The organism is Janthinobacterium sp. BJB304 (assembly GCF_002735765.1).
Lineage (GTDB): Bacteria > Pseudomonadota > Gammaproteobacteria > Burkholderiales > Burkholderiaceae_D > Janthinobacterium.
Genome location: NZ_PDZN01000021.1, coordinates 1 through 57,671 on the forward strand (window position 1 = coordinate 1; position 57,671 = coordinate 57,671).

Genomic DNA, 57,671 nt, shown 5'->3' on the forward strand with positions numbered 1-57,671 from the left:
CCAGATCGACGCCGACGCGGATAATCTTCATCGTGGACTCCTTCTCTTAACTGGTTGTGTGGTAACTCCCAGTTTAGGCGCCTAGACGCCAACAGGTGAGGAGGAGTCCATCCCATTGCTTCTGGCCTATTGTGTTGAAAAACGCGGGTACGTTGACCTGTGGATAGAATTCCTGCCAGCCTGGACTGGCCAGAAGCGTCGCAATTGAACGATCACCGACTGCTTGGAGATTTGAGACATTCCGAAATGGTTGCCGCTCAACATTTTCAACACAATAGGCCGATAGCGGACGGGCCGAATGGCGCAGTGTACGAGATTATTGCATTAATGACCAGTACATGGGATTACGATGGGCATCAAACCTAATAGTAGATAGCAATGCATAACCATTATTACAGAACTACAAGAAAACTCTGAACAATCCATTAAATGACTAATTTTGCTTTACGGCCAGGCGCAGGTCAGGTTTGCAAGCAAAGCTCGATTGAATACGGGAATCGGTGGCATACCGTTTAACGAGCTTGCAAAACACACATCCGGAGTGATCCGCCGACGTATCCCCGAGTGCGATCAGATAGCGGCAGCGGCAACGCGGGCAGGTATGCAGCGCCAACTGCGATGAATGGTGGGTCCAAATGCCCTCTACGCTAGCGATCAGCTCGAAAGCTCGGTCAAACGAAATGCTGGACCGGCCAGTCCATCGCTCTCGATACATTTTATAGGCGCACACCATGGCCTTGCGTGCCGAGCATGCATGTTGCGTACGCAGGAAATGAAAAATAGTAGCAATCAGTGACGCCTCCGCACGTTGCACCAGGGTCGCCATGTGGTACCAATCCTGCGAGCTAGGCCATCGACCGCCGGTGGCCGCGCGGTCATTGTAGAAATATTCCCGCAGCAGTGATGCACTCAATCCGGTCAAATAGGCGACGGTTTTCATCCGCGCGCCCTGTTCGACGCAGGATTTGGCAAGCTGCAGGGCCTGGATGTGCCGCTCTGCATGTTCGTACGCCATACGTCACCTACGCCAAGCGCGCACGGGCCGCAGTGGCCTGGCCGGCACGCGATGGTCCGCGTGCTGCATCCTGATCCACAGCGCCGACCCGGCACAAGGTCATGGCCAAAACGGGCGGTGTTTCGAGGAGAGTTTTAAAATTGCCTATCGGCTTAAACAAGCTTTCATGCGACATGCTAGCGGCAAGCTGCTGCAATGAGTCCACGCTCATTGCAGCCAGTGTCTCGGCTGAGGCTGTGTCGAGGTGAAAGGTACAGCAAGTGGCAAGGGGGTCTTGCTTCAGACCCACCTGGATAGTGAGTAAGTAATTCAAGTTGAGGTACTGCACGTCCGTGTATCGAATCGCGTCTTCCATGGTCCACCCCGCTTTGCCCCGCTGCGGCGGGGCGTGGTCATTCATCCGGTTTCCGCTGTGCACATCTGCCACGTCGGTCAACGAATGGGCGAAGTCATGGGTAAGAGGACTGCGCGCGACGGCATTAGCACATTAAAAAAAGACTACTCCGCAAAATTTCAAAGGTCAATAGCAACTGCTAATCGAATCAAAATATTTATGTGCACTTTAGCAAAATTTTACTAGAGGAAATGCAGTTCTCGCCCTAAAATCGAACTCTACCCCATAAAAATCTGCCCGTAACAACTGCTACAAATAATCTACAAACAAATCAAAGTCTCTCACTTTACCCCTGCATGGAGACAAAAATCGTGACAATAAGCAATAACATTCCGCTTACTAAAGATGCCGTCCGCGAACTGGACATTGATATCGTGCCTGGTGTTCGGCAACGACTCATTGCAGAACTCGACAGACGGGAAGTACTTCCGAACCAGCGCGAGCACTTCCTGAGTGACATTACCGGGCGAGCGCTGCAAACAGTGGCGCGCTGGATCGATGAAGAAAAACCAGGTCTGCCCGATCTGAAATCCCTCGCCATTGTCTGCCTTCAGTTCGACATGGATGCGAACTGGATCCTGGGATTGACATCGAATCGTCTCCCGTTCCCCAAGCAACAACTATCTCCACAGGTTCAGGAACAGGTCTACCGTCATGAAGAGCCCACCTTTGACTGGATCGGTCACATGCTCGGGCACACCGCATCGTTCACCGGCCCCAATCAAGTAGGAGTGATGAACGGAGATGACATGGCTCCACTCATCCATGATGGCGCACCATTTTTTTTTGATGCGACGGTCAATGAGGTGGAGGTCAACGGAATCTATCTATTGGATTACCAAGGAAGGCGCCTTGTGCGACACATTGAAATCATCGTGGGAGAAGGCCTATTACTTCGTTGCGAAAACCAACGCTACAACTCAACTCTTGTGAAAATATCAAAAGCAATGCTTACCCTGACAATTTTAGGACGTGTTAAAGCAGCCATTAACATCAACCGATTCTGACGTATCAAGACCCGCATCACGCTTCATCGAGCGGCATTCCCCGGCAGCCAAGCTACCGGGGAACCCAACCGTCGTGGTGTTAGATTTCATGCCACGCTACTTTGCTTCAGCGACCTCACGCCACTCCTTCAGCGAAAATTCGAGCATTTTTCCACCAAGCTCCTCAAATTCGGTGGCGCGATCATAATCCTCCACTTCCTGCGAGTAACCGGTCACTGCATTGAGCAAGCCGTAACCATTGAGCTGCTGTTCGGCAATCAGATGGCGTAACACGCCGGCACGCTCCGCCTCGTTCAATACAAAGCGATTCGCCAACACTTCCACTGCCCTCACGGGGTCTCCCGTCAATGCAATACCCATCGTCTTGCGCATCTTTTCCGATATCAGTTGAAAGGTCGCCTCCGACACCGCGGTCTGCACCATGTCCCGCGCTTTCAGAAAGATCGCGCGATCTTCGGCCTCGACTGTGTCATCTTGCAGCACGACGTCATTACCACATTCGAGTAAACGCCCAGCATGGTTTTTGCGCATCGAGCGCTCACAAGCGATGAGCCCATTGCTGCATTTCAGCCGATAAATCAACGGGTCCACGCGCAACCGCCCCACCCCGATCTCCGAATTACTGACCACGACACCGGCCTGCAATACGTCTCCTGGCACGACCTCATGCGTCACCTCGGCACTCACGACCTTCAAATACATCTTGGTTTCGGTCAGCTCCACCGACTCAAAACGGGCACCGGGAAGTTTAAGCAAGATCGGTAAAATGCTGTGGGCCAAATCGATGTTGTCGAGCCGACGGAAGCGCGACGACAAGAATGCCCTGGCCCGACCCGCCATGGTTCGCACCATATAGCTGTCTGTGGCATTGATTCTGAGCCACGCATTGATGTTGTCATCGAGCAGTTCGGTATCAAACGAACGCATACGCTTAAAGTACAGCAATGGTATATCCAGTTTCCTTGCCAACTGCGCGCAGACAAAATCGTTCATCAAGTATCGCTTCTTGCCATAGGGCTCATCAATGACGAGATTGCACTGCCCTGCCGCCGTCGTCTCGCTTACCAGCTTCGTCGCCGGCACGATCATGTCCTTCTTGAGTGCCGCCTGCCGCTCAAGTTCGATGACGAGTTGCTCCAAAGGACGTCCTGTTTTCATCACAACCTCCATGAAAAAAGCGGGCGATGCAGCTCCCTGGCGGGAGTGCATCCCCGCAGGGTCAAGCACGCAGAATTCACTGAGTTCCACGTGGGCGCACGATTGCGCCAACATGCGGCGCCCAAACGGCCACCGCGCCACATCTACTGTTTTGCTCTCGGGACTTCACGCCGCATGACGCGCGCGGTGTGAAATCTTCAGTAACACCTCGGCCCAATCGGCGCCCGCCGACTTCGGCACAAACACCTCGGCCGATCTCCCTGTCCTTCCTGCATGAGATTTCAGGAAGCGACGCGCAAGGCTATACGCCGCAGCCTGCCCATCAAAAAATGCATGCGTATCGTTGTCAGCATAAATGCGCAGGCGTTTGACTGTTTCCGGTATCCACAGCTTTTCCAGGTTCCCGGCACTTATCCCCGCCCACACTGGCTGATGCGAACGTTTCATGACCGCCAGCGCGGTCTCGATGCCTTCACACACAGCCAATTCGTCTGAGGATGGCGCCAGACGAATGGCAGCGCCACCTATGCCAGCACACAGCAGTTTCTTGACCGCGCATTCGCGGGCCTTTTCGCCATTGCTCAAATACGTCCGATGCAACGACACCGTGCGCCCGCTCTTGTCCTGTACGCAGGCCACCATGGCAGGGTAGCGTCGCACCACAACGGCTTGACCAGTGAGCACATTGCGCTCGTAGTAACCCAACGCAGGATGCATGCGCAGCGTCGATGGGTACCGCTCCAGGTTGATGCCACGGTTTCGCAGATACCTGTCCACCTCATCTCCCGGTGTCACTGGCACTGTCTCGGCCAGAATCCTCCGAATCAGGCCATCGCGCTCTGTATGAGAATCCTGTGGGAGCGAGATCGACGCCCTCGGCGCGGTCACGCCAAGATAGCCTTCAACCCTGCTCAGCGCGTCTACAGCACTGAGCCCCAAGCAGCCCATTAGCAATTTAAATCCGCCACCGGCGCCGCAGCCACGGCAAATATAATTGCCGTGGCCAAACTTATCCGTGTATTGAAACCGGTCTGTGCCGCCGCAATCACCCAATGGGCACGGCTGATTGCGTTGATTGAGCACTTTGGCATCCACACCCAGCGCCAGCAAAATTTCCGTCCATCGTCCAAACGCGCGCTGCTTGACTTGCTGAAAATGCGCGTTGAATTCTTCCTTATTTCTGCTCATGTTGACCTCCCCCTATCAGGCGCAAGAGAACTGCCTCGGTTCGGGCACGCCACGCGGCGCGTGAACAGCCCCCCGTGCTCGATGGCAAAGCCAACTCGCCCCGACAGCAGTTCGTCTAACGTGAGAAATCTCGTTCGTCTCTCCGGCCGGCCTCGCTGTGGATCGACCTGAAAACCGCCTGGCACCAGGGACAAGCGTATCGACCGCAGTTCCTGCCCGAGATAGAAAACACGACCTGGCTGCCCCACAACGATCTCGCTTTCCTTGATTCTGAAGGTCAGCTCGTCGACATCTTGCACCTGACAAAAGCGAACGGAAGGAAATGCAGCGGCAATGGTGGCGTCACGCATGGCAACCTCCCTTCCTGCCAGTCTGGCGCGCGCCCCTGCCACCATGGCCATTTAAATGAGACTCACCATTCTCTGCATTCAACGATGTAAAAAGATCGGCTTCATGGAGCTTGACCTGCTCATTCATCCACTGCGGATTCTTGAACAAATTGTCGGAAATCCAGTCTGGCTTTGCCAGTACCGCCTGGCGAACCCACGCAGGGTAGTCCTGCAGCGCAGTCATAAACCAGCGGCACAACTGGGAAGCAATCCAGTCGCGCACCTCCTGCGCATCGATGGCGCCGATGAATGGCAACTGCGACAACGGACTACCGCTCACCACCTTCATGCAATTGACGAAGGAAAACGGCTGCGTATCACGAACTGGATCCGTAAATACCCAACGGACCAATTCAAATTTCTCGTCCAGTGGCGTGCGCGGGTCGCTGAGCAAACTTACTTTGCGCAATAGCCACCAGTGCAATGCCACCAGCTCCTCTTCGGAAAATTCAATCGCGTCATCATTCGTTTCGCGCGCGGATACCTTGCTTGCCGGTGCACGCGGCGCGGCTCGATGGAAGGAAGTGTCCCTATCCTGGGGGACGCGACAATAGTTGATGTGAGATCTGCTCATGATTGCCTCGCACAAGAAAAAGAGACGAGGCAAGTCCCTCCCGGGATGCATCGTCCCAAAGGGGGAAATAAATCATCCGGTTGCTGCGACGCACCGGAACTTCAATTGACTGGCTTGATACTGTCGGCTGATGCCGTTTCGGCGGGGATGCCAGCTACCGTCCTGAAAACGCATGCAAAGTGCTTTGACGTAACGGCGCGGTGCGCGTGGCGCGTCAAAACACTCTCGTTATTCAGGAACACGGACGTCACGCCTGGAAACAGGAGACGGTCCAATCGGTGCTGCGGTGCGCTGGGCGCAATTGATCAGGCTTGCCAGACGATGCAGGGCTAGCTGCTGCGATAATACTGTAGGTCGCCCTCCCCGGCCTGTCAACACAGGTTCGACGAAAAATGCTTCCGGCAAATCCACCGGCACCGGGATCACGCAGTTGCGTACGCATCCATACGGGTATCGACGTGCCCGAGTGGCAAACACAGTACCCGCAAATACGCTTCCAAAGCTCCGCGCATTCCTCTTGAATCAACAGGATGGTGAGTACACCATGTTATGTAGCCCAGTGGGCATTTTCGAGGACATCACCATGAACTACCCAGCTCCCACCCATTTGATCGTCACGCGTGATTATGGCGAAACCAACAGGAAGTTGCTGGCCAAGGAGGCCGCCGCCGATCTGACACGCGTCGAATCAGCGAGCCGCAAGGTCAATATCTCGCTCGCCAGTCCGGAAGGCAAGCGTTTGTACTTGCGCTGCTTCTACGTATCACAAGCGAATTTCCATTTTATTTCCGTCTTTGCCAGGATGAAATTACCAGCCGAGGATGTCGATCAAGTGGAGCAGGAATTGCGCACCATGCTTGACGCGCGCATTGCCCTTGCCAACCAGCGGATCGTCGCCTTCGAGAAACTATGCCATCAACATGGCATCCACGAACTGGCCAGCTACGACATCGAACCTCTCGCCCTCGAAGCAAAAGTCTTTTCCATGTTCGGCCGGCGTTTACTGGAATTGATCAGCAAAGTCGACCAGCTCATGCCCATGCTCGAAACCTTGTGCATTGACGAGGTGCTCTCGACAAGCCAGCTCATTACCGAAAAATCAACTATCAAGAAAACCGTACGGGCGGTCACCGCTACCACGCGCGCGCTATCCCTCGGCTTGCTCAAACGCATCAATGCACTGCCAGCATCCGAGCGCAAGCCCACCGCACCGAGCACCCTCCCCTCCCAGGGCGATGATTCAAGCACCTCTCCAGCGTTCACCGGAGTGACGCAACGAGCAGACCATCCGGCACCAAATCCGGCCCCTGAGCAGGTTTTAAGCACTCCAGTCGCCCCATTCAGCGAAGAGGTTCCGGCAAGTCCCTGACGAGCCTTACAAGCCTTCCTACCCGCATCCCGGATAGGAAGTCTATCCCCCAACCAACCGGCACGGAGGAAGCCATGTGCCTTAAGATGTTACTCTGCAGTGAAGCGCCTGCGGCACCGGCATGGTGCTTAGCAGCGATGGAAGTCGCATTTGGTCCGTCCTATCGGGTGGAGCCAAGAGGCGACAGCATGTTGCCTCTGGAGACGCCGCAACGACACAGCGGCATAGCAATCATGGTAATTGAGCAGGCAACCAGGTTCGACCCGCATGATGTCCGGCGCCTGATCGAATGGTGCCATGTCCACGACAAGGTGGTGTTGGCATGCGGAGTGTTAACGGAGGACGAACGGGAATCCTACGGATTGAACCATTGCATCGAATTGGACATCATTGTCCCCCACGCACCACGCTGTATTCAATGGACTTCCTGCGCCGGCACGCTCCACCTATTCGAAGAGATGATCGTACCAACGCTGAAAACCGCCCAGCGCACTTCTCATCTCTATTGCTCCGGGCTACGATGCCAGCACCATCGCAGTAGAGAGACAACAGGAACGCAGCGGACATGGACACCTCGCCAGGGTCCTGAGCGCAGGAAGTGTCTCACAGGCCATTCCCATGCCACCTCTTTTGCAGCGGATGACAATTCGTCGGCCACACGCCACTGACACCGGCCGCTGCGCCATCACTCAATTGCCGTGAAATGCCACCAAAATATGCCGGTTTCCAACTTGATGCCCGCGATCAGCACAACCACCATGGCTCATGGATCATGGCTCATGGATCATCCGTCATCGGTCATGCAGACAGCTCATTTAAATACATCAGATGTCCTGCCTGGCGTAATGTTTCGATGGTGCTGGTGACCCGTGGCTGCGGCCGCTTCGCCAATGCGACAGAGCCCTGGATCCGCCCCCATTCCATAGTGCAGCTACTTAGGCACGGCCCAAATCGAAGACAATGCCCACAGTTTGAGATCCCTTACCTCGGCTGTAGCTCCCTCGGAAAATAGCGATAATCTTGGTGTGGCAGGATCAGGGAATATCTGGCTGGTCAGCACAGCCTCCCCCTCTCCTGCAAACACGCTTATCGACGCGGTATCGAATAGGACGCGCAAGCGTAGTTGACCGTCGCGCAGCGCTAGCGGAGCAATCTGCCGTGTGGAAAATCCGGTCAGCGATGTAGTATCGCCAGCGTGGCTGCGGTCCAGATACAACACTCCTTGCTCGCGGTCATATCCCACGTCAATTCTTTGGCCTTGAACACCACTATGCAATCGCACGCCGACAAGGCGCGCCTTGCCAGGCTTCAATTGCATTTCCAGCTCCAGTGCTCCTTCCTTGCTAATGAGTGGTTCCGTGGACTGCATATCTGTTGGCACGCTCAGCGTCGTTGCGTCGTAGAGCAAGTCCGTACGCAACCGCTGCAATTCGGCAATCGGTTGCTGAACAAGCCGTACCCGCCCGTTCACGGTACGCAATGACACTTCGCGTGGCACCGATTGTGCGCTGCGCCAAGGCGCAGTCGGCACCTGTTGCCCGTATAGCCAATTATTCATCCATCCAATCATGATCCTTCGATTGTCCGGTAGCCCGTTCCAGCTGACTGCGGCATAGTAATCGGCCCCATAGTCGAGCCATTGGACCTGGTCGCTCGGCCGGGCCGTCGTGACCGATGGTTCACGGGATATGTTGTTGCTGGCGTGCTGCGACTGAGGATCCGAAGCGAAGGTCGTGCCGTCAAACGTCCCGACGAAATACTGTGTTCCGGAGCCGCCAGCCGGCCCACCAGGATTCAGACTGATCACAAGCACCCATTTACGGCGAGAGACATCGCCGTCGACTGGCAGCTCAATGAGATCAGGGCATTCCCACGCGCCGCCTACTGCATTCTCCGGACCGAATTCGCTCAGCCAATCCCAATGCAACAAATCACGCGATGTATAAAACAAGGCCTTATGCTGGTTCGGCAAAACGAGCACCATTACCCACTTTTTCTGGGGCGCGTACCAGAATACCTTTGGATCGCGAAAGTCTCGATACTCGTCGGTATAAGGAGCCGGTGGAAATGGGATCACTGGATTGCCAGAGTATTGCATCCAGCTGCGGCCACGATCCAGGCTGTAGGCCAGCGATTGCGCTTGCGTACCAAGGCGCACGGATTTTCCATTGGCAAATTCCCGCGTCTGCGGATATACGCTGGTGTAGAGTGCAATCATGGCTGGCCGGCCTGGTTGCCCCAGGCCGCTGGTATTTGCCTGATCAACCACGACACTTCCAGAAAAAAACATTTGCGTCACCGATCCTTGCGCGTCCTTCTCCACCGTCAGCGCCAGCGGCAGTTCTTGCCAGTGAATCAGGTCTCGACTGACCGCGTGTCCCCAGGACATATCGCCCCAAGTACTGCCGTTCGGATTGTACTGATAAAAAAGATGATATTCGCCTTCGTAGTAGACCAGGCCATTGGGATCATTCATCCAGTTGCGCGCAGGAGAATAGGATAGCTGCGGACGGAACGCTTGCTGATAATTTGCTGCCGACATATCCGGTTGCACGGCGCATCCACCGCTGCATACTGCGGCACCAAAGGTCAAAAGGGTCATCATTGTACGGTTCACTCTACGTCTCCATTATCTATTTATTATTTTAAAAACATGAGCAGTCGGAGGCCGTTCATACTCAGGTCATCAGAAATGTCTAACGTTGTCATTTTTTAAATGATAAGTAGTCGGCCACATACCGTCAATAGAAAAATCTGCCACAAGGCCTGGCATCGCCACGCTGATATGTTGCGCGGCAGGTACATCTCGCCGCACCGCCAACCACTTCATTTCAGGCGATCGCGCGCGTTGAATGTCCTGACGAGAGGCGTCACCAACATCGACACGACGGGGCAATCCGACGATGTCGACCCAGCAGGATCGGGCCGCCAAAGAGAACCTTGGGCTGAAAGACAACTAACGCAGAACACATTTCCTTTGCATTTCAGTTGACGCCGTACGCAGAAATGCTTACCATAAAAATACAAATGACAACGTTAGACATTTTTGATGCGACAACGACAGTCAGCACATAAAAACAGCACCAAGGAGACAGTGTGGCAACGATTCACGATGTGGCGGAGAAAGCAGGCGTATCGATCAAGACGGTCTCGCGCGTGCTCAATGGCGCTACCGAAGTATCCGACAAAACCCGTGAACGCATCGAACTGGCGATGCGTAGCCTGGAATTCACACCATCCGCCGCGGCGCGCATGCTGCGTGGGCGACCTACCGGCTTGGTAGCGGTCATCGCCGAACGGCTGACGACCACTCCAGATTCGTCGGAAATCATCAAAGGCATTCAACTCGTCTGCGAACAGCTCGGCAAGGTGATGCTGATTGGCGAGACCGGAGGAAGCGCCGCCATCGCTAGTAGGCTGGTGGCCGATATGCGTGAGCGCCGTGTAGAGGCCATCCTGTACGCCACGCCGTTTCACCGGCAGGTAGAGCTCGAACCGCTGATGGGCGGCACGCCCGCTGTGCTGGCCAACTGCTTTGAGGCGGCGGGACGCTACACTCAGGTTGTTCCTGACGATGAAGGAGGCGGCTATGCGGCTGCGCAGATCGTCCTGCAAGCAGGTCACCGAAAAATCGCCTTTCTGCAGCTGATCCAGGGCATGGTGGCGACTCAATTGCGCTTACGCGGCTTTCACCGGGCCATGCGCGAGCATGGTGTCACTCCCGACGCGGAATGGCTGATCCATGGTGCGGACGAGGCCGATGCAAATGAATTCTCCCACCTTTCCGATGCCGTTGACCGCCTGTTTGCCAAAGCGAACCGACCCACGGCCATATTGTGCGGCAATGACAAGATGGCCATGCGCGTCATCTTTATATTGCAACGGCGTGGCTTGCGTGTGCCTGCCGATGTCTCAATTGTCGGCTTCGATGATTTCCGCCTGATTTCTGAGGCGCTCGATCCTGGCCTGACGACGGTTGCCCTGCCCTACCGTGAAATTGGCGAGTTGTCGGGACGCTTTGCGCTGGAGCAACCGCCGCAGGAAGCCGCAACGATCCACGTTCCGTGCGTGCCAGTCATGCGCGGTACTGTCAGTACTCCACCTTCCCGCACGACGGCAAAGGATAAGCGGTGAGGCCCGCGTTGGCGGTGATGTTGGCGGTGTTAACGGCGCCCGCATGGGCCGCACCTCAAGAGATCAAGTTGTGGCGCCATGATACGGGTGATGTCGAAATGGCAGCAGGCCGGGCTGCCGTCGAGCGTTTCAATCGTTCGCAGCAACGCTGGAAAGTGGTGATCGAAGCCATTCCCCAGGGCTCCTACACTGAATCAATTACGGCCGCCTCAATGGTCGGTCAACTGCCATGCATCATTGCAATGGATCAACCGACGGTACCCAACTTTGCCTGGGCGGGACATGTTCAGCCTCTCGATACACTGCTGCCGACCGATGCTGTGAAGCGCCTGCTGGAAGGTGGACGTGGTTCGTATAAAGGCAAACTGTATAGCGTCGGACAGTTCGACGTCGCGCTGGCGCTCTTTTCCCGCCGCAGTCAGCTCGAAGCACTCGGCGTGCGCGCTGCGACACTGGAGCATCCCTATACGGCTGCCGAATTTCACACCATCTTGCTCAAGGCCAAGCAAAGCGGGCGCTATCGTTTTCCGCTGGATTTGAACGGCAGGTTCAAGGGCGAATGGTCCAGCTACGCCTTCTCGCCATGGCTGCAAAGCGCCGGAACGGACCTGATAGACCGCACTAGTTACCTGCGCGTGGACGGCATGCTCAACAGCGACGCCGCCATTCGCGTGGGCCGCTACTATGGTCGATTGTTCAAGGACAAGCTGGCCGAGCGCAACCCCGCAGATGACCGAGCCTTCGAGCAAGAACGGACACTTTTTCACTATACGGGATCCTGGAAGGCGCGCGAGTATAGCGAACGATTCGGCGCTGACCTGCTGGTCATGCCACCACCCGATTTCGGCGATGGTCCAAAAATAGGCGCTGGAACCTGGCAGTGGGGTATCACGCGCACATGTCGACAAAGTGATGGCGCGGCTGCCTTCCTGACACACTTGATCTCGACACCCGAAATTGCCGAAGCGTCGCGCGCCACGGGACTGGTGCCAGTAACGGTCGAGAGTGCCGCTATGACCGAGCATTATCGTCCAGGCGGTGACTGGCGCCTCTATTTCGAATTCGCCCGGCGCTATGCGGTAACACGGCCGGCCACCCCCGGCTATCCGGCCATGTCGTCCGCTTTTGAAAAGGCCATGGCTGACATTCGTAGCGGCAAGGATGCCGCCGATGCGCTCGACGAAGCGGTCGAGGCAATAGAACACAACATTAGCCGCAACAATGGCTATGGCTTTGACACAGGCAAACCTCGGAGCGCACCATGAAAACCAAACTTGGCCAGGACAGCCCGCTCGCGGCAGCGCTGTTCGTCTCGCCCGCAGTACTGTTGTTCCTGCTGTTCGTTGTGCTGCCGATGCTGCTCGCTGCCGGAGCGACCATGACGAATCATCGCCTGATGTCGCCCGAAGCGACCAACTATATCGGCTTTGATAATTACAGGCGCCTGTTGTCACTCAAGGTTGCCGCCATCGATCCGATACAAGACGCGCACGGCAACCATGTAAGCGATGCCGACGGCGTGCACTTCCCCACTTGGCGCCAGGTACGCAAGGCGCGTCCGGAACTCGAAGGCTACCGCGAAGCGTTCCGCATTGAAGTGGGAAATCAGCGCATCGTGCTGGCGGCCACGGATCCCCTGTTTTACCGCTCGCTGATAAATACATTCCTGTTTGCCGCTCTGGTACTGCCCCTGCAATGCGGCGTGGCACTGGGTTTGGCGATACTCGTCAACCAGCGCGTGCGCGGCAGAGTCTTTTTTCGCACCGTGTATTTTGCCCCCGTCGTGACCTCCATGGTAGTGGCATCCATCGTATGGGCTTTCATGCTCAATACGGACCGCGGCATGCTCAACGAACTATTGCGAACACTGCTGCACGATCCCGACGCCGGCCCCGATTGGCTGGGTGATAGCGCCTATGCCTTGCCAGCCATCGCGTTGATGTCGGCCTGGCAAGGCGCAGGATTCCAGATGCTGGTGTTTCTGGCTGGACTGCAATCGATCTCTGCCGAGCAATATGAAGCGGCTACCCTGATGGGTGCCAACGCCTGGCAGCGCTTTGTGCACGTGACCCTGCCAGGGCTGCGCAATACCATTATTTTCGTGCTGGTCTCGACGACATTACTGGCCTTCGGCTTGTTTACGCAAGTTGACGTGATGACATCCGGTGGACCGCTCGACTCCACCTCGACAGTCGTATATCACGCTGTGCGCAACGGATTCAAGGAGCAGGATGTGGGTTACGGATCGACTATTACGCTGGTGTTCTTCCTGATCGTCCTGGCTCTGTCGCTGCTGCAACGTCTACTGGTATCAAAAGGAGAATCGAAGTGAACCGCCCACTGCGCAAGGCGTTCGGCGCCACTACACTGTTCGTTTGCATGAGCGTGATCGGCATCATCTTTGCCACCCCGCTCCTGTTCATGTTCGCCTCCTCGTTCAAAAGCGATGCGGCGATATTCTCCAACCTGTCCAGCTGGAAGGCGTACGTGCCTACGGCAGACTGGTCGATGCAAAATTACCAGGCCGTGTTTGAAAAAAGCGACTTGCCAGGCTTCCTGCTCAATTCCACCTTGATCGCCGCCTTGATCGTGGTCGGCGGAATTCTCGTCAACAGCATGCTCGCTTATGCGATAGCGCGCATGCGCTGGCGTGGCCGCAAGGTTGTCCTGGCGCTGGTAGTAGCCATGGTCGTCGTGCCATTCGAAGTAATCGCCATTCCACTATTGTCACTGGTGGCGCGTCTGCCATGGCCGGCCTTCGAGCATGGCCAGGTCGTACTGCACACCGGCTGGTTCAACAGTCTGCACGTGCAGGTGATTCCCTTCCTCGCCAACGCCTTCTGCGTGTTCCTGTTCTATCAATTTTTTCGCGACATTCCACCTGAGCTGGATGAAGCGGCAAAGATGGACGGTGCCGGCCCCTGGACGGTGTACGCGCGCATCATCATGCCTAACAGCGGACCGGTCATCGCCACCGCCGCCATTGTGTTATTCATTTCGGCCTGGAATCAGTATCTGTGGCCGATCATGGTGGTGCAAGGCGAAGCATTCCGGCCGGTCCAGCCGGGCATCCAGCAGTTCTTCGGACGTACCAATTCGTGGGGCCAGATCATGGCCTACGCATCGGTAATTACTTTACCTGTGCTCGCGGTGTTTCTGGCGTTCCAGCGGCAATTTGTCGCCTCGGTCGCCGGTACCGGCATCAAGGGCTAACCTGAGATTAATCATGACATTACAAATCAACAACAAATACATCTGGGACTTCTGGCACTTCGCGCAAGACGATCTGCAGCACCTGTTTTTCCTGCAGGCCGACCGCGCTATCGGCAACCCTGATCTGCGCCACTGGAATGTGTCGATAGGACATGCGGTATCGACCGACCTGCGCAACTGGACAGCATTCGGTACCATATTTGGCCCCTCTGCTGACCCGGCCTGGGACGACTTTACCACCTGGACTGGCTCCATCATCCAGGCCGAGGGCAGCTATCACCTTTTCTATACCGGCACCAGCCGCGCCGAGAACGGGATGCGCCAACGCATCGGCCATGCAACGGCAAGCAGCATCAACGGCCCGTGGACGCGTGTCGGCAGCGGCCTTGCACTGGACCTGGATGAACGTTATTACGAAGAGTATCAGGAAGGTCGCTGGCATGACCGCGCGCTGCGCGATCCGTGGGTGCTACCGCAGAAAATGGACGGTATGTACCATATGTTCTACACGGCACGCCGCAACGACGGGCCGTTGTATGAACGTGGCGTGATTGGTCACGCCGTCTCGCCGGATCTGATCCACTGGGAGGCGACGGCGCCCGTGTATGCAGGCGGCCACTACGGTCAACTGGAAGTGCCACAGATCTTCGAACGCGACGGCCGCTGGTACTGTGTGTTCTGCAATATCAGCGCCCACTGGTCGGAAGCCATGCGCACGCAACATGGCGGCGGGGTTTCCGGCACTCACTACTTAGTAGCGGACCATCCGCTGGGGCCATGGCAGCCGGCACCAGGCTTTCTCGACGGCGACGAACCATGCCGGCGCTATGCGGGAAAGATCCTGCATGACCCCGTAACGGGTGGCGACTGCCTGATGGCGTTTGAGGATACCGGTGCCGATGGCCAATTCGTCGGCCGCATCGGCGACCCGATTGCCCTGCGCCTGGAAGGTGGACTGTATCAATTAGGTCACTTATTGGCGGAAAAATGACAACGATAGACATTTCATGACCCTGTACATCTGACAAAACAATAAAATGCTGGAGGAGACAACATGAAAAAAATGCACCTCGTGCCGACGCGCCGGCATGGCCGCCGTAGCACCATCGCCGCGCTACTACTATCGGGCTGGCTGGCCAGCGCCTACGCTTCCCCATCGGCGAGCGCTGCTCCCGTCCCCACGCTGCTGAGCTACTGGGCGCTGGATGAACACGGTGGGAGTATGGCTCTGGAGGCGCGTTCGGGACGCCGTGACCAGATTGACTATGTCTTTAATCAGGCGCGCTTCAAACCACGCTCTGCGCCACTTTGGCGTGGCGCGAACAGTTGTATCAAACAAGGGTGCCTGCTTTTTGACGGCTACTCGACCGTCTTGCGCGCTCCTGTCTTAAATGACAGCCAGTTAGCGCGCGGCTTCACGCTGAGCGCCTGGGTGGCACCGCACGCCTTCGAGTTTGGCGATGGCGGACACTACTCTGCTTTCCTGAGCCAGTTCGATGCCAAGGCAAAGCAAGGCTTTTCCTTCGGCGTCTACCGTTTTGGCGCCTTCGGCATCCAGCTCGGCTTCGGCGATGCCATTATTGACGTGCGCGCCGAAGAACACAGACTGCCGCGCGATACCTGGTCGCATGTGGCGGCAAGCTATGATCCGGCCAAACGGCAAGTGGCGCTATTCCTGAACGGCAAGCGCGTCGCGCAGACAACCGTTCCCGGCAATGGCCGTTTTAGCATGCCGGAGCGCGCCTTGACGATCGGACAGCATTCGCAGCCGGAACAAATCGGTGGCGTCTTTCAGCTCAATACCTTTCTAGGCTTGATGGATGAAGTGCGTATTGATGCCGGACCGAGCGATGCCATGGCACTCGCGCGCCTGGTGGCTGCCGACCTGGCGCCTCATGCCGGCACAGTGCCGCAGCTGACATCAGTTGATTTGAACATCGCTGCATCCACTTTCGACGGCGACCGCTATCGGCCGCAATATCATCTGATGCCTGATGCGGGATGGATGAACGAGCCGCACGCACCGTTCTATTACCAGGGGCAGTACCATCTGTTCTTCCAGAAGAATCCGTTCGGGCCGTTTTGGCACCAGATCCACTGGGGCCATTGGGTCAGTGCCGACATGGTGCACTGGCGTGAACTGCCGATCGCATTGGCACCGGAAGACGATGGGCTGGCCACGGATGGGATCTGGTCTGGCAGCGCAACCTATGCTGCCGATGGCACGCCGGTCTTGTTCTTTACCGCTGGCAATGATTCGGCGCGTCCAAACCAACGTACGGCGATGGCAACGCCGGGAAACTTGCGCGATCCGGATCTGGTGCGCTGGAGCAAGTATCCGACCCCGGTCACCGTGCAGCAACCAGGCATGGGCCGTTTCGGTGAATTTCGTGATCCGTTCGTTTTTCGCGATGGCGAACGGCAGCGCTGGTTCCAGCTGGTCGGTTCGGCACTACCCGGCGGCAGCGGCACGGCGCTGGTCTACGAATCGACGGATCTGCGCAACTGGACGGCGCGCGGGCCGCTATTTTCTATCGATGCAGCAGCCTTTCCCGGCATGGAAGCCACTTGGGAATTGCCGGTGCTGCTGCCGGTCGGCAACGGCAGCGATGACCATGAACGGCATGTTTTCCTGATCGATGTGCGCGGCCAGGCCTATTATTGGACCGGCGTGTTCGATGCCGCCAGCGCCCGCTTCACACCAGATATCGCAGCACCACGCACTTTTGATTTGGGCGAGGGCCACTTTTCCGGACCGAGCGGTTTTGTCGATCCGAAGACGGGCCGCAGCATCGTCTTTTCCATTGCCCAGGGAGAGCGTTCGCTACGCGATGAATATGATAGCGGCTGGGCGCATAACGCCGGGCTGCCTGTCAGTCTGTCGCTGGGCGCCGATGGCGATCTGCGCCTGGCCCCGATTGAAGAACTGTCCAGCTTGCGTCAGCGGCAATTGCTCGACCTGCACACCGTCAGCGTGGAACAGGCGGCGCAGGCCCTTGCCGCCATTCAAGGCGACCTGCTGGAGATCGAACTGGAAGTGGCGCCGGGGCCGGCGACTGGCAAACGCGGACTGACTTTGCGCGCCGCGCCTGATGGCATCGAGCATACCGACCTGTATGTCGACACGGCGCAGCAGCGCCTGGAGATCGACCGGCGTCACGCCACGCTCGATATCGATGCACGCTCGCGTGGCGTGCAAGGTGGCCATTTTGCGCTGGGTGGCGAGAATCTGCGCCTGCGTGTCTTCCTGGACCGCTCGATGCTGGAGGCCTATGTGAACGAACGCAAAAGCCTGACAAGCCGGGTGTATCCGACTCGCCTGGACGCCAAGGGCTTGGGCTTGCTGGCCCTGCCTGGCGACCATGTCGTCTCGCTGAAAGTATGGGAAATGGGTGCCGCCAATGGCAAGCAAGTCGTGCCGGCAACGCACACCCCGTCATCCCGATAACACCCATCTACGGCTGTCAGGCTGGATGAATGACGCGCATGCGCGAAGGAGTATACAAGATGGCAACAATTGAATTACAGGCAGTCGCCAAGACCTATCCAGGCAAGGACGCGCAGTATATTTTGCGCGGCATCGACTTCCTGATCGAAGACGGCGAGTTCGTCGTGCTGGTCGGGCCTTCCGGCTGCGGCAAGTCGACCTTGCTGCGCATGATCGCCGGCCTGGAAGAAATCAGCGCCGGCGAGATCCGCATTGACGGTGAACGCGTCAATGACACACCACCGGCCAAGCGCGGCCTGTCCATGGTGTTTCAAAGCTATGCCCTCTATGCGCATATGAGCGTTTTTGAAAACATCGCCTTTGGCCTGCGTTTGGCGCGCGTACCCAAGGCGGAAATCAAGGTGGCAGTGCATGCGGTGGCCAAGATGCTGCAGATGGAGCACCTGCTGCAACGGCGTCCGCCGCAACTGTCCGGCGGACAGCGCCAGCGCGTGGCCATCGGACGCGCGATCGTGCGCAAGCCACGTGCCTTTTTGTTTGACGAACCGCTGTCCAATCTCGATGCGGCACTGCGCGCCGATATGCGCGTGGAAATCGCTCGTCTGCACAAGCAGCTTGGCGCCACCATGGTGTACGTCACCCACGACCAGGTCGAGGCGATGACGCTGGCCGACCGCATCGTGGTGCTGGGACCAAACGGTGTGCAGCAAATCGGTGCCCCTATGCATCTGTATGACCGCCCTGCCAATGTCTTCGTCGCCGGCTTCATCGGCAGTCCCAAGATGAATTTGTTTCCTGCCACCCTGGACGCCGCCGGCCAGTTGCACATTGGCACTGTGCGCCTGGACTGGGCTGATGCGCGCCAGCCTCAGGCCGGGTCTGAGGTGACGGTCGGCATTCGCCCGGAGCATTTGGTGGCAGACCCGCAAGGCGCGATCGAGGGTACCGTCTTGTTGGTCGAGCGCCTGGGTGCCGAGTCTTACGTGCATCTGGCCGTGCCGGGACTGGACAAGTCATTGATGGTCGTGGTGTCAGACGAGCCTCCTGCCGTCGATGCGCGCTGGCGCGTCGCTCCGGTGGCTGGGAGGGTGCATGTATTTGACCGCAATGGCCTGCGCATGGACGCATCAGCGCAGGCAACAAGTAGTGGGGAGGTGGTAGCAAAAGTGTCATAGCGCAGACACGGGAAGGAAGGTATGCAGATTGTAGATAAAAATGACAACGTTAGACATTCAAAAAACTACTCAGGCTCCTCAGAGACGCCTGATAATCATAAAAGGAGATAGCGGTATGACTTATTCAATCACTCGTTACATCTGCCGTTCTGCGGCCCTGGCCATTTGCCTGGCACCGGCGCTCGTGTTCGCGCAGCAGCAAGCCAGCCCGGCAGAGACGTTGCAGACGACGCAGGAAGCGGCGGCCGTCGATCCCAACGCCGTGGTCGTCGTGACTGGGGTAACCCGAACCACCACCAAGAAGAACGCTACCTTCTCGATCAACACGCTCAATGCGGAAGATATACAGCGGCTGGCGCCCATGAGCACCGCCGATTTGCTGGCCAACTTCCCCGGCATTTACTCGGAAGGCGGTAGCGCAGGCGAAGCAAGCAACAATATTACCGTACGTGGCTTGCCCGCGACGGGCGGCTATCGCTTCGCCCCTCAGCTCATCGACGGTTTACCTGCCTATGAAGAGCCGGAAGCGCCGTTCATGAACAACGACGTATTCATCCGAGACGACCTCATGACAGAAAGCGTCGAGGTGGTCAAAGGCGGTCCGGGTGGCATCTTGTATTCGAACGGCCTGGGCGCCACGGTCAACCACATCACGCGCACGGGTGGCGACCGCCTGGCTGGTGGCTATAAGGTTGAATATGCAGACTACGGCTTCCTGCGCCAGGATGCCTTTTTGTCCGGCCCGCTCACGCCCAATCTGCGCGCTGCCGTAGGCGGCTTCTATCGGCGCAGCGATGGCGTGCGTGATACGGGTTACACGGCAGACCGCGGCGGACAGGTGCGCGGCAACCTGGTCTACACCAGCAACGATCGCAAGACGACGGCACGGGTCGATGCACTGCTGATCAACGACCGTACGGCCTTTTACCAGAACTTGCCCATCTCCGTGCCGCGCTTCGAGAAGTCTGGCACGCCGGCCAATCCGACCAGCATCAACCAGGATTCGATTCAGCCGATGGGCATCGATTTCGCACACGGCACCACGGCATCCCCATACAACCGCCGCTTTAACATGCTGGGCGAGTATGGCAGCCGGACCATCGACCAGGCCGACGGCATCCATCCGGACTTCAAGATGCTGACCTTGAGCGGCTCGCAGGAACTGGACAACGGCTGGAAAGTATCCTCGGGCCTGCGTCATACCAGTGGTACGAATGGATTCAATGCCGTGTTTACCGGCAACGACACTGCATCGTCGGCCAATTTTCTGAATGCCCGCTACCAGAACGATGTCATTTCGCCCGCACATGGCGCGGCGTTGAACTGTAATCTGAGCAATGCGAAGCTGGTCGGCTTCTTCAACGTTCCAGCCAACAACGCATGTGCTGCGTTCAACAATATCAGCCGTGAGGATTTCATCAAGAAGTATGGCAAGGCCAGCGGCGTGCAGGGCCGCTATCTGAACGATGGCAGCGCGGTGCCCGGCTCGGCAAACCTGAACTTCATGATTCCGTTCATCGCCGAGGTGGATGCATCGAGTACTTCTCTCGACCTGAAAGCGCAGAAAACCTTTGAACTGAAGGGTACCCACGACCTGACCTTCGGCGTATACAAGAGCCGCTATAAGTATGCCCCGAATTTCCAGCAAGCCCTGCTCGTTAGCGATGTGGCGCCGCAATCGCGGCTGGTAGACTTGGTCGCCGTTGATGCACAAGGCAATCAAGTTGGCCCCAGCCTGACCCAGGGTGGCGCCATCCTGCCCGGCTGGGGCGGGTTCGTCAGCCAGATTCAGGGCGACGGTAACGCCGCCTATCTGCTCGATCACTGGGAAACGATGGGCAGCAAACTGAAAATGGATATCGGCGTGCGTTGGCAAAACCTGAAAGCCGACGTGGTACGGCGTGACCGTGACGCGATCACCGACTTGACGCCCTCCGGTGTCATCGTAGGCTCGACTGGGGACACGACAGCCGACAATGAAATCAGCCTCCCGGGCAATCCACATACGCTGAAGAAAACCTATCATGGCTTCGGCTGGTCCATCGGTGGCAACTATAGTTTCAGCAAACCTTTGGCCGTGTATGCCCTGGCATCTGACTCATTCCGCCTACCAAGCCTGCAGGACTTGAACGACCTGAGTACCGCATCGGCCACGCTTGTCAACGGCAAGCCCGTCGAGGTCAGCGCAGTCGAAAAAATTCGCCAATACGAAGTGGGATTACGCTATCTCACGCGCGGTTTCGGTGCTTCGGTGGCGGTGTTCTACAACAATTTTTCACCACGCAGCTCTGTCAATATTTATAAGGACATCGCTTCATCACAATGCGCCAGTCAGGGAGGCGTGACGCAAATCAATTCCTGTCCCGACGTGGCACAGCTGTACAAGCGTGGCGTGCGCAATGTCGGCACCGAAGTGGAATTGACATGGCGGCCGTCTGCCATCGATGGCCTGGAGTTGAAAGGAAACGTGGTTCTGCAAAATCCGAAAGTCACTGGTGCAACCTATACCATGACGCAAGAGGACAAGGATGCGCAAGGGGTCATCGAAGGCTACCATTATCTGCAGATCAGCGAAGATGGCCGCCGGCCGCGGCGTCTCCCGAAAGTAATGGTCAATTTCATGCCGTCATACGATCTGAAAGCAGCCACCGGTCTTCCATTGAGCCTGTATGGACAATTCCAGTATTACGGAACGCGTTTCTCGGAAGCGTCGGATAACAATGTCACCTTGTATCCAGCCTACCATATCATTAATGCAGGTGCGCAGTACCAGTTCACTGAGCGTCTGAGCATGCATTTGCATGTGGCCAACCTGACCAACGAATTATCGTTCACGGAAGGCGATCCGCTCTTTAACGACTTGCTTTCGCCAGATGGCAGCCGTAACCGGGGCGTGGCAAGACCATTGTTTGGCCGGACGATCCGCGCCAGCCTGTCTTATATGTTCTAAGGCTCCTCAACAAATCAATCCAGGTAGAGGTTCGCAAGCCCGCTCTTATAGCGGGCTTTTTCCTATTTGGAGGGTAATAATAGCTCCCTCGAATAGCAATGAATGCACCAGACAATCCTGAATTACTTATGCACCAGGACTGAGTACTGTTCGTATCCGACACACGCCACTGACACCGGCCGCTGCGCCTTCACTCAATTGCCGTGAAATACCACCAAAATATGCCGGTTTTCAACTTGATGCCCACGATCAGCGCGGCCACCATGGAGCAGGATGATCCGCCATCCGTCATCGATCATGGAGACAGCTCATCATGAAATATATGCCCCCTTCGAACCATTCGCCGTTTAGCAACTTGATGCACCCTGCCATTGGCCTGGGAGCATTTGTCGGCAATCTCAAACGCCAGCGTCGGTCTGGCCCGAAAGCCGGCCGCTCTCCTCGCGCAGCACGTGTCTTGACCGAGAGCGAACTCAGAGTACCTGGCCGGGTTCTCATTAAACGCCGCCAGCTCTTGCAAAAAGTGCCGCTATGCGAGCGCACTATCCTGAACCTTGAAAAAAGAGGGCAATTTCCCCGGCGTTTTACTATTACCTCGCGCCTGGTTGCCTGGGACCTCAACGAGGTGGACGCATGGATCGCCGAACAGCAGTCGGCCGCACGTCTGCCCGGTGCACCGCAGGCACAGCCACTACCGCGCAGCCCGTCTAAATAGCCTGTTAGTCTTTCCGCTTTGTCCAGGCGTCGATCATGTCTGCCCACTCCTGCAGCATGGTCCGGCGCTGAACCGCGTATTCAGCCTTGTTGTAGACGGCTCGCACGCCCCTCTGCTCGTGGGCGAGACATTTTTCGATCCAATCGGTGTTGTAGCCGGCTTCGTGCAGCAGGGTCGATGCTGTTCGCCGTAAATCGTGCGGCGAAAAATCGGCCAGTTGTTTCCCACAGTCTCGTGCCGTGGCGCAGACTGACACCAGGATGCGATTGAGCGAAGCACCATTCATCGGCACATCAGGGTCATATCGCGATGGCAAAATATAAGGGGATGTGCCAGCACAGGTACGCAACGCAACGAACATATCCAATGTCTGACGTGACAGATAGACGTTGTGGGGGTTGCGGCGCTTCATCCGCCTGGCCGGAATAGTCCATAGAGCATCGGTAAAGTTCACCTCACTCCATGTTGCGTCCGTCAGTTCGGATTTGCGCACCATCGTGAGCAACAGTAATTTGCAAGCCAGGCGCAAGGTCGGCGCGCACTGCACGTATTCGATATGTTCGTAGAACAGCGCGATCTCTTCGGCACCCAACGCGCGGTCGCGCGGCTCAAATACAGCAATGGACGAGGGAGCAACCAGATCCGCAGGATTTTCAACCTTCTGCCCTCTTTGTTCTGCGTACTTAAAGACCAGTTTCACGATATCGCGCGCATGCACGGCCGTCGCGGGGGCGCCACGTGCGAGGATGGCGTCGCATACGGAACGCAACTCGTTGTGCGTAATCTCATGCAGCAGGAGACTGCCAAAGGAGCGTTTCAGATCGCGTTCGTACACCGAGCGCCGCATATCCCGCGTCGACTCCGCCATTTTGTATTTTAATAGCCAACGTTCGGCCCAGACGCTGAATGGTTCTCCCGCTGCCAGTTGGGTACGCGATTTGGCTTTGAGGCGCGACGGGGACTTGCCTTCCGATTGCGCTTTCTTGGCTTGCTCCAGGCGCTCCCTTGCCTCCTGCAAGCTCAAGCCACCAGCACCGTACCGTCCGAGCACCAAGGTTTCACTGCGGCCATTGACGCGGTAGTTATAGCGAAACGAGATGGTGCCAGTGGGCAGGACCGTCGCATACATACCGTCACGATCCGGCACCTTATAGGCTTTCGTAGCAGGTTTCAGGTTTTTCAGTTTCGTATCGGTCAACATGGTCACCTCCCACTCCTACACAAGTCTGTACTGGCGGCCGATTCATTTCAAACAATCAATCACTTAGCGCGAAAAAAGTGAAATCGTTATCCCATCTCGGGCTGCTGATACCCTCACGATGAAGAGCGTAAAAAAGATGAAAAAATTCCTTTAAAATCAAACACTTAAAACAAAAAATACCCGCAAAAATACCCTCACGTGACAAAACAGCAAGAAGAACCAAATGTTAAATTCACATTTCGGCATATTTGATACCCGCAAAAATACCCACAAAAAAACGTGCTTGGCTCTGTCGACGGTTGCTTGCGTTTGCCAGACAAAATAAAAAAAGCCCCTGAAAAATCAGGGGCTTAGCTGTTTCATTGACCCGGCATTACCTTACGGTGCCGGACGGGAGATTATTCCCACTCAATGGTCGCCGGCGGCTTGCCCGAAATATCGTAGACGACGCGGTTGATGCCGCGCACTTCATTGATGATGCGGTTCGAGACCTTGCCCAACAGGCTGTGCGGCAGGTGCGCCCAGTGGGCCGTCATGAAGTCCTGCGTCTGCACGGCGCGCAGTGCCACCACGTATTCGTAGGTGCGGCCATCGCCCATCACGCCCACCGATTTGACGGGCAGGAAGACGGCAAAAGCCTGGCTCGTCGCTTCGTACCAGTTGGTCGGCACGCTATCCTGATCGAAGCCAGGCACCACCACCGGTTCATACGGCGTGTTGCGCAGTTCTTCGATGAAGATGGCGTCGGCGCGGCGCAGCAGGTCGGCGTAGTCTTTCTTGACTTCGCCGAGGATGCGCACGCCCAGGCCAGGGCCCGGGAACGGGTGGCGGTAGACCATGTCATGCGGCAAGCCCAGGGCCACGCCCAGTTTGCGCACTTCGTCCTTGAACAGTTCGCGCAGGGGTTCGAGCAGCTTGAGCTTCATGGTGTCCGGCAAGCCGCCCACGTTGTGGTGGCTCTTGATGGTCTGGCCTTTCTTGCCTTTGCCGGCCGATTCGATCACGTCCGGGTAGATCGTGCCTTGCGCCAGCCATTTGGCGTTGACCAGCTTGCCCGATTCGACCTGGAACACTTCGACGAACTCGCGGCCGATGATCTTGCGCTTCTGCTCGGGGTCGGTGACGCCGGCCAGGTGGCCCATGAACTGGTCTTCCGCGTCGACGCGGATGACTTTCACGCCCAGGTTCTTGGCGAACATGTCCATCACCATCTTGCCTTCGTCGAGGCGCAGCAGGCCATGGTCGACGAAGACGCAGGTCAGCTGGTCGCCGATGGCGCGGTGGATCAGGGCAGCGGCCACGGACGAATCGACGCCGCCGGACAGGCCCAGGATGACGTCATCGGTGCCCACTTGCGCGCGGATTTTTTCCACCGCTTCGCTGATGTAGTCAGGCATGTTCCAGTCCGACTTGCAGCCGCAGATTTCATGCACGAAACGGCCGATCATGGCCTTGCCCTGCACCGTGTGCGTTACTTCCGGGTGGAATTGCACACCGTAGAACTGGCGCTCTTCATCGGCCATGGCGGCGATCGGGCAGCTCGGGGTGTTGCCCATCAGCTTGAAGCCTGGCGGCATTTCCAGCACCTTGTCGCCATGGCTCATCCATACTTTCAGCATGCCGTGGCCTTCGTCGGTGACGAAGTCGGCAATACCGTTGAGCAGCTTGGTATGGCTGCGGGCGCGCACTTCGGCGTAGCCGAATTCGCGTACCAGGCCGTTTTCCACCTTGCCGCCCAACTGAGCCGCCATGGTTTGCATGCCGTAGCAGATGCCCAGCACGGGCACGCCCAGCTCGAACACGGCTTGCGGCGCGCGCGGCGAGTCGCCATCCAGCGTGGAGTTGTGGCTGCCCGACAGGATCACGCCGGCGGCGCCATAGTTGCGCACGAATTCGTCGCTGACGTCATACGGAAAGACTTCGGAAAACACGCCGGAATCGCGCACGCGGCGGGCGATCAACTGGGTGACTTGGGAACCGAAATCGAGAATGAGGATTTTAGAATGCATGGTCGGAGCTTTATTCAGGGTCAATTGCAAAACCGGCGCACTGGGCGCCGGTCTGGACTTTCGTTACCGCTTACTCGGAGCGATAATTTGGCGCTTCTTTCGTGATCTGCACATCATGGACATGCGACTCGCGCATGCCGGCCGAGGTGATTTCCACGAATTCCGCTTTTTCGCGCAGCTCGTCGATGGTGGCGCAACCACAGTAACCCATCGATTGACGCACGCCGCCCACCAGCTGGAAGATGATCGCCAGCACGCTGCCCTTGTAGGCCACGCGGCCTTCGATACCTTCAGGCACGAACTTGTCGGCCTTCATGGTGGCGTCCTGGAAATAACGGTCAGCCGAACCGTCGGACATCGCGCCCAGCGAACCCATGCCGCGGTACGATTTGTAGCTGCGGCCCTGATACAGGATCACTTCGCCTGGCGCTTCTTCCGTACCGGCAAACATGGAACCCATCATGACGGTCGAGGCCCCAGCGGCCAGCGCTTTCGAGATATCGCCCGAGAAACGGATACCGCCGTCGGCGATACATGGCACGCCCGTGCCTTCCAGTGCTTCGGCAACATTCGAGATGGCCGTGATTTGCGGCACGCCCACACCGGCAACGATACGCGTGGTACAGATCGAGCCAGGACCGATGCCGACCTTGACCGCATCGGCGCCGTATTCCACCAGCGCCTTGGCAGCGGCGGCGGTAGCGATGTTGCCACCAATTACTTCGACTTGCGGGTACTTGGTCTTGATCCAGCGTACGCGGTCGAGGATGCCTTGCGAGTGGCCGTGGGCCGTGTCGACCACCAGCACGTCGACACCGGCGGCGACCAGCAGGTCGATGCGCTCTTCATCCTTGGCACCGACGCCGACGGCAGCGCCGACCAGCAGTTTTCCCTGGCTGTCTTTCGACGCGAACGGGTGCGAGGTCGACTTCTGGATATCCTTGACGGTGATCAGGCCGCGCAATTCGAATGCGTCGTTGACCACCAGCACGCGCTCGAGGCGGTGCTTGTTCATCAGGCGCTTGGCTTCGGCCGTATCGGCGTCTTCCTTGACGACGACGAGTTTTTCGCGCGGGGTCATCTTGGCGGAAGCTTCCGCGTCGAGTTCCTGCTCAAAGCGCAAATCGCGGTTGGTGATGATGCCGACGACTTCCTTGCCTTTGACGACAGGGAAACCGCTGATGCCGTATTGTTCCGTCAGGGCGATCACGTCGCGGATTTTCATTTCCGGCGGAATCGTGATCGGATCACGCAGCACGCCAGCTTCGAAACGCTTTACGCGGGCCACTTCACGAGCCTGATCCTTCGGATTCAAATTCTTGTGGATGATGCCGATGCCGCCTTCCTGGGCCATCGCGATCGCCAGACGGGCTTCCGTCACCGTATCCATGGCTGCGGACAGCAAGGGAATATTCAGGGTGATGTTGCGGGTCAGGCGAGTTTTGAGGGACGTATCGGCGGGCAGAACGTTGGAGTAGGCTGGGACGAGCAGCACGTCATCGAATGTGAGTGCTTTTTGAAGTAGACGCATAGCATTTCCTATTGGCGCAAAAGCAGATTATACAGAAAAAAGCGCCCTTCGTCCTTGCAGCATAGAAAAGATATTTGAAAATAGCAAAAAATGGCGCTCGCCAGGCAGCGGCCGCCCTGCCCGCTCAGCCCTTGGCAGGCTTGCTGCCGGCGCGGCGCCGGCGCGCCTCTTTCGGGTCCGCCTGCAAGGGGCGGTACACTTCCACGCGGTCATGCTCGTGCAATACGGTATCGAGCGGCTTCTTCTTGCCATAGATGCCGACCATGTTCACGGCCAGGTCGATGCCAAGCATTTCCTGCAGCAAGCCGCTCAGCGCCACCGCCTGCCCGATGGTGGTGCCGGCAGGCACCGTCAAGGTGCGCAAAAAGCTGCTGTCCGGCAGCGCGTGGCACACTTGCACCTGCATGCTGGTCTCAGCCATACACGGTCTCCGCGCGCTTGCAAAAGGAATCGACCATGCTGTTGGCAATCATGCCGAAGACGGGGCCGATGATCTGTTCCAGTACGCGGCTGGAAAACTCGTAGTGCAGGTCCAGTTCGATCTTGCAGGCGTCTTCGCGCAGGGCCTTGAAGGTCCACACGCCGTCGAGGGTCTTGAAAGGACCGTCCACCAGCTTCATCTTGATGGACGTCGGCGGCACGTTCTCGTTGGACGTGGTGAAGCTTTGGCGCACGCCGTGGTAATGTATGCCCACGCTGGCGACGACCGTGTTCTCGCCCCGCTCGCGAATCTCGACCGCACCACACCAGGGCAGGAATTTGGGATAATCTTCCACCGCCGCCACCAGCGCGAACATTTGTTCGGCGCTATAGCCGAGAAAAACTGATTTATGTACTACTGCCATTGAAGAACCATTTGCTATGATGTTGGATACATTTGATTTTATCGCGCTTGCGCGAGACAGTAGTTTAACCGACCCGCGCACATTTACCATCTCATGACCATAGCAGACAACAGAAAAGCCTTCCACGACTACTTTATCGAGGATCGCTACGAAGCGGGCATCGTGCTGGAAGGCTGGGAAGTCAAAGCCATCCGCGACGCCCGCGTACAAATCAAGGAAGCCTACGTCGTCGTCCGCGGCGATGAGCTCTTCCTGTTCGGCGCGCATATCAGCGCCCTGCCGACCGCCTCCACCCATATCCACCCGGAAGCCGTACGCACGCGCAAGCTGCTGCTGCACCGCGCTGAAATGGATAAACTGATCGGCAAGGTGGAACGCTCCGGCTATACCCTGGTGCCGCTCAACCTGCACTACAAGGGCGGTCGCGTGAAATGCGAAATCGGCCTGGCCAAGGGCAAGAAGCAGCACGACAAACGCGCTGCGGAGCGCGACCGCGATGGCGCGCGCGAAGTGCAAGCGGCCATGAAATCGCACCGCCGCTGATCCGGCACCGCGCGCAGCCTGCTGCGCCAATACCAACAAGCCCGGCTATATGCCGGGTTTTATTTTGCCGATTGCCTGCGGCAAGCGGGAAAAACTCAGCGCGACGGAATAAAGCAGGGAAAAGAAAGAGATAAGACGGGAAATAAAGCGGTATTGGCGAAAAAGCCATGGAGATACGGCGATGGACATCAACTCGGCCTGCCTGGCCAAAGACAAAAACGAGGAAAGCTCCGGATGCTTGCATGCTGCCTTGTACACCTGTATTACCGCACAGGACAAGCATCCGAATGAATGGCGTATTACATTACACCTTCAGCAGGTCACGCGACTTGCCCGAATCGGTCCACTCTTTGACCCATTTCGGTTGACGGCCACGGCCAGTCCATTGCTGCGTCGCATCATCCGGATTGCGATAGCGTACGGCAACCGTGCCGGTTTTAGCGCGGATACCCGTACCAACCAGATCTTTTACGGAAACGCCGACGCTCTGTGCGATCGCCAGGATTTGTTCACGCGCTTTGGACAGATCGTCTTGTTCGCGTTTTTTCATTTGCTTCTTGATGTCGTCCTGCAAGGTGCGCAGTTCGGACAGGGATAAGCTGGACAGATCCATGATATTTCCTTGTGTGAGTTGAAAAATATAACTGAACAGTTAAATTCTATCCAATTGTAACGCGATTGAGGTGTTTTTTTCTGAAGATTTGATTGTTTTTTACAATTCTTTTCCCAAAAACCCCACTTCCCGGCTTTCAGGCGATGCAAGTCTTCAATCAAGGGGACGGACACCGCAGTGTACCGTCTGTGCCAGTACCTGTATTTTGTGCGGCGGCGATTCAATACAGCGCCATCGGTCACATTTATTCTGCAGTATTTTTTGTTTCATTGCAATTTATAGTAATTAAAAATTGCAATTCAAAACATACACGGGGCCAATACTATCGGCCACCGTGCACCGGTATCCAATCCCGCGTCGTCGTCCATCGCGGACATCGGTGCAGCAGATTCCACTTCAATCAAAAAGATCAGCGTCGCACGACAACATATAACCCAGAAAGTGTGCACAGCATAGCATAAAGAAAATATTCTCAGCGCTACTGATTCCAACGCTGATACTCCAACCCTGCTGCTGCCATATATTCCAGTGGCGCAAATGAAAACTGCCCGCGATATGGCGGGCAGTATTGACGAAAAACTTGCTACGAGTGTGCTATTCACCGGCAATCAAGGAATCGCCACGCCACCTTTCGGCTTCTGGGTTTTGACCACCTGCATTGCCGCGGCGATCAAACCACTCATATCGCCCAGATTGGCCGGCACGATAATCGAGTTATTTGTCTTCGCCAACTGTGCGAAGGCGCCCACATACTGTTCGGCTACTTTCAGGTTGACGGCATCTTCGCCGCCCGGCTCGCGGATGGCGGCGCCGACCTGGCGCAACGCCTCGGCGCTGGCCTGTGCCAGCGCAACGATGGCTGTGGCCTGACCTTCGGCGCGGTTGATCGATGCCTGCTTCTCCCCTTCCGAACGGGCAATATTCGCTTCCCGTTCGCCGCTGGCGATATTGATCTGCTCCTGCTTGCGCCCTTCCGAGGCGGCAATCAGCGCGCGCTTTTCGCGCTCGGCCGTAATCTGCGCCTGCATCGCATGCAAAATTTCCTTGGGCGGCGTCAAATCCTTGATTTCATAGCGCAATACCTTGACGCCCCAATTCGCCGCCGATTCATCGATGGCATTCACGATGGCAGTATTGATATGGTCGCGCTCTTCAAATGTCTTGTCGAGTTCCATTTTACCGATCACCGATCGCAAAGTCGTTTGCGCCAATTGCGTAATGGCGGCAATATAATTCGACGAACCATATGAAGCACGCATCGCATCGGTAATCTGGAAATACAGAATGCCATCGACCTGCAATTGCGTATTGTCACGCGTAATGCACACCTGCGGCGGCACGTCGAGTGGAATTTCCTTGAGTACATGCTTGTAAGCGATGCGGTCAACAAAAGGCACGACGATATTCAGGCCAGGCCCCAATACCGCATGGAACTTGCCCAGCCGTTCCACCACCCAGGCATGCTGCTGCGGCACCACATTGACCGTCTTGAAGACAAATACCAACGCCAGCAATAACAAGATCAGCGACGCGCTTCCGATGCTTACTTCCATAATCTATTCTCCAGGTTATCCAACAATCAAACGGCTGCCACGCACGGCACGTATGGTGTAATGACCGGCCTGCGTATCGCTGCCGGGAATCAGTTCCACATCCCACAAGGCGCCGCGATACATGACGCGCGCCGCGCCATCGACCCAGTGCGCGACCGCCACGCTTTGGCCGATATCGAGATTCACATTCGGATCCTGCGCCGCATCGCGCCGCGCCGCCCTGCCAAAACGGCTGCGCCGCAATAACAGCGTAGCCGCCACGCCGACAATGGCGGCCGTCAGGGCCTGCCAGCTGCCATTTCCGCCCGCCAGCGCCACCAATCCTCCGGCACTGACGCCGATGGCGATCATCAGCAGATAAAACGTGCCCGTAAACAGCTCCAGGATCAATACCGCGCCAGCCGCGACAAACCAGCCCACCCATTCAGCCATGATGCCTCCATCCTTGTGAATCCAAAATAAAAAACCCCGCAGCCTATATAAGCGACGGGGTTTAATGCACTGCACTGCCTGATATTATTCTTGCCAAACACCTATATACAAGCAGTCTAACGCAATTCCGGATGACGTCAATAGCCTGCGGCGAATTAGCGCCGCCGGCCCGGCGTTTATTCCTCGAGCAGGCTGCGCAACATCCACGCCGTCTTCTCATGCAAATCGAGGCGCTGCGTGATCAAATCGGCCGTCGGCTGGTCATTGGCTTTCTCGAGCAGCGGGAACAAACGGCGCGCCGTGCGCGCGGTCGCTTCCTGTGCCGACACCAGGTGGCTGACCATGTCCAGCGCCGGCGGCACGCCGTCGATTTCCTTGATCGAAGCGAGCTTGACGAATTCCTTGTAGGTGCCCGGCGCCGGATAGCCGAGGGCGCGGATACGCTCGGCGATCAAGTCCAGCGCGGCCCACTGCTCCGTGTATTGCGTCATGAACATCAGGTGCAGGGTGTTGAACATCGGCCCCTTGACGTTCCAGTGAAAATTATGGGTCATCAGGTACAAGGTGTAGCTGTCGGCCAGCAGGCCGGACAGGCCTTCCGCAATTTTCGCGCGGTCCGCTTCGGAAATGCCGATATCGATCTTTGCCACTTTGCTCGGTTTCTTGCTTGCCATGTGAACTCCCGTTTCAATGTATTGGTGGAATCATTTTAGCTGATCTGGCGCAAGCCCATCGGATACTACCGTGCGCTCCACGGCAGGCATAAAAAAACCCGCTGCCAGGTCAGTGGCAGCGGGTTTTCAGAGGGCGGGAAAGACGCTTACGCTTTCAGCGCAGCGAGCTTTTGCCAGGTGTCGATCACCGAGTCGGGATTCAGGGACATCGATTCGATGCCCTGCTCCATCAGCCAGACGGCGAAGTCCGGATGGTCGGAAGGACCCTGGCCGCAGATGCCGATGTACTTGCCGCGTGCCAGGCAAGCCTTGATGGCCAGGGCCAGCAGGGCTTTCACGGCGGGATCGCGCTCGTCGAAATCGGCGGCCAGCAATTCCATGCCGGAATCGCGGTCCAGGCCCAGGGTCAGCTGGGTCAGGTCGTTCGAACCGATCGAGAAGCCGTCGAAATGGTCAAGGAACTGGTCGGCCAGGATGGCGTTCGACGGCACTTCGCACATCATGATGACGCGCAGGTCGTTCTCGCCGCGCTTCAGGCCATTCTTTGCCAGCAAGTCGATGACTTTCTCGGCCTGGCCCAGGGTGCGCACGAACGGCACCATGATTTCCACGTTCGTCAGGCCCATGTCATTGCGCACGCGCTTCATCGCTTCGCATTCCATGTTGAACGCTTCGGAGAAGTCGGCCGACAGGTAGCGCGCCGCGCCGCGGAAGCCCAGCATCGGGTTTTCCTCGTCCGGCTCGTAGCGCGAACCGCCGATCAGCTTCTTGTACTCGTTCGACTTGAAGTCGGACAGGCGCACGATGACTTTCTTCGGCCAGAACGCGGCGGCGATGGTGGCGATGCCTTCGGCCAGCTTGTCGATATAGAACGCTTTCGGCGAAGCGTGGCCGCGCGCCACCGATTCCACGGCCTTTTTCAGGTCGGCATCGATGTTCGGATATTCCAGGATCGCGCGCGGATGCACACCAATATTGTTATTGATGATAAATTCCAGGCGCGCCAGGCCCACGCCCGCATTCGGCACGGACTGGAAGTCGAACGCCAGCTGCGGATTGCCCACGTTGAGCATGATCTTGGTATCGAGCTTAGGCAATTCGCCGCGCGACACTTCCGACACTTCCGTTTCCAGCAAGCCGTCGTAGATCTTGCCTTCGTCGCCTTCGGAGCAGACGACGGTGACGAACGTGCCGTCTTTCAGCACGTCGGTCGCGTCGCCGCAGCCGACGACGGCCGGCACGCCGAGTTCACGGGCAATAATTGCTGCGTGGCAAGTGCGGCCGCCGCGATTGGTGACGATGGCCGATGCGCGCTTCATGACCGGTTCCCAGTTCGGGTCCGTCATGTCGGCAACGAGCACGTCGCCTGGCTGCACGCGCTCCATGTCGGCCGGGTCGTGGATCACGCGCACGGGGCCGGCGCCGATCTTCTGACCGATGGCGCGGCCGGACGTCAGCACGGTGCCCGTGCTTTTCAGCTTGAAGCGTTCCTGCACGTCGGTCGCCTTTTGCTGCGACTTGACGGTTTCAGGACGCGCCTGCAGGATGTACAGCTTGCCGTCGCGGCCATCCTTGCCCCACTCGATGTCCATCGGACGGCCGTAGTGGTTTTCGATGATGACGGCGTACTTGGCCAGCTCCACCACTTCGCTGTCGTTCAGCGAGTAACGGTTGCGCATTTCAACCGGCACGTCGACGGTTTTCACGGAACGGCCGGCTTTCGCTTCGTTCGTGAATTCCATCTTCAGCAGCTTCGAGCCGATATTGCGGCGGATCACAGGCGACTTGCCTTTTTCCAGCATCGGCTTGTGCACATAGAATTCATCGGGATTGACGGCGCCCTGCACCACGGTTTCGCCCAGGCCATAGCTGGAAGTGACGAAGACCACGTCCTTGAAGCCCGACTCGGTATCGATGGTGAACATCACGCCGGCCGCGCCCAGGTCGGAACGCACCATGCGCTGCACGCCGGCCGACAAGGCCACTTCAGCGTGCGTAAAGCCCTTGTGCACGCGATACGAGATGGCGCGGTCGTTGTACAGCGACGCGAACACCTGTTTCATGGCTTCGAGCACGTTGTCGATGCCGACCACGTTCAGGAAGGTTTCTTGCTGACCAGCAAAAGAAGCATCCGGCAAGTCTTCCGCCGTGGCCGAGGAACGCACGGCAAACGACATTTCGGTGTCGGAATCGGCCACCAGTTTGGCGTAGAACTGATCGATTTCAGCGGCCAGGCGTGGCTGGAACGGCGTTTCGACGATCCATTGACGGATCTCGGCGCCGGCTTGCGCCAGCGCGCGCACGTCATCGATGTTAAGCCCTTCGAGGCGCTGGGCGATGCGTTCGGCCAGCGGCAAGCCGCCGTTGGCGCTATACGAAAGGAAATCGCGGAATGCCTGCGCCGTGGTGGCAAAGCCACCGGGCACGCGCACGCCGGCTTCCGCCAGTTGGCTGATCATTTCGCCCAGGGAGGCGTTCTTGCCGCCGACGGATTCGACATCCGTCATGCGCAAATGCTCGAACGAGGCAACATACACCGCGTCCTTGTCTTCCTGCTGTTGCGATACTGCGTTGGTCATAATGACACCCTTACTGATGATAGAAATCTTTACGCGCGGCGCACAGACAGTCTTCTTGTTATTCTTGGCGTCGTGCAGCACAATCATACCGTTGCAGCCATTTTACCTTGTGCGGCGCAAATTGACGACGCACAATCTTGATCCGAAAACCCATGACACAAGAACCACGCCCTCCTCTGCCCTCCGCGGCCCGCACCGTCTTCTTCGTTTCCGACGGTACCGGCATCACCGCCGAGACGTTCGGCCACTCGGTGCTGACGCAGTTCGATCTGCGCTTCCGTCAGATCCGCCTGCCCTTCATCGACACCATGGACAAGGCATACGATGCGGCGCGCAAGATCAACGAAGCCTTCGCCGCCGATGGCCAGCGCCCGATCATTTTCTCCACCCTGGTAAAGAACGACCTGTCGGCCGTGATCCGCAAGTCCAGCGGCATGCACATGGACCTGATCCAGACCTTTGTGGCCCCGCTGGAGCAGGAGCTGGGCGTGATGTCGACCCATACCATCGGGCGCTCGCACAATATCGTCGACAGCGAGGAATACAAGAACCGCATCGAGGCGATCAACTATTCGCTGGCGCACGACGATGGGCAGTCGCACAAGAACCTGTCCTCGGCCGATGTCATTCTGGTGGGTGTTTCGCGCTCTGGCAAGACCCCGACCAGCCTGTATCTGGCCATGCAATACGGTATCAAGGCGGCCAATTATCCGCTGATTCCCGACGATTTCGAGCGCGACAAGCTGCCATCGGCCCTGCTGGAATTTAAGAATAAAATTTTCGGATTGAGCATTACGCCCGAACGTTTGTCGGAAATACGCAACGAAAGACGCGCTGGAAGCAAGTATGCGGCCATCGAAAATTGCCGTTACGAGGTCAACGAGGCGGAAAAGATGATGAAACGCGAAGGCATCCGCTGGCTCTCCTCGACCACCAAGTCGATCGAGGAGATCTCCACGACGATCCTGCAAGAGATCAAGCCGAACCGCCGCGAGTACTAGCACGCCTGACCAAACCTGCTGCGCGTCGGTATAGGCTGCTTGCGATGCTCACCGGCTCGGCGCCCCCGTACTCAAGTACGGTTGCGCTTCTCGGCCACCTCTCCCTTCCGCTCGCGACGGTTTTGTCAGGCGTTCGCCTCGCGGGACAGCACCGTCAGCGCCGCCACCAATTGGTCCAGTTCAGCGGTGGTGGTGGTGACGGCCACCGTGGCGCGTACGATGTCGGCATCGCCGATATTGCGCTGCACGGTGAATATGCCAAAACGCTCCAGCAAGGCTTGCCGCAGATCGCGCGCGCTCATGCCGTCGACGGCAAAGGCGACCAGCGCCGTGCCGCGTTTGGCATCGAGCGGCGACAGGATGCGCACGCCGGGCAACTGCGCCGCCCGCTCGACCCAGTAATTGCGCAGCCAGGCCAGGCGTTCGTTCTTGGCCGGCGTGCCGCCCAGGCGCGCATGGAAGTCCAAGGCGGCAGGCGCGGCCAGGATGGCGCCGATCGGCGGCATGCCCATGTGCAGGCGGCTGCGGATATCGTCCAGCGGATAATCGTCGTCGCCAAAATGCGGCTCGATCTTGTGCAATTGCGAGGCGCGGATATACACGACGCCGAGTCCCGCCGGGGCCCCCAGCCATTTGTGCAGATTGAATCCGGCAAAATCGACACCCATGGCCTGCACGTCCACGTCGACCTGCCCCAGCGCATGGGCGCTGTCGAGCAGCACGTCGATGCCGTGTTCGCGCGCCAGCGCCATGATTTCCTGTAGCGGCAGTTGCTGGCCATTAGCCGGCGTCACCTGCGACAGCAGCAGCAATTTGGGCTTGACGGCCTGGCGCATGGCTTGCGCGTAGCGGGCGATGATCTCGTCATCGCCGATGGGCAAGCGCAAGGCGACTTGCGTGCTGGTGACGCCACGGCGCTGCGCCAGCCAGCGCATGGCCGTGCGCATGGCCGGATAGTCGAGATTACTCCACAGCACCGTATCGCCGGGCGCCAGGCCGTGGTATTGCGTGATCAGCACCTGCATCGACTCGGTGCCGCTGCGGGTCAGCAGGATTTCATGCAGTTCGGCATGGATCAGCGCGGCGACGCGCCGGCGCAGAATATCCACATGCGTGCGCGTGAATTCTCCGCGCACGAAGGGACTCAGTTGCTCGTTGGTGTAGCGCACGGCCTGCTCGAAGGCCGCTTGCACGGGGGCGGCCATGGCGCCGAAATAACCGTGTTCCAGATTGACGATGGCGTCCGGCGGCGCGGGATAAAACCTGGCTACCTGGCGCCACCAGGCCTCGTCACGCGTGGCTCCGTCGGCAAGCAAGGGCAGAACTGCATGGTCAGGCATGGCGGGCCTTGGTGTGAAAGTGTCAGGACTGGCCCTGGCGCAGCTGCTCGAAGAAGCACACGGCGGCGCAGGCGGCCACGTTCAGCGATTCGATCTGGCCCAGGTGGGGAATGACCACCTGGTGCGTGGCCATCGACAGCAGGTCGTCGGCGACGCCCTGCCCTTCATGGCCGAACAGCCAGGCGACGGGCTGGCGCAGGTCAACGTCGTACAGACGCTGCGTGGCGTAGCCGCTGGTGGCCAGCGTCGCCACCTTGGCGTTCGATACGAGTGCCGCCAGGTCGACGTTTTCAAAGATGTCGAGCACGAAGTGCGCGCCCATCGCCGCGCGCAGCACCTTGGGCGACCAGCAGAAAGCCGTGCCGGCGCTGCAGTACACCTGCGTGATGCCGGCGGCGGCCGCGCTGCGCAGGATGGAGCCCACGTTGCCCGGGTCTTGCAGGTTATCGAGCAGCACGGCCGACACGCTCAGAGGCTGCGTGACGGCCCGTTCCGGCGTCTCGACGAGGAACATCACGCCCACGCCATGTTCGACCTGGCTCACCGCGTTATACAGCGCATCGGGCAAGCCCAGTACGTGCGCGCGCTGGCTTTCCAGCTGGCCGACGATCTCCGCCACTTCCGGATTTTGCAAGGCGCTTTCGCTGACGATGCACTGCTCCGGCATGCCGCGCAGCTGCAGGTACGACTGGCACAGGTGCACGCCGTCGAGCAGGGTGCGGCCCGACTTGCGGCGCGCCTGCGAACTGCCCGCCAGCTTCAATAAATCCTTGTATTGCGCATTGTCGCGCGAGGTAATCGTCTTCATGCCGCCACCTCCTGCCCGCCGAACAGCGCGATCACGTTGCGCACGGGCGCGAACGAGCGGCGGTGCACGGGCGAGGCGCCGTGCAGGTGCAGGCGCTCCAGGTGCAGCTTGGTGCCATAGCCCTTGTGCTGGTCGAAGCAGTACTCGGGATAGGCCGCATGCAGGTGCACCAGGGCCGCGTCGCGCGCCGTCTTGGCCAGGATCGAGGCGGCGGAAATCGAATCGACCTTGTCGTCGCCGCCGATGATGGCCATGCCGCGTATCGGCATCACGGGGCAGCGGTTGCCGTCGATCAGGGCCAGGGTCGGCACGGTCGCCAGGGCCTCGACGGCGCGGCGCATGGCCAGCATCGACGCCTGCAGGATGTTCAGGCGGTCGATTTCCTCTTCCGACGCTTCGGCGATGGCCCAGGCCAGGGCCTTGGCCTTGATTTGCGGCGCCAGCAGGTCGCGCCTGGCTTCGCTGAGTTTCTTCGAGTCGCGCAAGCCGTCGATGGGCTGGTTCGGGTCGAGGATCACGGCGGCGGCGAACACGGGGCCGGCCAGCGGACCGCGGCCTGCCTCGTCGACGCCGCAGATGATTTCATCGAGCGAGAATGGCAAGTCGTCAAACAGGCCGGGATAGATATTTTTCACGTTGAATCTTTGGTTGGTGCTGCGGTTGAAGCGGTGATTCGGGCTTACTTGCGGTTGGCGGCGATGACCTGCATGACGGCGTTGGCGCTTTCGCGCGCGCTGTCGCGCAGCAGGCTGTGGTGCATGTCCGTGAAGCGCTGCACCAGGCGCAAACGGCCCGGCACGTCGCTCAGCTGCTGCCACATGGCGTCCGCCAGCGCTTGCGGGCTGGCCGCGTTTTGCAGCAGCTCGGGCACCAGGTAATCGCGCGCCAGGATGTTCGGCAAGCCTATCCACGGCTGGTAGCCCATGTGGCGCATGATTTCCCACGAGGCGCGCATCATCTTGTAGGCGATGACCATCGGTTTCTTGTACAGCGCCACTTCCAGCGACGCCGTGCCGGAAGCCACCAGCACCGCATCGGCGGCGCAGATGGCCGTGTGCGAGCCGCCATCGGTGAGCAATATCTCGACGTCCTGCAAGCCCGCCTCACGGATCAGTTGCAAAAAGTACTGGCGCTGCTTTTCGCCGGCCATGGGCGCGACGAAACGCAAGGAGCGGTCGCGCGCCAGCAGCAGCTTGCAGGCGCCGACAAACGCCGCGGTATTGTATTTGAGTTCGCCCATGCGGCTGCCCGGCATCAGGGTCACGACATTCGCGTCTTGCGGCAAGCCCAGGACACGGCGCGCGGCCGCCTCGTCGGGCTGCAAAGGGATCATCTCGGCCAGCGGATGGCCGACATAGGTGACGGGCACGCCCGCCTTGCGGTAGATCTCTTCCTCGAACGGGAAAATCACCAGCATGTGCGAGACGGCCTTGATGATTTTCTTGATGCGTCCACCGCGCCAGGCCCATATCTGCGGCCCGATGTAGTGCACGGTAGGGATGCCGCCTTCCTTGAGCTGCTGCTCAAGGCCCAGGTTAAAGCCCGGGTAGTCGGCGCCGATGAAGACGGCGGGACGCTCCGCCAGCAGCTGGTCGCGCAGCGCGTTCTGGATGCCCTTGATTTCGCGGTAGCGGGGAATGATCTCGAACAGGCCGCGCACGGTCAGTTTGTCGAGCGGCCAGTCGGACACGAAGCCCTGCCTGGCCATATGCTCGCCGCCGATGCCGTGGAAGCGCGCGCCGGGCAGCTGCGGCACGAGGCCGGACAGCAGCCGGCTGGCCAGCAGGTCGCCCGACACCTCGCCGGCGACGATGGCGACCGACAGGCCGCGGTCCCGGTCAGCGGACGATGCCACGCGACGCCACGCCAAGGAATTCGCGCATGGCGCGAATGTGTTGCGCCACCTCGGGCGAGGAAGCCTGCTCTTCGTCGAACAGGGCCGCCTTGGACTCTTCCAGGGTCAGTCCCGCGCGGTAGATGAGCTTATACGCGGCGCGGATGCCGTTGATCTGCTCCCGCGTAAAGCCGCGGCGTTTCAATCCTTCGATGTTGACGCCATGCGCCTGTGCCGGATTGCCGTTCAACAGGACGAACGGCGGCACATCCTGCGTCAGGCTGGTGCTCATGCCGACAAAGGCGTGCGCGCCGATCTTGCAGAACTGGTGCACATTGGCAAAACCGCTCATGATGACCCAGTCGCCGATTTCCACGTGGCCCGCCAGCTGCGCGTTGTTCGAAAAGATAGTGTTGTTGCCCACCAGGCAGTCGTGCGCCAGGTGCACATACGCCGAGATCCAGTTGTCATTGCCCAGGCGCGTCACGCCGCCGCCCTGCACGGTGCCCGTGTTGAAGGTGCAGAACTCGCGGATGGTGTTGCGGTCGCCGATTTCCAGGCGCGTCGCCTCGCCCGCCCATTTTTTATCCTGCGGCTGCGCGCCGATGGAAGAAAACTGGAACAGGTGGTTGTCGCTGCCGATCGTCGTATGGCCATCGATCACCACGTGCGGGCCGACCCTGGTGCCGGCGCCGATGCGCACGTGCGGACCGATGATGGTGTACGGACCCACCTCGACCGAGCTGTCAAGCTCGGCCTTCGGATCGATGACTGCCGTGGAGTGGATGGCCGCCATGTTACTGCCCCGCTGGCTGGCTCGCAGACTGGCTGGCATCCTGCGCGCTGCGGATGGTGCACATCAGTTCCGCTTCCACCGCCAGCTTGCCGTCGACCGTACCGATGGCCTTGTATTTCCAGATGCCGCGCGAGACGCGCAGGATTTCCACATCCATCTTCAATTGGTCGCCCGGTTCGACTGGACGCTTGAAGCGCGCATTGTCGATGCCGACGAAGTACACCACCGAATTTTCATCCGGTTTCACGCCCATCGACAGGAACGACAGCAAAGCCGCCGTCTGCGCCAGCGCTTCGATCATCAGCACGCCGGGCATGACCGGCTTGTGCGGGAAATGGCCCTGGAAGAACTCTTCGTTGACCGTCACGTTCTTGATGGCGGTGATCGTTTTATCGGCTTCCCAGTCCAGCACGCGGTCGACCAGCAGCAGCGGGTAGCGATGCGGCAGCAGCGATTTGATGGCGAGGATGTCGAGGGTCTTTTTTTCAGTAGTCATTTTTCGTCTTGGGTGGTCAGTGTTTTAATTGTTTTTCAAGCGCGCGGATTTTCTCGCGCATGCTTGACAGGTTGCGCACGATGGCGGCGCTCTTTTCCCAGTCGGCGTTCTTGGCCAGCAGACAGAAACCCGTGTACTGGCCCGGCTCCGCGCGATACGCACGTGCGGACCGATGCTGGTGTACGGCCCCACCCAGACCAATCTGTCGAGCTCAGCTTTCGGATCAACATTGGCTTAGAGTGGATGACCGCCCTATTACTACCCCGCCGGCTGGCTCGCATCCTGCGCACTGCGAATGGTACACATGATTTCCGCTTCCAGCGCCACCGTGCCGTCGACCGAACCGACTGCCTTGTATTTCCAGAGGCCGCGCGACACGCGCAGGATTTCCACGTCCATCTTCAATTGGTCGCCCGGTTCGACGGGACGCTTGAAGCGCGCATTGTCGATGCCGACAAGGTACACGACCGAATTCTCGTCCGGCTTCACGCCCATCGACAGGAACGACAGCAGGGCCGCCGTCTGCGCCAGCGCTTCGATCATCAGCACGCCGGGCATGACCGGCTTGTGCGGGAAATGGCCCTGGAAAAACTCTTCGTTGACCGTCACGTTCTTGATGGCGGTGATCGTTTTATCGGCTTCCCAGTCCAGCACGCGGTCGACCAGCAGCAGCGGATAGCGGTGCGGCAGCAGCGATTTGATGGCGAGGATGTCGAGGGTTTTTTTCTCAGTACTCATTTTTCGTCTTGCGTGGTCAGTGTTTTAATCGTTTTTTCAAGCGCGCGGATTTTCTCGCGCATGCTTGACAGATTGCGCACGATGGCCGCGCTCTTTTCCCAGTCGGCGTTCTTGGCCAGCGGATAAAAGCCCGTGTACTGGCCCGCTTCCAGGATCGAACGCGAGACCATGCTGCCCGAGCCCACGTGGACGCGGTCGGCAATGGTCAGGTGGCCCAGCACCATGGCGGCGCCGCCAAAGGTGCAGTACTTGCCGATGATGGCGCTGCCGGCCACGCCGACACAGCCGGCCATGGCCGTGTGCGCGCCGATATGGCAGTTGTGGCCGATCTGGATCTGGTTATCGAGCTTGACGCCATCTTCGATGATGGTGTCGGCCAGTGCGCCGCGGTCGATGGTGGTGTTGGCGCCGATATCGACATCGTCACCGATCACCACCCTGCCCGTCTGCGGTATCTTGATGTAGACGCCGCCTTCGTTGGCGAAGCCGAATCCGTCGGTGCCGATCACGGCGCCCGAATGGATGATGCCGCGCTGGCCGATCACGCAGCGCGCGTGGAAGGTCACGTTGGCGAACAGCTGGGTACCGGCGCCGATGACGGCGTCGCGCCCCACCACGCAGCCGGGTCCGATGACGCAGCCGGCGCCGATCACGGCGCCCGCTTCGATCACCGCATGCACGCCGACGGAGGCGCTGGCGTCAACCTGCGCGCCGGCGTCGACAAAGGCGCCCGCATGGATGCCGATTGGTGCCTTGATCTCGTGCAGGGCGGCGAAATACTGCGCCGCGCGCGCGAAATACACATAGGGATTCGGGGTGACGATGCGCGCGCCGGCGTAGTCGACGCCGATCAGCGCATCGTCGGCCGGCGTGAGGATCAGCGCGGCGGCGCCGCTCTGGGCCGCCTGTGCGCGGAATTTGCTATTGCTGAGAAAGCTGATGTGCGAAGCGCCGGCGTCGGCCAGCGGTGCGATACCTGACACTTCCAGGTTGGGATCGCCCGCCAACTGCCCGCCGAAGCGTTCGACCAATTCTCCTAGTCGAGTGCCCATCTAATTACCTCTATTCTAATATCACTTGTCCAGCGCCTTCAATACCTTGTCGGTAATGTCGATGCGCGGGCTGGCCCACAGGGCTTCCTGCAGCACGATGTCATATCCTTCGATATGCGCCATCTGCTGGATGATGGTGTTGGCCTTTTCCGCGATGGCGCTGCGCTCTTCATTCGTGCGCTGGCTCAGGTCTTCGCGGAACTCGCGCTGGCGGCGTTGCAGCTCCTTGTCCAGCTCGAAGAACTCGCGCTGGCGCTTGGCGCGCTCCGCCTCGCTCAGGGTCGGCATGTCCTTTTCCAGGGCTTCGTTGGCCACCTTGAAGCGGGCAGCCAGTTCCTGCACGGCTTTTTCGCGCGAGCGGAACTCTTCGGCCAGCTTGGCGCTGGCCAGCTTGGCCAGCCTCGATTCGTTATAAATACGTTCGCTGCTGATCCAGGCGATCTTCGACTCCTGAGCCTGCGCCTGCACCGGCAACAGCGAACTCCAGCACAATGCGATCACGGCAAGGGTCTTGGGCAGGGTAGCGGATGCGGTGTTCATGATACTCCATGGTCAAAAAGTAAAAGCTGTCGCCCCCGTTCAGATGGCCGGTTAGAAACCGGTGCCCATCTGGAACTGGAAGCGCTCCAGGCGGTCCGTCGGCTTGGCGTTCAGCGGCTTGGCGTAGCTCAGCTTGAGCGGGCCCACCGGTGAAATCCAGCTGATGCCCAAGCCAGCAGAATAGCGCAATTGCGAGATCCGCATTTTTTCGCCTTCCTGGTAGACCTGGCCGCCGTCAAGGAAACCGAACCAGCGCAAGCTGCGGTCATTGCCCGAACCGGGGAATGGCATCTGCAGTTCCGCGTTACCGATCAGGCGCGAAGCGCCGCCCAAGGCATCGTTGGTGCTCGGTTCGACCGCGCCCAGCGAGGAACTCAGGTAGCCGCGCACCGAACCGATGCCGCCGCCGTAGAAGTTCTTGAAGACCGGATACACGTGCTTGCCGATACCGTGGCCGTAATCGATCTCGCCCTTCAGCGCCAGGGTGACCTTGCTGAACAACGGACGGAAATACTGGTGCTCATAAATGGCGCGGAAGTATTTCTGGTCGCCGATCAGGTCGGCCTCGAGGTTGACGCGTTGGTAGCGGCCGATCGATGGCGTCAGGGCGCTGTCGCGGCTGTCGCGCTGCCATGCCGCCGTCAGCGGGATGGAATTCGTGGTGGCCGAACCGATACCGTCGGACGGGCCGCCATTGTCGATCACGTACTGCTTGAAGCGGATCGGGCTGGTGATGTCCGTTTCGATGCGTGAGCGCTCGGCGCCGATGCCGAAAAAGACGGTGTCGACTTCCGAGAACGGCACGCCGAAACTGACGCGGCCACCGGTCTGCTTGATCTTGTAGCTGCCGATGTTCAGCGCCGGCGGTTCCGTCGTGCGCAGATAGACTTCGAAGCTGCGCGAAATGCCGTCGTCCGTGAAGTACGGATTGGTTTGCGAAAACGCGATCGTGCGGCTGTAATGGCTGGTATTGAGTTCGATGCCGACCGTGTTGCCGCTACCGGCGAAGTTGGCTTGCGAAATCGAGGCCGACAGGGTGAATTTTTCCGATTGCGAGAAGGCGCCGCCGATCAGGAAGTTACCGGTGGGTTTTTCCACCACCGTCACGTTGACGTCGACCTGGTCGGTCGTGCCCTGCGCTTCCGGCGTGTCGATGGTCACGTCCTTGAAGTAGCCGAGGCGGTCGACACGGTCGCGCGACAGCTTGATCTTGTTGCTGTCGTACCAGGACGATTCGAACTGGCGGAATTCGCGGCGGATGACTTCATCGCGCGTGGTGGTGTTGCCGGCGATATTCATGTGGCGCACGTAGACGCGCTTGCCCGGATCGATGAAGAAGGTGAAACCGACTTCATGCTTTTCGCGGTTGATTTCGGGATTGGCGTTAACGTTGGCAAAGGCATAGCCGAACGTGGCCAGGCGGTCCTGGATGCGCTTGTTCGTCGCCGTCAGGCGCGCGCCCGAGTAGATGTCGCCTTCGCGCATCAGGTTCAGCGCTTTGAGCTCTTCTTCGCGGCCGAACATCTCGCCTTCGAACTTGGTGCCGGCGATCTTGTACTTTTCACCTTCGGTGATGTTGATCGTCAGATAAATATCTTTTTTATCGGGCGTGATCGACACTTGCGTCGAATCGACCTGCATCTCGATGTAGCCGCGGTCCAGGTAGTAGGACTTCAGCGCTTCGATGTCGCCCGTCAGCTTGGTCTTCGAATACTGGTCGGCCTTGGTGTACCAGCTGAACCAGCCGCCCGTGTTCAGGGCCAGCTGCTCGCGCAGTTCCTTGTCCGTGAAGGCCTTGTTGCCGACGATGTTGATCTGCTTGATGCGAGCCACGTCTCCCTCGTCGACGGCGAACACCACGTTGACGCGGTTGCGCTCGATCGGCGTGACGGTGGTGGTGATCTTCACGCCGTACAGGCCATGCGACAGGTACTGGCGCTTGAGTTCCTGTTCCGCGCGGTCGACGGAGGCCTTGTCGAAAATCTTGGCTTCACCGACGCCGATTTCCTTCAGCGCCTTGACCAGCACGTCCTTTTCAAATTCCTTGGTACCGGTAAATGCCACGCTGGCGATGGCCGGACGTTCCTCGACCAGCACCACCAGCACGTCGCCATCGGCTTCCAGGCGCACATCCTTGAACATGCCCGTCGCATACAGGGCCTTGATGGCGGCAACGCTCTTCTCGTCGGAGAACGTTTCGCCGACCCGCACCGGCAGGTAGGCAAAGACGGTGCCCGCTTCAGTACGCTGGATCCCTTCGACCCGGATGTCCTTGACAGTGAACGGCTGGACGGCCAGCGCGTGGCCGGAACAGATGGCCATGACGGCGGCGCCGATCAGGCTGCGGCGAAAGGAAGGCAAGGCAAAACGAGCAGAATGTAATTTCATTGGGGTTATTCAATGGGTAAATCAATGGACAACATACACAAAAGATTGCTTGTGCGACTCACGCAATGGCCTCAACCAGCGCCCTAATTCAGCAATCGCAACACGTCATTAAAGACGGCAAGCACCATCAAGGTCAGCAACAAACCTATCCCCAGGCGCTGGGCAATCTCGCCTACGCGCTCCGGCAAGGGGCGTCCGGTCAAAACTTCCAGCGAATAATACAGCAAATGCCCGCCATCCAGAACAGGAATGGGTAGCAAATTCATCACGCCCAGACTGATACTGATGAAGGCGATGAAGCTCAGGTAGCTTACCAAGCCGATGCGCGCCGTCTGGCCCGCGTAATCGGCGATGGTAATGGGCCCCGTCACATTCTTCAGAGAAACCTGGCCGGTGATCATTTTGCCCAACATTTTCAGGCTCATGACACTGGTATCCCAGACCTTGGCGGACGCCTTGCCCACGGCAGAGATCGGTCCGGAGGCCACGGTGATCATATCCGGCACCTGTCCCAGCTTTGCTTGTATCTTACCAACTGTTACAGCTCCCTCTGCCCCGGCGCCCTGCACGGCGTCCGGCGTAATGGGCAAGGTCAAGTCCTGGCCCTGGCGCAAGAGCTGCAATTGCAAGGTGCGACCCGGCGCCTGGCTCAGGGTGGCGATGACGGCCGCCACGTCGTGCACGGGTTGTTCGTCAATGGCCAGGATCTGGTCGTTTTTCTGCAGGCCGGCGCGCGCGGCGGCGCCATCGGGCATGATTTCCATCAGGGTGGGCGCGGAACGGGCCAGGGTCAACCCCAGCTTGCCCAGCACGTCGCCTTCCAGGTCCGTCTCCGTCAGGCTGGCCGTCGGCAAGGTCGCTTCCTGCTGACCACGGTCGGGACGGCGCACTTCGATGCGCGCCGGCAACTTGTCGAGGGTAGCCTGGATCAGTTCCCAGCGCAGCTCGGACCAGCTGGCCACGGGCTTGCCATTTACCGACTCGACCGTATCGCCGCTGCGCAAGCCGGCCGCATAGGCGGCAGTCTGTTCGGCCACGGGACCGAGCTTGCTCGACGGCTCTTCGATGCCATGCATGAACAGGCCCGCGTACAGCACGATGGCGACGAGGAAGTTGGCCAGCGGGCCGGCGGCCACGATGGCGATGCGGCGCCACACGCTCTGGCGCGTGAATTCGCGGCGCAATTCGCTTTCCGGCAAGTCGCTGAGGTCTTGCGCGCGGCTGTCGAGCATGCTGACATAGCCGCCCAGCGGCAGCGCGGAGATCGCCCATTCCGTCTGGTCCTTGCCAAACTTGCGCGAATACACCACTTTTCCCATGCCGATCGAGAAACGCAGCACTTTCACACCGCACCAGCGCGCCACCAGGTAGTGGCCCAGCTCGTGCAGGGTAATCAGCGAACCGAGCGCGACGATAAAGGCCAGCAACGTGGTGATGAGCGTCATGCAGCAAGCCTTTGCGCGATATACGCTTGCGCGGCCGCTCTGGCCCGGCGGTCCTGCTCCATCACGGCGTCGATGCTCGAAGCGGCGCCATGCGGCACCGTCTCGATCACGTGCGCGATGACCCTGTCGATCTGGCGGAAGCCGATCTGTTCGTCAAGAAACGCTTGCACGGCCACTTCATTGGCCGCATTGAGCAAAGCCGGCGCCGTGCCGCCCGCACGCAAGGCGTCAAAGGCCAGCGCCAGGCAGGGGAAACGGCGGAAATCGGGACGTTCGAACTGCAAGGTGGCCACTTGGGCCAGGTCCAGCTGCGCTACGCCGGAAGCGATGCGCTGCGGATACGCCAGCGCATGGGCGATCGGCGTGCGCATGTCCGGATTACCCAGCTGGGCCAGCACGGAACCGTCGATGTACGAAACCATCGAATGGATCACGCTTTGCGGGTGGATCAGCACCTCGATCTGGTCGGCCGGCGCGCCGAACAGCCAGTGCGCCTCGATCACTTCCAGGCCCTTGTTCATCATGGTGGCCGAATCGACGGAAATCTTGCGCCCCATGGCCCAGGTCGGATGCTTGCATGCCTGGTCCGGCGTGACCGTGTCGAGCGTCTCGACGTCGCGCGTCAGGAAAGGGCCACCGGAAGCCGTCAGCACGATTTTCGCCACGCCCGCGGCGCCCGGCGCGCGGCCATGGGCGTGCGGCATGCATTGGAAGATGGCGTTGTGTTCGCTGTCGATGGGCAGCAGCACGGCGCCGTTGTCATGCACGGCATCGATGAACAGCTGGCCGGACATGACCAGCGCTTCTTTATTGGCCAGCAATACTTTCTTGCCGGCACGCGCTGCCGCCAGGGTGGGCGCCAGGCCGGCCGCGCCGACGATGGCCGCCATCACGCCCGTCACCTGCGGCGCGCTGGCGATGTCGCACAGGGCGTCCACGCCGTACTCGACTTGCGTATCGACGCCCTGCCCGCGCAGCAAACGCGTCAGTTCAAGGGCGGCGTCGGCCGTGCCGACGACGGCGCGCCGGGGGCGGAATTGCAGGCACTGGGCGGCCAGTTCGGCCACGCGGCTGTGGGCGCTCAGCGCATACACGCTGTATTGCTCCGGATGACGCGCGAGCACGTCCAGTGTGGACACGCCGACCGAGCCGGTCGCGCCAAGAATGGTAATGTATTGCATGAGTTTCCTTAAAGCCAACTGGCCACGAGGGCGGCAAATGGCAAGACCGGGATCAGCGCATCGATACGGTCGAGTACGCCGCCATGGCCGGGCAGCAGCTTGCTGCTGTCCTTGATGCCGGCGCGGCGCTTCAGCTGGGATTCGAACAGGTCGCCGATGATGCTGGCCGCAACGATCAGCAGCAGCACCAGCAAGGCCACCAGCCAGCCACGGCGCAATTGCAGCTGCACGGCGAAGGTGTCTTGCAAGACCGGCAGCGATGGCGCGGCCACGATGGTGATGGCGGAGATGACCAGCACGGCGATGCCGCCGCCGATGGCGCCTTCCCAGGACTTACCTGGGGAAATACTTGGCGCCAGTTTGCGCTTGCCGAACGCCTTGCCCGAGAAATAGGCGCCGATATCGGCGATCCACACGAGGGCCATCACGGACAGCAGGTACAAAGGGCTATGCAGGAACAGGGCGATGATGGCGACGAAGCAGCCGACGATGGTCACCGGGTACACGAAGCTGAGCAAGGTATTGCCCAGGCCTTCGGTGGGCGGCAAGCCTGTTGCCAGAGAAGGCACGAAGCGGATCAGCCAGATGGCCACGCACAGGGCGAACCAGAAATTGAGCTGCGCCATGCCGTTGCCGACAAAAAAAGTATACGCGAAGGCGGCAGTCCAGACGGCGGCGATCAGCAGCGCCTGGCGATTTTTGAAGATGCGGAAGCTTTCCCATACGGCGGCGCCGAAGAACGCCGTGGCGATCACGGCGAAGGCGGGGAAATAATTCAGATACAGAACCGGCAGCAAGACCGCCAGGAGGACCAGGGCGGTGATTATCCGTGTTTTCAGCATCAGTTTGTCTTTTCAGTTAATTGCGCGCTGGTACGGCCAAAGCGCCGTTCGCGCTGCTGGTAAGACGCGATTGCCGCGTCGAGGCACTCGCCATTGAAGTCGGGCCAGAAAGTTTCGGTGAAAAACAACTCAGTGTACGCCAGTTGCCACAGGAGGAAATTGGAAATGCGCTGCTCGCCGCCCGTGCGGATGAACAGGTCGGGCTCGGGTGCGTAAGCCATGGCCAGGTGCGGCGCCAGTTGCTCTTCCGTGTAAGCGTGTCCGGCAGGCTGGCCATCGGCGAGCGCCTCGGCCGTCATTTTATTGACTGCCTGCATGATGTCCCAGCGGCCGCCGTAGTTGGCGCAAATGGACACCGTCAGGCGCGTGTTGTTCGCCGTCTTGCGCTCCGCATTAGTGATCAGGGTTTGCAGCTCGTCGTTGAAGCGCGACAAGTCACCCACCACCTTCAGGCGGATGTCGTTCGCATGCATCTTGACCACTTCGCGTTCCAGCATCGTGACGAACAGGCGCATCAGCATCGACACCTCTTCTTCCGGGCGGCGCCAGTTTTCCGAGCTGAAAGCAAACAGGGTCAGGTATTCGACGCCGCGCTCGATACAAGCCTCGACGATGCCGCGCACGGCATCCGCGCCCTTGACGTGGCCAGCCACACGCGGCAGGAAGCGCTTGGTTGCCCAGCGACCATTGCCATCCATAATGATTGCCACATGGCGCGGCACCGTGCCCACTTCAGGTACTGCCGTTGTCGAACTCGAATAGATCATGAAAACACGAATACCAAAAAATAAAAGATAACTATTATGCTCCAAATAGCACTGCCCGGAAAAGCCGTGCTTTCCCGGGCAGCGCCAAAAGGACTGAAAACTAGACGGTCAGCACTTCTTTTTCTTTGTCGACAACCATCTTGTCGATGTCGGCAATAAACTTGTCCGTCAGCTTCTGCACTTCTTCCGACGAGCGGCGCTCATCGTCCTCGGAGCAGGCTTTTTCCTTGACCAGTTTTTTCAGCGACTCATTCGCATCGCGGCGAATGTTACGCACGGCGATCTTCGCGTCTTCCGCTTCGCTCTTGACCAGCTTGACCATTTCCTTGCGGCGCTCTTCCGTCAGCGGCGGCGTCGGAACGCGGATCAGATCGCCCTGTGCCGATGGGTTCAGACCCAGGTCGGCGTCGCGGATGGCTTTTTCGATGGTGTTGGCCATCTTCTTCTCGTACGGCTGCACGCCGATGGTGCGCGCATCGATCAGGGTCACGTTGGCCACCTGGGTCAGTGCCGTCGGCGAACCGTAGTACTCGACCATCACATGGTCCAGGATACCCGTATGGGCGCGGCCGGTACGCACTTTGGCCAGGTCGGCCCGCAGTGTTTCCAGCGACTTCGTCATGCGTTCCTGGGTGTTCTTTTTAACGTCAGCTAAGGACATTACTGTACTCCTTGTCTTGATAATAATGAATATTGCTACTTCGCTTGCGATGAAAACACCAGCGCAGTCGGAAGTGCCGAAAACCGTTCAGGGCAAGGCGCAGCGCCGAAGACAGTACGAATGTACGGCGAGGCACTGCAACGCAGCCATGGACGGTTTCTCGGCGCTCCGCTTCCCTTATACGTGAACCAAGGTGCCTTCATCTTCGCCCATGATGACGCGCATCAGCGCGCCCGGCTTGGTGATCGAAAACACTTTAATCGGCAGTTTCTGGTCGCGGCACAGGGCGAATGCGGTGGCATCCATTACTTGCAGATGCTTGGCGATGGCGTCATCGAACGTAATCGTGTGGAACAGGGTGGCGTTCGGATCCTTCTTCGGATCGGCCGTGTAGACGCCGTCGACCTTGGTGGCCTTCAGGACGATCTCGGCGCTGATCTCGGAACCGCGCAGGGCCGCTGCCGTGTCGGTGGTGAAGAACGGATTGCCGGTACCGGCGGCAAAGACGACCACTTTGCCTTCTTCCAGGTATTGCAGGGCTTTCGGGCGGACGTACGGCTCGACCACTTGTTCGATGCCGATGGCCGACATGACGCGCGCGGTAATGCCGACATGGCGCATGGCATCGGCCAGGGCCAGTGCGTTCATCACCGTGGCAAGCATGCCCATGTAGTCGGCGGTGGCGCGGTCCATGCCTTGCGCACCAGGCGCGACGCCGCGGAAGATATTGCCGCCGCCAATCACGATTGCCAGTTCCACACCCAACTTCGCCACCTCGGCCACATCGGCCACCATGCGCTCGATCGTGGCGCGGTTGATGCCGTAGGGATCATCGCCCATCAGGGCTTCGCCGGACAACTTGAGGAGGACGCGCTTGTAGGCTGGTTTTGACATGAGCTGGGGCTCCATAAATGAGGTTATTCGAGTATGACATGGCGCAGCGCCTTGCAGCGCCGGATAGGCGGGAGGAAGCTGCCCATGCCGCCGCCCGGCACACAGGTGCGGGCGGGCCAAAAAAACGGGCCTCTCGGCCCGCTTTACTTACGCTCCCTGGGAGGCAGCCATCTGTGCTGCGACTTCTGCTGCGAAGTCGTCTTGCTTCTTCTCGATGCCCTCGCCCACTACGTACATGGCGAAACCTTTGACGCTGGTGTTAGCCGCCTTCAGCATTTGCTCAACCGACAGCTTGTCGTTTTTCACGAAAGCTTGGTTCAGCAGGGAAACTTCTTTCAAGAACTTCTGTACGGAACCTTCCAGGCGCTTGGCCAGGATTTCCGGCGATTGCGCTGGCTTGCCTTCGGCGGCCGCTTTGGCTGCGTCTTCTTCGGCTTTCAGTTGTGCAACCGAACGCTCTTTTTCGATCAGTTCCGCAGGAACTTCGTTCGACGACAGCGACACTGGCTTCATGGCAGCGATGTGCATGGCCACGTCTTTGCCCACTTGCTCATCGGCGCCGTCGAATTCGACGATCACGCCAATGCGCGAACCGTGCAGGTACGAAGCCAGCTTGGCGCTGGTTTCGAAACGCTGGAAGCGGCGGATGGTCATGTTTTCGCCGATTTTGCCGATCAGGGCAGCGCGCACGTCTTCCAGGGTCTTGCCATCGAGTGGCAGGGCCAGCAGGGCAGCGACGTCAGCCGGGTTGTGTTCCGCTACCAGACGGGCAGCGTTGTTGGCCAGTGCCAGGAAATCGTCGTTTTTCGCAACGAAGTCGGTTTCCGAGTTCACTTCGACCAGGGCGCCTACGCCATTGGCGATGTAAGTTGCCACGACGCCTTCAGCGGTGATGCGTGCCGATGCTTTCGATGCCTTGCCGCCCAGTTTGACGCGCAGGATCTCTTCCGCACGAGCCATGTCGCCTTCGGCTTCGGTCAGTGCTTTTTTGCATTCCATCATTGGTGCGTCGGTTTTGCCGCGCAATTCGCCTACCATCGCTGCTGTAATCGCTGCCATGTGTTTCTCCTGATTCGGTGAGTCGATAGTCGCGGCCGGGCATGCATGCCTCGCCAGCGGTCACTATCGTTTTTTGTTAAAAAAAAGGGGGAGCTGCTGCCACCCCTTTTCCCTTACTGCTGTGCTTACAAACGGCTATCTTGCGATAGCCTGGCCATTAAGCCTGTTCGTTAACTTCGACGAATTCGTCGCCAGCGGCTGCTTTAACCATTTCAACAACTTCGTTACCGGCAGCTGCACGGCCTTCGATGATTGCGTCAGCAACACCGCGAGCGTACAACATGATGGCTTTCGAGGAGTCATCGTTACCTGGGATCACGAAGTTCACGCCTTCTGGGGAGTGGTTGGTATCGACAACGCCGATGACCGGGATACCCAGTTTAGCTGCTTCGGTGATCGCACCTTTGTGGTAGCCGACGTCGACGACGAAGATTGCGTCAGGAATGCCGCCCATGTCCTTGATGCCGCCGATCGATTTTTGCAGCTTGATCATTTCGCGGGAGAACATCAGCGCTTCTTTTTTCGACAGCTTCTCGATCGAACCGTCTTCGATCATCACTTCCATGTCTTTCAGACGCTTGATCGAGGTTTTGATCGTTTTGAAGTTGGTCAGCATGCCGCCCAACCAACGTTGATCAACGAAAGGCACGCCAGCGCGTTGCGCTTCAGCAGCGATGATTTCGCGAGCTTGACGCTTGGTGCCAACCATCAGAATGGTGCCACGGTTTGCAGCCAGTTGACGCACGTGCTTCATTGCGTCCTGGTACATCGCCATGGTTTTTTCCAGGTTGATGATGTGGATCTTGTTGCGATGGCCGAAGATGAACGGTGCCATTTTTGGATTCCAAAAACGGGTTTGGTGACCAAAGTGGACACCGGCTTCCAGCATTTCGCGCATTGTTACGGACATTATTAACTCCAGGGTTGGGTCTGGAATCCGATCAGTCACCATACAGGCACCCTTGTCGACCGGATTCGCGTGTTTATATAAATTAAAGACACTGTTTTACTGCATTGCTTAAAAGAGAATTCAAGCAACCCGGGATTCTACACTGAAATGCCTGCCGCATCAAGTCCGCACCGCAAATCGCGCGCCCTGCGGAAACAGCCGGCGCACCACGATGGTGCAAGGCGTGGCCGCACCGCCTTTTCATCCGCTTTCTCCCCACAAATCCCCTCCCGGCCATAGGAAGGAGGCGGCGGATTCAGGGCGCCTCGTTTATAATTTCGGCATATTTGCAGACTTTTCCCCATACAGCAGGAATCGTCTGTGCTTTTCACCTGAATTCTTGCAGATTGCGAATTACACCATGTCCACCATCCGTATTAATACCGCCGCCGACATCGAAGGCATGCGCATTGCCGGCAAGCTCGGCGCCGAAGTGCTCGACTACATCACCCCCTTCGTCAAGGTGGGCGTCACGACGGGCGAACTCGATCGCCTGTGCCACGAATACATGGTCAACGTGCAAGGCACCATCCCTGCCCCGCTCAACTACTGCCCGCCCGGCTACACGCCCTATCCGAAAGCCATCTGCACCTCCGTCAACGACGTCATCTGCCATGGCATTCCCGGCGACAAGGTCCTGAAAAGCGGCGACTCCGTCAACCTCGACATCACCGTCATCAAGGATGGCTACCACGGCGACAACAGCCGCATGTTCCTTGTCGGCACGCCGACCATCCTGGCCAAGCGCCTGTCGGAAATCACCTATGAGTGCATGTGGCTGGGCATCGATCAGATCAAGCCGGGCGCCCACCTGGGCGATATCGGCCACGCCATCCAGCAGCACGCGGAAAAAGCCGGCTACAGCGTGGTACGCGAATTCTGCGGCCACGGCATCGGCAAGGTCTTCCATGAAGAGCCGCAAGTCTTGCACTACGGCAAGCCAGGCACCCTGGAGCGCCTGGAAGCGGGCATGATTTTCACGGTGGAACCGATGATCAACTCGGGCCGCCGCGAAATCCGCGAAATGAACGATGGCTGGACCATCAAAACCAAGGACCGCAGCTTGTCGGCGCAATGGGAACACACGGTGCTGGTCACGGAAACGGGCTATGAAGTGCTGACCGTCTCGCCGGGCATGCCACCGCCGCCCGCCTTTATCGGCAATAAAGCCTGATAAGCGTCATTAATCAAGCCTGACCCCACCCGACCCACCGCCACCCAGGGCCCAGATGAAAAAGCAAGTTCAGGAACAGCTGAAACAGCAACTGAAAGCCGACCGCCAGGTCGTCATTGCGGCCTTCCAGGCCGACGGCAAGCCTGAAAAACTGCTGCGCAGCCTGCGCCACAGCGTCGATGGCGTGCTGGCGCGGGCATGGCAGGAAGCGGGCTTGCCGCCAGGCACGGCCCTGGTGGGCGTGGGCGGCTATGGCCGGGGCGAGCTGTTTCCGTATTCCGACGTCGACCTGCTGATCCTGCTGCAACAATCGCCGGACGCCGCCGCCCAGGAAAAGCTCGAGGAACTGGTGCAACTGCTGTGGGACCTGGGCCTGGAAATCGGCCACAGCATCCGCACGGTCGATGAATGCATGGTCGAATCGAAGGCCGACATCACCGTGCAGACGAGCTTGCTCGAAGCGCGCCTCGTGTGCGGCAACGCGGACCTGTTCGCGCAATTGCAGCAGCGCTATGACGCGGCCATGGACCCGCAGGCCTTCTTCCAGGCAAAAACGGCGGAAATGCGCCAGCGCCATGCCAAGTACGAAGACACGGCCTTCAGCCTGGAACCGAATTGCAAGGAAAGCCCGGGCGGCCTGCGCGACCTGCAGGTGATCCTGTGGGTGGCCAAAGCGGCCGGCCTGGCGAACTCGTGGCGCACCTTGGCCACGGGCGGCCTGATCACCCTGACGGAAGCGCGCCAGCTGATGGAAAAGGAGCGCGCCTTCAAGGATATCCGCGTGCGCCTGCACCTGCACGCGGGGCGGCGCGAAGACCGCCTCGTGTTCGACGTGCAGACGGCGATCGCCGAATCGCTGGGCCTGCAAGCGACGGGCAGCGGGCCGCACATGCGCCGTGCCAGCGAATTCCTCATGCAACGCTACTACTGGGCCGCCAAGACGGTGACCCAGCTCAACACGATTTTGCTGCAAAACATCGAAGCGCGGCTGTTCCCGCAGGACGACGTGGCCGTGCCCATCAACGAGCGCTTCAATGAAGTCAACAGCCTGATCGACATCAGCGCCGACGACACGTTCGAGCAATACCCATCGGCCATGCTGGAAGTCTTCGTGCTCATGACGGAGCGCCCGGCCCTGAAGGGCATGACCTCGCGCGCCACGCGGGCCCTGTGGCACGCGCGCTTCAAGATCGACGCCGCCTTCCGCCAGGATCCCGTCAACCGCGCCCTGTTCCTGCGCATCATGCAAGCCCCTGTCGGCATCATCCACGCGCTGCGGCGCATGAACGAGATGAGCATCCTGGGGCGCTACCTGCCGAATTTCCGCCGCATCGTGGGCCAGATGCAGCACGACCTGTTCCACGTGTACACGGTCGACCAACACATTCTGATGGTGGTGCGCAACATGCGCCGCTTCACCATGAGCGAACACGCGCACGAATATCCGTTCTGCAGCCAGCTGATGGCCGATTTCTCGCAATCGTGGCTGCTGTACGTGGCAGCCCTGTTCCACGACATCGCCAAGGGCCGCGGCGGCGACCACTCGAAACTGGGCGTGGCCGACGCCACACAGTTCTGCCAGGACCACGGCCTGTCTGCCGAGGACACGGAACTGGTGGCTTTCTTGGTGGAAAATCACCTGACCATGTCGCAAGTGGCGCAAAAGCAGGACTTGTCCGATCCCGACGTCATCGCCGCCTTTGCGAAAGTGGTCAAGGACGAGCGCCACCTGACGGGCTTGTACCTGCTGACGGTGGCCGACATCCGCGGCACCAGCCCGAAAGTGTGGAATGCCTGGAAGGGCAAGCTGCTGGAAGACCTGTACAAGATCACCCTGCGCGTGCTGGGCGGCGAGCCGCACACGGCCGACCGCGAGCTCAAAAACCGCCAGCAGGAAGCGCTGGCCACCCTGCGCCTGTACGGCTTGCCGCCCGATGCGCACCAGAAACTGTGGCAACAGCTGGACGTGGCCTATTTCCTGCGCCACGACGCGTCCGACATCGCCTGGCAGACGCGCTCGCTGTATGACAAGCTCGACAGCAAGTTGCCGGTGGTAAAATGCCGGCTGGCGCCCATCGGCGAAGGCTTGCAGGTGGCCGTGTACATTCCCGACCAGCCAGACCTGTTCGCGCGCATCTGCAGCTATTTCGACCGCAAGAATTTCAGCATCCTCGACGCGAAGATCCACACGACGAAAAATGGCTATGCGCTCGACACCTTCCTCGTCACCGAGCAAAACTTCGCCAAGAGCTACCGCGACATCATCAGCCTGATCGAGCATGAGCTGGGCGAGCTGCTGCAGTCGCAAACGCCGCTGCCGCCGCCGGGCAAGGGACGGCTGTCGCGCCTGTCGCGCACCTTCCCCTTCCAGCCGACGGTGGACCTGCGGCCCGATGAAAAAGGCCAGTACTACCTGCTGTCGGTGGCCGCCAACGACCGCACGGGCCTGCTGTACGCGATCGCCAACGTGCTGACCAAGTACCGCATCAACTTGCACACGGCCAAGATCATGACCCTGGGCGAGCGGGTCGAAGACGTCTTCCTCGTCGACGGTCCCGCGCTCAACAATGCCCGCAACCAGATATTGCTGGAAACCGATTTACTCGATGCGCTGAAAGTGTAAGCTTTCCGCGCAGCGCCTACCCTTACTGAAACTGAAACAACATGACCGAAGAATTATTACGCTTGTCCAAACGCATGTCCGAACTGGGCCTGTGCTCGCGCCGCGAAGCCGATGAATGGATCGCCCGCGGCTGGGTCCGCGTGGATGGCAAGGTGGTGTCCGAGCTGGGCAGCAAGGTCTACCCGAGCCAGCGCGTCACCGTGGAACGCCAGGCGGCGGCCGAGCAATCGAAGCGCGTCACCGTGCTGATCAACAAACCGGTCGGCTACGTCAGCGGCCAGGCCGAAGACGGCTACACGCCCGCCGTGGCCCTGATCAAGGCGGAAAACCGCTGGGCGGAAGACCGCAGCCCGGAACAATTCCATCCGACCCAG

General features: G+C 59.0%; 50 protein-coding genes (1 of these 50 running past the window's edge). 16 read left to right on the top strand and 34 right to left on the bottom strand.

Annotated elements, in window-relative coordinates:
- Positions 1 to 433: 433 nt before the first annotated feature.
- Complete coding sequence (locus tag CSQ95_RS22195; RefSeq protein WP_099411102.1) at positions 434 to 1,015, bottom strand: FlhC family transcriptional regulator; 582 nt, start codon at positions 1,013 to 1,015, stop codon at positions 434 to 436.
- 705 nt (positions 1,016 to 1,720) lie between these two features.
- Here CSQ95_RS22195 and CSQ95_RS22205 point away from each other — a divergent pair.
- Positions 1,721 to 2,416 (top strand): S24 family peptidase, encoded by a 696-nt coding sequence (locus tag CSQ95_RS22205; RefSeq protein ID WP_143450047.1) that lies wholly within the window; start codon positions 1,721 to 1,723, stop codon positions 2,414 to 2,416.
- A gap of 96 nt (positions 2,417 to 2,512) precedes the next feature.
- Here the strand turns inward: CSQ95_RS22205 and CSQ95_RS22210 are convergent, their stop codons facing one another.
- From CSQ95_RS22210 to CSQ95_RS22225, 4 genes are all read right to left on the bottom strand, one after another.
- Complete coding sequence (locus tag CSQ95_RS22210; protein WP_099411156.1) at positions 2,513 to 3,574, bottom strand: DUF932 domain-containing protein; 1,062 nt, start codon at positions 3,572 to 3,574, stop codon at positions 2,513 to 2,515.
- A gap of 165 nt (positions 3,575 to 3,739) precedes the next feature.
- The gene (locus CSQ95_RS22215; RefSeq protein WP_099411105.1) at positions 3,740 to 4,762 is read right to left on the bottom strand and encodes a toprim domain-containing protein; all 1,023 of its coding nucleotides are present in this window, start codon (positions 4,760 to 4,762) and stop codon (positions 3,740 to 3,742) included.
- Positions 4,759 to 5,112, bottom strand: coding sequence for a hypothetical protein (locus CSQ95_RS22220; protein WP_099411106.1), 354 nt, complete (start codon positions 5,110 to 5,112; stop codon positions 4,759 to 4,761). Before CSQ95_RS22220 ends, CSQ95_RS22215 begins: the two co-directional genes overlap by 4 nt.
- Positions 5,105 to 5,725 carry a hypothetical protein gene (locus tag CSQ95_RS22225; RefSeq protein ID WP_143450048.1) on the bottom strand — a complete coding sequence of 207 codons (621 nt, stop codon included), beginning with the start codon at positions 5,723 to 5,725 and terminating at the stop codon, positions 5,105 to 5,107. Before CSQ95_RS22225 ends, CSQ95_RS22220 begins: the two co-directional genes overlap by 8 nt.
- 583 nt (positions 5,726 to 6,308) lie before the next feature.
- Here CSQ95_RS22225 and CSQ95_RS22230 point away from each other — a divergent pair.
- The gene (locus CSQ95_RS22230) at positions 6,309 to 7,094 is read left to right on the top strand and encodes a DUF1845 domain-containing protein (protein ID WP_143450049.1); all 786 of its coding nucleotides are present in this window, start codon (positions 6,309 to 6,311) and stop codon (positions 7,092 to 7,094) included.
- 931 nt (positions 7,095 to 8,025) lie between these two features.
- Here CSQ95_RS22230 and CSQ95_RS22235 read toward each other — a convergent pair.
- The gene (locus CSQ95_RS22235; RefSeq protein ID WP_099411109.1) at positions 8,026 to 9,699 is read right to left on the bottom strand and encodes a glycoside hydrolase family 32 protein; all 1,674 of its coding nucleotides are present in this window, start codon (positions 9,697 to 9,699) and stop codon (positions 8,026 to 8,028) included.
- A 491-nt stretch (positions 9,700 to 10,190) separates the two neighbouring features.
- On the opposite strand from CSQ95_RS22235, the gene CSQ95_RS22240 reads away from it, so the two are divergent.
- The 9 genes from CSQ95_RS22240 (at position 10,191) to CSQ95_RS30355 (ending at position 22,729) form a co-directional block, all read left to right on the top strand.
- Positions 10,191 to 11,228, top strand: coding sequence for a LacI family DNA-binding transcriptional regulator (locus CSQ95_RS22240; RefSeq protein WP_099411110.1), 1,038 nt, complete (start codon positions 10,191 to 10,193; stop codon positions 11,226 to 11,228).
- The gene (locus tag CSQ95_RS22245) at positions 11,225 to 12,493 is read left to right on the top strand and encodes an extracellular solute-binding protein (RefSeq protein WP_218963636.1); all 1,269 of its coding nucleotides are present in this window, start codon (positions 11,225 to 11,227) and stop codon (positions 12,491 to 12,493) included. The genes CSQ95_RS22240 and CSQ95_RS22245 overlap by 4 nt, the downstream gene beginning before the upstream one ends.
- Positions 12,490 to 13,560, top strand: a complete 1,071-nt coding sequence (locus tag CSQ95_RS22250) for a carbohydrate ABC transporter permease (RefSeq protein ID WP_099411111.1) — start codon at positions 12,490 to 12,492, stop codon at positions 13,558 to 13,560. Before CSQ95_RS22245 ends, CSQ95_RS22250 begins: the two co-directional genes overlap by 4 nt.
- Positions 13,557 to 14,441, top strand: a complete 885-nt coding sequence (locus CSQ95_RS22255; RefSeq protein WP_218963637.1) for a carbohydrate ABC transporter permease — start codon at positions 13,557 to 13,559, stop codon at positions 14,439 to 14,441. Before CSQ95_RS22250 ends, CSQ95_RS22255 begins: the two co-directional genes overlap by 4 nt.
- A gap of 13 nt (positions 14,442 to 14,454) precedes the next feature.
- Entirely contained in the window at positions 14,455 to 15,432 is a 978-nt protein-coding gene (locus tag CSQ95_RS22260) for a family 43 glycosylhydrolase (RefSeq protein WP_099411112.1), read from the top strand.
- Positions 15,433 to 15,495: 63 nt separating this feature from the next.
- Positions 15,496 to 17,889, top strand: coding sequence for a GH32 C-terminal domain-containing protein (locus tag CSQ95_RS22265; protein WP_099411113.1), 2,394 nt, complete (start codon positions 15,496 to 15,498; stop codon positions 17,887 to 17,889).
- A 59-nt stretch (positions 17,890 to 17,948) separates the two neighbouring features.
- The gene (locus tag CSQ95_RS22270) at positions 17,949 to 19,064 is read left to right on the top strand and encodes an ABC transporter ATP-binding protein (RefSeq protein WP_099411159.1); all 1,116 of its coding nucleotides are present in this window, start codon (positions 17,949 to 17,951) and stop codon (positions 19,062 to 19,064) included.
- Positions 19,065 to 19,179: 115 nt separating this feature from the next.
- Positions 19,180 to 22,014: a TonB-dependent receptor gene (locus CSQ95_RS22275; RefSeq protein ID WP_180279136.1), complete on the top strand. Its 2,835-nt coding sequence runs from the start codon at positions 19,180 to 19,182 to the stop codon at positions 22,012 to 22,014.
- Between the two features lie 313 nt (positions 22,015 to 22,327).
- Positions 22,328 to 22,729, top strand: coding sequence for an AlpA family transcriptional regulator (locus CSQ95_RS30355; protein WP_257218156.1), 402 nt, complete (start codon positions 22,328 to 22,330; stop codon positions 22,727 to 22,729).
- Positions 22,730 to 22,733: 4 nt separating this feature from the next.
- Here the strand turns inward: CSQ95_RS30355 and CSQ95_RS22285 are convergent, their stop codons facing one another.
- The 5 genes from CSQ95_RS22285 to CSQ95_RS22305 form a co-directional block, all read right to left on the bottom strand.
- The gene (locus CSQ95_RS22285; protein WP_099411115.1) at positions 22,734 to 23,930 is read right to left on the bottom strand and encodes a site-specific integrase; all 1,197 of its coding nucleotides are present in this window, start codon (positions 23,928 to 23,930) and stop codon (positions 22,734 to 22,736) included.
- A gap of 398 nt (positions 23,931 to 24,328) precedes the next feature.
- Entirely contained in the window at positions 24,329 to 25,939 is a 1,611-nt protein-coding gene (guaA, locus tag CSQ95_RS22290) for a glutamine-hydrolyzing GMP synthase (protein ID WP_070288027.1), read from the bottom strand.
- Between the two features lie 70 nt (positions 25,940 to 26,009).
- Positions 26,010 to 27,470 carry an IMP dehydrogenase gene (gene guaB, locus CSQ95_RS22295; protein WP_034752206.1) on the bottom strand — a complete coding sequence of 487 codons (1,461 nt, stop codon included), beginning with the start codon at positions 27,468 to 27,470 and terminating at the stop codon, positions 26,010 to 26,012.
- 124 nt (positions 27,471 to 27,594) lie between these two features.
- Positions 27,595 to 27,891 carry an RnfH family protein gene (locus CSQ95_RS22300; RefSeq protein WP_099411116.1) on the bottom strand — a complete coding sequence of 99 codons (297 nt, stop codon included), beginning with the start codon at positions 27,889 to 27,891 and terminating at the stop codon, positions 27,595 to 27,597.
- Complete coding sequence (locus CSQ95_RS22305) at positions 27,884 to 28,315, bottom strand: type II toxin-antitoxin system RatA family toxin (RefSeq protein WP_035818194.1); 432 nt, start codon at positions 28,313 to 28,315, stop codon at positions 27,884 to 27,886. The genes CSQ95_RS22300 and CSQ95_RS22305 overlap by 8 nt, the downstream gene beginning before the upstream one ends.
- 93 nt (positions 28,316 to 28,408) lie before the next feature.
- Here CSQ95_RS22305 and smpB point away from each other — a divergent pair, with 93 nt between their 5' ends.
- The gene (gene smpB / locus CSQ95_RS22310) at positions 28,409 to 28,858 is read left to right on the top strand and encodes an SsrA-binding protein SmpB (protein WP_034784131.1); all 450 of its coding nucleotides are present in this window, start codon (positions 28,409 to 28,411) and stop codon (positions 28,856 to 28,858) included.
- A gap of 304 nt (positions 28,859 to 29,162) precedes the next feature.
- On the opposite strand, the gene CSQ95_RS22315 is transcribed toward smpB, so the two are convergent.
- The 5 genes from CSQ95_RS22315 to ppsA form a co-directional block, all read right to left on the bottom strand.
- On the bottom strand, positions 29,163 to 29,471 hold the full coding sequence (locus CSQ95_RS22315) for an H-NS family nucleoid-associated regulatory protein (protein ID WP_010397665.1): 309 nt from the start codon (positions 29,469 to 29,471) through the stop codon (positions 29,163 to 29,165).
- A gap of 608 nt (positions 29,472 to 30,079) precedes the next feature.
- Entirely contained in the window at positions 30,080 to 31,024 is a 945-nt protein-coding gene (locus CSQ95_RS22320) for an SPFH domain-containing protein (RefSeq protein WP_099411117.1), read from the bottom strand.
- Between the two features lie 15 nt (positions 31,025 to 31,039).
- On the bottom strand, positions 31,040 to 31,456 hold the full coding sequence (locus CSQ95_RS22325; RefSeq protein ID WP_070221510.1) for an NfeD family protein: 417 nt from the start codon (positions 31,454 to 31,456) through the stop codon (positions 31,040 to 31,042).
- 176 nt (positions 31,457 to 31,632) lie between these two features.
- The gene (locus CSQ95_RS22330; RefSeq protein WP_034752224.1) at positions 31,633 to 32,130 is read right to left on the bottom strand and encodes a Dps family protein; all 498 of its coding nucleotides are present in this window, start codon (positions 32,128 to 32,130) and stop codon (positions 31,633 to 31,635) included.
- 146 nt (positions 32,131 to 32,276) lie between these two features.
- A complete protein-coding gene (gene ppsA / locus CSQ95_RS22335) occupies positions 32,277 to 34,709 on the bottom strand; it encodes a phosphoenolpyruvate synthase (RefSeq protein ID WP_070221573.1) in 2,433 nt (810 codons plus the stop codon).
- Between the two features lie 152 nt (positions 34,710 to 34,861).
- Here ppsA and CSQ95_RS22340 point away from each other — a divergent pair, with 152 nt between their 5' ends.
- Complete coding sequence (locus CSQ95_RS22340) at positions 34,862 to 35,710, top strand: pyruvate, water dikinase regulatory protein (RefSeq protein ID WP_070288024.1); 849 nt, start codon at positions 34,862 to 34,864, stop codon at positions 35,708 to 35,710.
- Positions 35,711 to 35,835: 125 nt separating this feature from the next.
- Here the strand turns inward: CSQ95_RS22340 and CSQ95_RS22345 are convergent, their stop codons facing one another.
- From CSQ95_RS22345 to rpsB, 18 genes are all read right to left on the bottom strand, one after another.
- Positions 35,836 to 37,050: an aminotransferase class V-fold PLP-dependent enzyme gene (locus CSQ95_RS22345; protein WP_099411118.1), complete on the bottom strand. Its 1,215-nt coding sequence runs from the start codon at positions 37,048 to 37,050 to the stop codon at positions 35,836 to 35,838.
- Positions 37,051 to 37,072: 22 nt separating this feature from the next.
- The gene (locus CSQ95_RS22350; protein WP_099411119.1) at positions 37,073 to 37,858 is read right to left on the bottom strand and encodes an RNA methyltransferase; all 786 of its coding nucleotides are present in this window, start codon (positions 37,856 to 37,858) and stop codon (positions 37,073 to 37,075) included.
- Positions 37,855 to 38,493 carry a ribonuclease HII gene (gene rnhB / locus CSQ95_RS22355; RefSeq protein WP_070288016.1) on the bottom strand — a complete coding sequence of 213 codons (639 nt, stop codon included), beginning with the start codon at positions 38,491 to 38,493 and terminating at the stop codon, positions 37,855 to 37,857. Before rnhB ends, CSQ95_RS22350 begins: the two co-directional genes overlap by 4 nt.
- 44 nt (positions 38,494 to 38,537) lie before the next feature.
- Positions 38,538 to 39,713, bottom strand: coding sequence for a lipid-A-disaccharide synthase (gene lpxB / locus CSQ95_RS22360; protein WP_099411161.1), 1,176 nt, complete (start codon positions 39,711 to 39,713; stop codon positions 38,538 to 38,540).
- Positions 39,697 to 40,488: an acyl-ACP--UDP-N-acetylglucosamine O-acyltransferase gene (lpxA, locus tag CSQ95_RS22365; protein WP_099411120.1), complete on the bottom strand. Its 792-nt coding sequence runs from the start codon at positions 40,486 to 40,488 to the stop codon at positions 39,697 to 39,699. The genes lpxB and lpxA overlap by 17 nt, the downstream gene beginning before the upstream one ends.
- A gap of 1 nt (position 40,489) precedes the next feature.
- A complete protein-coding gene (gene fabZ, locus CSQ95_RS22370; protein ID WP_099411121.1) occupies positions 40,490 to 40,984 on the bottom strand; it encodes a 3-hydroxyacyl-ACP dehydratase FabZ in 495 nt (164 codons plus the stop codon).
- A 258-nt stretch (positions 40,985 to 41,242) separates the two neighbouring features.
- Positions 41,243 to 41,722, bottom strand: a complete 480-nt coding sequence (gene fabZ / locus CSQ95_RS22380) for a 3-hydroxyacyl-ACP dehydratase FabZ (protein ID WP_070311812.1) — start codon at positions 41,720 to 41,722, stop codon at positions 41,243 to 41,245.
- The gene (gene lpxD / locus CSQ95_RS22385; RefSeq protein WP_099411122.1) at positions 41,719 to 42,774 is read right to left on the bottom strand and encodes a UDP-3-O-(3-hydroxymyristoyl)glucosamine N-acyltransferase; all 1,056 of its coding nucleotides are present in this window, start codon (positions 42,772 to 42,774) and stop codon (positions 41,719 to 41,721) included. The genes fabZ (CSQ95_RS22380) and lpxD overlap by 4 nt, the downstream gene beginning before the upstream one ends.
- Before the next feature lie 21 nt (positions 42,775 to 42,795).
- On the bottom strand, positions 42,796 to 43,314 hold the full coding sequence (locus CSQ95_RS22390) for an OmpH family outer membrane protein (protein WP_046684967.1): 519 nt from the start codon (positions 43,312 to 43,314) through the stop codon (positions 42,796 to 42,798).
- Between the two features lie 51 nt (positions 43,315 to 43,365).
- Positions 43,366 to 45,702 (bottom strand): outer membrane protein assembly factor BamA, encoded by a 2,337-nt coding sequence (gene bamA, locus CSQ95_RS22395; RefSeq protein ID WP_070221517.1) that lies wholly within the window; start codon positions 45,700 to 45,702, stop codon positions 43,366 to 43,368.
- A gap of 83 nt (positions 45,703 to 45,785) precedes the next feature.
- Positions 45,786 to 47,147: an RIP metalloprotease RseP gene (gene rseP / locus CSQ95_RS22400; RefSeq protein WP_099411123.1), complete on the bottom strand. Its 1,362-nt coding sequence runs from the start codon at positions 47,145 to 47,147 to the stop codon at positions 45,786 to 45,788.
- On the bottom strand, positions 47,144 to 48,328 hold the full coding sequence (gene ispC, locus CSQ95_RS22405; protein WP_099411124.1) for a 1-deoxy-D-xylulose-5-phosphate reductoisomerase: 1,185 nt from the start codon (positions 48,326 to 48,328) through the stop codon (positions 47,144 to 47,146). Before ispC ends, rseP begins: the two co-directional genes overlap by 4 nt.
- Positions 48,329 to 48,336: 8 nt before the next feature.
- Complete coding sequence (locus tag CSQ95_RS22410) at positions 48,337 to 49,170, bottom strand: phosphatidate cytidylyltransferase (protein WP_099411125.1); 834 nt, start codon at positions 49,168 to 49,170, stop codon at positions 48,337 to 48,339.
- Positions 49,170 to 49,937 carry a polyprenyl diphosphate synthase gene (gene uppS, locus CSQ95_RS22415; protein ID WP_099411126.1) on the bottom strand — a complete coding sequence of 256 codons (768 nt, stop codon included), beginning with the start codon at positions 49,935 to 49,937 and terminating at the stop codon, positions 49,170 to 49,172. Before uppS ends, CSQ95_RS22410 begins: the two co-directional genes overlap by 1 nt.
- A gap of 100 nt (positions 49,938 to 50,037) precedes the next feature.
- Positions 50,038 to 50,598, bottom strand: a complete 561-nt coding sequence (gene frr, locus CSQ95_RS22420) for a ribosome recycling factor (RefSeq protein ID WP_070221522.1) — start codon at positions 50,596 to 50,598, stop codon at positions 50,038 to 50,040.
- Between the two features lie 177 nt (positions 50,599 to 50,775).
- Entirely contained in the window at positions 50,776 to 51,492 is a 717-nt protein-coding gene (gene pyrH, locus CSQ95_RS22425; protein WP_034752258.1) for a UMP kinase, read from the bottom strand.
- 147 nt (positions 51,493 to 51,639) lie between these two features.
- Positions 51,640 to 52,551 carry a translation elongation factor Ts gene (gene tsf / locus CSQ95_RS22430; protein ID WP_034752260.1) on the bottom strand — a complete coding sequence of 304 codons (912 nt, stop codon included), beginning with the start codon at positions 52,549 to 52,551 and terminating at the stop codon, positions 51,640 to 51,642.
- 157 nt (positions 52,552 to 52,708) lie between these two features.
- Positions 52,709 to 53,461, bottom strand: coding sequence for a 30S ribosomal protein S2 (rpsB, locus tag CSQ95_RS22435; protein WP_010397614.1), 753 nt, complete (start codon positions 53,459 to 53,461; stop codon positions 52,709 to 52,711).
- 400 nt (positions 53,462 to 53,861) lie between these two features.
- Between rpsB and map the strand changes: the two genes are divergently transcribed.
- The 3 genes in view from map to CSQ95_RS22450 are tightly spaced (at most 55 nt apart) and all read left to right on the top strand, a layout consistent with a single transcriptional unit that may run on beyond the window.
- Positions 53,862 to 54,674 (top strand): type I methionyl aminopeptidase, encoded by an 813-nt coding sequence (gene map, locus CSQ95_RS22440; RefSeq protein WP_070221576.1) that lies wholly within the window; start codon positions 53,862 to 53,864, stop codon positions 54,672 to 54,674.
- Positions 54,675 to 54,729: 55 nt separating this feature from the next.
- A complete protein-coding gene (locus CSQ95_RS22445) occupies positions 54,730 to 57,297 on the top strand; it encodes a [protein-PII] uridylyltransferase (RefSeq protein ID WP_099411127.1) in 2,568 nt (855 codons plus the stop codon).
- A gap of 41 nt (positions 57,298 to 57,338) precedes the next feature.
- On the top strand, positions 57,339 to 57,671 hold the start of the coding sequence (locus tag CSQ95_RS22450) for a pseudouridine synthase (protein WP_034752263.1). It continues 417 nt past the right edge of the window; only the first 333 of its 750 coding nucleotides appear in the window; it begins with the start codon at positions 57,339 to 57,341; its stop codon lies beyond the right edge, outside the window.

Bases quoted from the DNA above. Each gene is read 5' to 3' on its own strand.
- frr (WP_070221522.1), bottom strand. From the start codon at position 50,598: ATGTCCTTAGCTGACGTTAAAAAGAACACCCAGGAACGCATGACGAAG.
- CSQ95_RS22350 (WP_099411119.1), bottom strand. From the start codon at position 37,858: ATGAAGACGATTACCTCGCGCGACAATGCGCAATACAAGGATTTATTG.
- lpxD (WP_099411122.1), bottom strand. From the start codon at position 42,774: ATGGGCACTCGACTAGGAGAATTGGTCGAACGCTTCGGCGGGCAGTTG.
- guaA (WP_070288027.1), bottom strand. From the start codon at position 25,939: ATGCATTCTAAAATCCTCATTCTCGATTTCGGTTCCCAAGTCACCCAG.
- ppsA (WP_070221573.1), bottom strand. From the start codon at position 34,709: ATGACCAACGCAGTATCGCAACAGCAGGAAGACAAGGACGCGGTGTAT.
- tsf (WP_034752260.1), bottom strand. From the start codon at position 52,551: ATGGCAGCGATTACAGCAGCGATGGTAGGCGAATTGCGCGGCAAAACC.
- CSQ95_RS22390 (WP_046684967.1), bottom strand. From the start codon at position 43,314: ATGAACACCGCATCCGCTACCCTGCCCAAGACCCTTGCCGTGATCGCA.
- CSQ95_RS22315 (WP_010397665.1), bottom strand. From the start codon at position 29,471: ATGGATCTGTCCAGCTTATCCCTGTCCGAACTGCGCACCTTGCAGGAC.
- CSQ95_RS22250 (WP_099411111.1), top strand. From the start codon at position 12,490: ATGAAAACCAAACTTGGCCAGGACAGCCCGCTCGCGGCAGCGCTGTTC.
- CSQ95_RS22285 (WP_099411115.1), bottom strand. From the start codon at position 23,930: ATGTTGACCGATACGAAACTGAAAAACCTGAAACCTGCTACGAAAGCC.
- CSQ95_RS22305 (WP_035818194.1), bottom strand. From the start codon at position 28,315: ATGGCAGTAGTACATAAATCAGTTTTTCTCGGCTATAGCGCCGAACAA.
- CSQ95_RS22275 (WP_180279136.1), top strand. From the start codon at position 19,180: ATGACTTATTCAATCACTCGTTACATCTGCCGTTCTGCGGCCCTGGCC.
- ispC (WP_099411124.1), bottom strand. From the start codon at position 48,328: ATGCAATACATTACCATTCTTGGCGCGACCGGCTCGGTCGGCGTGTCC.
- CSQ95_RS22230 (WP_143450049.1), top strand. From the start codon at position 6,309: ATGAACTACCCAGCTCCCACCCATTTGATCGTCACGCGTGATTATGGC.
- guaB (WP_034752206.1), bottom strand. From the start codon at position 27,470: ATGCGTCTACTTCAAAAAGCACTCACATTCGATGACGTGCTGCTCGTC.
- CSQ95_RS22410 (WP_099411125.1), bottom strand. From the start codon at position 49,170: ATGCTGAAAACACGGATAATCACCGCCCTGGTCCTCCTGGCGGTCTTG.
- rseP (WP_099411123.1), bottom strand. From the start codon at position 47,147: ATGACGCTCATCACCACGTTGCTGGCCTTTATCGTCGCGCTCGGTTCG.
- map (WP_070221576.1), top strand. From the start codon at position 53,862: ATGTCCACCATCCGTATTAATACCGCCGCCGACATCGAAGGCATGCGC.
- smpB (WP_034784131.1), top strand. From the start codon at position 28,409: ATGACCATAGCAGACAACAGAAAAGCCTTCCACGACTACTTTATCGAG.
- rpsB (WP_010397614.1), bottom strand. From the start codon at position 53,461: ATGTCCGTAACAATGCGCGAAATGCTGGAAGCCGGTGTCCACTTTGGT.
- fabZ (WP_099411121.1), bottom strand. From the start codon at position 40,984: ATGACTACTGAAAAAAAGACCCTCGACATCCTCGCCATCAAATCGCTG.
- CSQ95_RS22195 (WP_099411102.1), bottom strand. From the start codon at position 1,015: ATGGCGTACGAACATGCAGAGCGGCACATCCAGGCCCTGCAGCTTGCC.
- CSQ95_RS22220 (WP_099411106.1), bottom strand. From the start codon at position 5,112: ATGCGTGACGCCACCATTGCCGCTGCATTTCCTTCCGTTCGCTTTTGT.
- CSQ95_RS22260 (WP_099411112.1), top strand. From the start codon at position 14,455: ATGACATTACAAATCAACAACAAATACATCTGGGACTTCTGGCACTTC.
- CSQ95_RS22270 (WP_099411159.1), top strand. From the start codon at position 17,949: ATGGCAACAATTGAATTACAGGCAGTCGCCAAGACCTATCCAGGCAAG.
- CSQ95_RS22265 (WP_099411113.1), top strand. From the start codon at position 15,496: ATGAAAAAAATGCACCTCGTGCCGACGCGCCGGCATGGCCGCCGTAGC.
- CSQ95_RS22325 (WP_070221510.1), bottom strand. From the start codon at position 31,456: ATGGCTGAATGGGTGGGCTGGTTTGTCGCGGCTGGCGCGGTATTGATC.
- CSQ95_RS22225 (WP_143450048.1), bottom strand. From the start codon at position 5,725: ATGAGCAGATCTCACATCAACTATTGTCGCGTCCCCCAGGATAGGGAC.
- lpxA (WP_099411120.1), bottom strand. From the start codon at position 40,488: ATGGCGGCCATCCACTCCACGGCAGTCATCGATCCGAAGGCCGAGCTT.
- CSQ95_RS22345 (WP_099411118.1), bottom strand. From the start codon at position 37,050: ATGCCTGACCATGCAGTTCTGCCCTTGCTTGCCGACGGAGCCACGCGT.
- pyrH (WP_034752258.1), bottom strand. From the start codon at position 51,492: ATGTCAAAACCAGCCTACAAGCGCGTCCTCCTCAAGTTGTCCGGCGAA.
- bamA (WP_070221517.1), bottom strand. From the start codon at position 45,702: ATGAAATTACATTCTGCTCGTTTTGCCTTGCCTTCCTTTCGCCGCAGC.
- CSQ95_RS22235 (WP_099411109.1), bottom strand. From the start codon at position 9,699: ATGATGACCCTTTTGACCTTTGGTGCCGCAGTATGCAGCGGTGGATGC.
- CSQ95_RS22210 (WP_099411156.1), bottom strand. From the start codon at position 3,574: ATGAAAACAGGACGTCCTTTGGAGCAACTCGTCATCGAACTTGAGCGG.
- fabZ (WP_070311812.1), bottom strand. From the start codon at position 41,722: ATGAGTACTGAGAAAAAAACCCTCGACATCCTCGCCATCAAATCGCTG.
- CSQ95_RS22300 (WP_099411116.1), bottom strand. From the start codon at position 27,891: ATGGCTGAGACCAGCATGCAGGTGCAAGTGTGCCACGCGCTGCCGGAC.
- CSQ95_RS22215 (WP_099411105.1), bottom strand. From the start codon at position 4,762: ATGAGCAGAAATAAGGAAGAATTCAACGCGCATTTTCAGCAAGTCAAG.
- CSQ95_RS22320 (WP_099411117.1), bottom strand. From the start codon at position 31,024: ATGGAAGTAAGCATCGGAAGCGCGTCGCTGATCTTGTTATTGCTGGCG.
- uppS (WP_099411126.1), bottom strand. From the start codon at position 49,937: ATGATCTATTCGAGTTCGACAACGGCAGTACCTGAAGTGGGCACGGTG.
- CSQ95_RS22340 (WP_070288024.1), top strand. From the start codon at position 34,862: ATGACACAAGAACCACGCCCTCCTCTGCCCTCCGCGGCCCGCACCGTC.
- CSQ95_RS22330 (WP_034752224.1), bottom strand. From the start codon at position 32,130: ATGGCAAGCAAGAAACCGAGCAAAGTGGCAAAGATCGATATCGGCATT.
- CSQ95_RS22445 (WP_099411127.1), top strand. From the start codon at position 54,730: ATGAAAAAGCAAGTTCAGGAACAGCTGAAACAGCAACTGAAAGCCGAC.
- CSQ95_RS30355 (WP_257218156.1), top strand. From the start codon at position 22,328: ATGAAATATATGCCCCCTTCGAACCATTCGCCGTTTAGCAACTTGATG.